The 57,302-nt window shown below is 57.0% G+C and carries 56 protein-coding genes and 1 tRNA gene (1 of these 57 running past the window's edge); 29 read left to right on the top strand and 28 right to left on the bottom strand.

Going from position 1 to position 57,302, the window contains the following annotated elements:
• A protein-coding gene (def, locus tag D467_RS0113970; protein WP_018918148.1) for a peptide deformylase crosses the window boundary here: on the bottom strand, positions 1–296 show its 5' portion. Its footprint begins 220 nt before the window's first position; 296 of the gene's 516 nt are visible here — the first part of the coding sequence; its start codon is at positions 294–296; its stop codon lies beyond the left edge, outside the window.
• Between the two features lie 164 nt (positions 297–460).
• Between def and D467_RS0113965 the strand changes: the two genes are divergently transcribed.
• The 6 genes from D467_RS0113965 to aroE all read left to right on the top strand — a co-directional run bounded on the left by D467_RS0113965 (position 461) and on the right by aroE (position 5,937).
• Positions 461–1,339, top strand: a complete 879-nt coding sequence (locus tag D467_RS0113965; protein WP_018918147.1) for a hypothetical protein — start codon at positions 461–463, stop codon at positions 1,337–1,339.
• 38 nt (positions 1,340–1,377) lie between these two features.
• Positions 1,378–2,559 (top strand): DNA-processing protein DprA, encoded by a 1,182-nt coding sequence (dprA, locus tag D467_RS0113960; RefSeq protein ID WP_018918146.1) that lies wholly within the window; start codon positions 1,378–1,380, stop codon positions 2,557–2,559.
• A 55-nt stretch (positions 2,560–2,614) separates the two neighbouring features.
• Positions 2,615–3,172, top strand: a complete 558-nt coding sequence (gene tsaC / locus D467_RS0113955; protein WP_018918145.1) for an L-threonylcarbamoyladenylate synthase type 1 TsaC — start codon at positions 2,615–2,617, stop codon at positions 3,170–3,172.
• A gap of 2 nt (positions 3,173–3,174) precedes the next feature.
• Positions 3,175–4,017, top strand: coding sequence for an oxygenase MpaB family protein (locus tag D467_RS0113950; protein ID WP_018918144.1), 843 nt, complete (start codon positions 3,175–3,177; stop codon positions 4,015–4,017).
• Between the two features lie 87 nt (positions 4,018–4,104).
• The gene (gene hemF, locus D467_RS0113945) at positions 4,105–5,022 is read left to right on the top strand and encodes an oxygen-dependent coproporphyrinogen oxidase (protein WP_018918143.1); all 918 of its coding nucleotides are present in this window, start codon (positions 4,105–4,107) and stop codon (positions 5,020–5,022) included.
• A gap of 93 nt (positions 5,023–5,115) precedes the next feature.
• Positions 5,116–5,937 carry a shikimate dehydrogenase gene (gene aroE, locus D467_RS0113940; protein WP_018918142.1) on the top strand — a complete coding sequence of 274 codons (822 nt, stop codon included), beginning with the start codon at positions 5,116–5,118 and terminating at the stop codon, positions 5,935–5,937.
• A gap of 67 nt (positions 5,938–6,004) precedes the next feature.
• Here the strand turns inward: aroE and D467_RS0113935 are convergent, their stop codons facing one another.
• The 16 genes from D467_RS0113935 to trmJ form a co-directional block, all read right to left on the bottom strand.
• The gene (locus D467_RS0113935) at positions 6,005–6,808 is read right to left on the bottom strand and encodes a M48 family metallopeptidase (protein WP_018918141.1); all 804 of its coding nucleotides are present in this window, start codon (positions 6,806–6,808) and stop codon (positions 6,005–6,007) included.
• 329 nt (positions 6,809–7,137) lie between these two features.
• Positions 7,138–7,752 carry a hypothetical protein gene (locus D467_RS0113930; protein WP_018918140.1) on the bottom strand — a complete coding sequence of 205 codons (615 nt, stop codon included), beginning with the start codon at positions 7,750–7,752 and terminating at the stop codon, positions 7,138–7,140.
• Between the two features lie 263 nt (positions 7,753–8,015).
• Positions 8,016–9,419, bottom strand: a complete 1,404-nt coding sequence (der, locus tag D467_RS0113920) for a ribosome biogenesis GTPase Der (protein ID WP_018918138.1) — start codon at positions 9,417–9,419, stop codon at positions 8,016–8,018.
• Positions 9,416–10,585, bottom strand: coding sequence for an outer membrane protein assembly factor BamB (gene bamB / locus D467_RS0113915; protein WP_018918137.1), 1,170 nt, complete (start codon positions 10,583–10,585; stop codon positions 9,416–9,418). Before bamB ends, der begins: the two co-directional genes overlap by 4 nt.
• Positions 10,582–11,238, bottom strand: coding sequence for a YfgM family protein (locus D467_RS0113910; RefSeq protein ID WP_018918136.1), 657 nt, complete (start codon positions 11,236–11,238; stop codon positions 10,582–10,584). Before D467_RS0113910 ends, bamB begins: the two co-directional genes overlap by 4 nt.
• A gap of 81 nt (positions 11,239–11,319) precedes the next feature.
• Positions 11,320–12,615 (bottom strand): histidine--tRNA ligase, encoded by a 1,296-nt coding sequence (hisS, locus tag D467_RS0113905; protein WP_018918135.1) that lies wholly within the window; start codon positions 12,613–12,615, stop codon positions 11,320–11,322.
• Positions 12,616–12,660: 45 nt separating this feature from the next.
• Positions 12,661–13,776, bottom strand: a complete 1,116-nt coding sequence (gene ispG, locus D467_RS0113900; protein ID WP_018918134.1) for a flavodoxin-dependent (E)-4-hydroxy-3-methylbut-2-enyl-diphosphate synthase — start codon at positions 13,774–13,776, stop codon at positions 12,661–12,663.
• 8 nt (positions 13,777–13,784) lie between these two features.
• Entirely contained in the window at positions 13,785–14,750 is a 966-nt protein-coding gene (locus tag D467_RS0113895) for a RodZ domain-containing protein (protein ID WP_018918133.1), read from the bottom strand.
• A 40-nt stretch (positions 14,751–14,790) separates the two neighbouring features.
• Positions 14,791–15,525 (bottom strand): type IV pilus biogenesis/stability protein PilW, encoded by a 735-nt coding sequence (pilW, locus tag D467_RS0113890; protein ID WP_018918132.1) that lies wholly within the window; start codon positions 15,523–15,525, stop codon positions 14,791–14,793.
• 121 nt (positions 15,526–15,646) lie between these two features.
• Complete coding sequence (gene rlmN, locus D467_RS0113885; RefSeq protein ID WP_018918131.1) at positions 15,647–16,831, bottom strand: dual-specificity RNA methyltransferase RlmN; 1,185 nt, start codon at positions 16,829–16,831, stop codon at positions 15,647–15,649.
• A gap of 85 nt (positions 16,832–16,916) precedes the next feature.
• Positions 16,917–17,342 carry a nucleoside-diphosphate kinase gene (gene ndk / locus D467_RS0113880; protein ID WP_018918130.1) on the bottom strand — a complete coding sequence of 142 codons (426 nt, stop codon included), beginning with the start codon at positions 17,340–17,342 and terminating at the stop codon, positions 16,917–16,919.
• Between the two features lie 184 nt (positions 17,343–17,526).
• Entirely contained in the window at positions 17,527–17,853 is a 327-nt protein-coding gene (locus tag D467_RS0113875) for a HesB/IscA family protein (RefSeq protein WP_018918129.1), read from the bottom strand.
• A gap of 31 nt (positions 17,854–17,884) precedes the next feature.
• Complete coding sequence (locus tag D467_RS0113870; protein WP_018918128.1) at positions 17,885–19,060, bottom strand: aminotransferase class V-fold PLP-dependent enzyme; 1,176 nt, start codon at positions 19,058–19,060, stop codon at positions 17,885–17,887.
• A gap of 53 nt (positions 19,061–19,113) precedes the next feature.
• Positions 19,114–19,581 (bottom strand): Fe-S cluster assembly transcriptional regulator IscR, encoded by a 468-nt coding sequence (gene iscR / locus D467_RS0113865; RefSeq protein WP_018918127.1) that lies wholly within the window; start codon positions 19,579–19,581, stop codon positions 19,114–19,116.
• A gap of 78 nt (positions 19,582–19,659) precedes the next feature.
• Positions 19,660–20,535: a serine O-acetyltransferase gene (gene cysE / locus D467_RS0113860; protein WP_018918126.1), complete on the bottom strand. Its 876-nt coding sequence runs from the start codon at positions 20,533–20,535 to the stop codon at positions 19,660–19,662.
• Between the two features lie 143 nt (positions 20,536–20,678).
• Entirely contained in the window at positions 20,679–21,422 is a 744-nt protein-coding gene (trmJ, locus tag D467_RS0113855; RefSeq protein WP_018918125.1) for a tRNA (cytosine(32)/uridine(32)-2'-O)-methyltransferase TrmJ, read from the bottom strand.
• A gap of 171 nt (positions 21,423–21,593) precedes the next feature.
• Between trmJ and D467_RS0113850 the strand changes: the two genes are divergently transcribed.
• The gene (locus tag D467_RS0113850; RefSeq protein WP_018918124.1) at positions 21,594–22,388 is read left to right on the top strand and encodes an inositol monophosphatase family protein; all 795 of its coding nucleotides are present in this window, start codon (positions 21,594–21,596) and stop codon (positions 22,386–22,388) included.
• A 160-nt stretch (positions 22,389–22,548) separates the two neighbouring features.
• On the opposite strand, the gene secF is transcribed toward D467_RS0113850, so the two are convergent.
• From secF to queA, 5 genes are all read right to left on the bottom strand, one after another.
• A complete protein-coding gene (gene secF / locus D467_RS0113845) occupies positions 22,549–23,475 on the bottom strand; it encodes a protein translocase subunit SecF (RefSeq protein ID WP_018918123.1) in 927 nt (308 codons plus the stop codon).
• A gap of 49 nt (positions 23,476–23,524) precedes the next feature.
• Positions 23,525–25,378, bottom strand: coding sequence for a protein translocase subunit SecD (secD, locus tag D467_RS0113840; protein ID WP_018918122.1), 1,854 nt, complete (start codon positions 25,376–25,378; stop codon positions 23,525–23,527).
• A gap of 134 nt (positions 25,379–25,512) precedes the next feature.
• Positions 25,513–25,839 (bottom strand): preprotein translocase subunit YajC, encoded by a 327-nt coding sequence (yajC, locus tag D467_RS0113835; protein WP_018918121.1) that lies wholly within the window; start codon positions 25,837–25,839, stop codon positions 25,513–25,515.
• Between the two features lie 112 nt (positions 25,840–25,951).
• Positions 25,952–27,070, bottom strand: a complete 1,119-nt coding sequence (gene tgt / locus D467_RS0113830; RefSeq protein ID WP_026285771.1) for a tRNA guanosine(34) transglycosylase Tgt — start codon at positions 27,068–27,070, stop codon at positions 25,952–25,954.
• 80 nt (positions 27,071–27,150) lie between these two features.
• Positions 27,151–28,182: a tRNA preQ1(34) S-adenosylmethionine ribosyltransferase-isomerase QueA gene (queA, locus tag D467_RS0113825; protein WP_018918119.1), complete on the bottom strand. Its 1,032-nt coding sequence runs from the start codon at positions 28,180–28,182 to the stop codon at positions 27,151–27,153.
• 112 nt (positions 28,183–28,294) lie between these two features.
• On the opposite strand from queA, the gene D467_RS0113820 reads away from it, so the two are divergent.
• From D467_RS0113820 to D467_RS0113770, 11 genes are all read left to right on the top strand, one after another.
• Positions 28,295–28,381: transfer RNA gene (locus D467_RS0113820), tRNA-Leu, on the top strand.
• Positions 28,382–28,641: 260 nt separating this feature from the next.
• Positions 28,642–29,232, top strand: coding sequence for an exopolysaccharide biosynthesis protein (locus tag D467_RS0113815; RefSeq protein WP_018918118.1), 591 nt, complete (start codon positions 28,642–28,644; stop codon positions 29,230–29,232).
• Positions 29,233–29,349: 117 nt separating this feature from the next.
• Complete coding sequence (locus D467_RS0113810) at positions 29,350–30,117, top strand: helix-turn-helix transcriptional regulator (protein ID WP_018918117.1); 768 nt, start codon at positions 29,350–29,352, stop codon at positions 30,115–30,117.
• Positions 30,118–30,285: 168 nt separating this feature from the next.
• Positions 30,286–30,642, top strand: coding sequence for a RidA family protein (locus D467_RS0113805; protein ID WP_018918116.1), 357 nt, complete (start codon positions 30,286–30,288; stop codon positions 30,640–30,642).
• A 1-nt stretch (position 30,643) separates the two neighbouring features.
• The gene (lhpI, locus tag D467_RS0113800) at positions 30,644–31,588 is read left to right on the top strand and encodes a bifunctional Delta(1)-pyrroline-2-carboxylate/Delta(1)-piperideine-2-carboxylate reductase (protein WP_018918115.1); all 945 of its coding nucleotides are present in this window, start codon (positions 30,644–30,646) and stop codon (positions 31,586–31,588) included.
• 125 nt (positions 31,589–31,713) lie between these two features.
• A complete protein-coding gene (dctP, locus tag D467_RS0113795; RefSeq protein WP_018918114.1) occupies positions 31,714–32,787 on the top strand; it encodes a TRAP transporter substrate-binding protein DctP in 1,074 nt (357 codons plus the stop codon).
• Positions 32,788–32,843: 56 nt separating this feature from the next.
• Entirely contained in the window at positions 32,844–33,389 is a 546-nt protein-coding gene (locus D467_RS0113790) for a TRAP transporter small permease (protein ID WP_018918113.1), read from the top strand.
• On the top strand, positions 33,386–34,660 hold the full coding sequence (locus D467_RS0113785; protein ID WP_018918112.1) for a TRAP transporter large permease: 1,275 nt from the start codon (positions 33,386–33,388) through the stop codon (positions 34,658–34,660). Before D467_RS0113790 ends, D467_RS0113785 begins: the two co-directional genes overlap by 4 nt.
• Before the next feature lie 77 nt (positions 34,661–34,737).
• Positions 34,738–35,769, top strand: coding sequence for a histone deacetylase family protein (locus D467_RS0113780; protein WP_018918111.1), 1,032 nt, complete (start codon positions 34,738–34,740; stop codon positions 35,767–35,769).
• Entirely contained in the window at positions 35,766–36,881 is a 1,116-nt protein-coding gene (locus D467_RS0113775) for a histone deacetylase-like amidohydrolase (protein ID WP_018918110.1), read from the top strand. The genes D467_RS0113780 and D467_RS0113775 overlap by 4 nt, the downstream gene beginning before the upstream one ends.
• The gene (locus D467_RS0113770; protein WP_018918109.1) at positions 36,865–37,821 is read left to right on the top strand and encodes a branched-chain amino acid transaminase; all 957 of its coding nucleotides are present in this window, start codon (positions 36,865–36,867) and stop codon (positions 37,819–37,821) included. Before D467_RS0113775 ends, D467_RS0113770 begins: the two co-directional genes overlap by 17 nt.
• Before the next feature lie 26 nt (positions 37,822–37,847).
• Here D467_RS0113770 and D467_RS0113765 read toward each other — a convergent pair whose 3' ends face one another.
• From D467_RS0113765 to D467_RS0113740, 6 genes are all read right to left on the bottom strand, one after another.
• The gene (locus D467_RS0113765) at positions 37,848–38,957 is read right to left on the bottom strand and encodes a pyridoxal phosphate-dependent aminotransferase (RefSeq protein ID WP_018918108.1); all 1,110 of its coding nucleotides are present in this window, start codon (positions 38,955–38,957) and stop codon (positions 37,848–37,850) included.
• Between the two features lie 94 nt (positions 38,958–39,051).
• The gene (locus D467_RS0113760; protein WP_018918107.1) at positions 39,052–40,434 is read right to left on the bottom strand and encodes an FAD-binding oxidoreductase; all 1,383 of its coding nucleotides are present in this window, start codon (positions 40,432–40,434) and stop codon (positions 39,052–39,054) included.
• Positions 40,435–40,466: 32 nt separating this feature from the next.
• A complete protein-coding gene (locus D467_RS0113755) occupies positions 40,467–42,098 on the bottom strand; it encodes an ABC transporter ATP-binding protein (protein ID WP_018918106.1) in 1,632 nt (543 codons plus the stop codon).
• 8 nt (positions 42,099–42,106) lie between these two features.
• Positions 42,107–42,940, bottom strand: a complete 834-nt coding sequence (locus D467_RS0113750) for an ABC transporter permease (RefSeq protein ID WP_018918105.1) — start codon at positions 42,938–42,940, stop codon at positions 42,107–42,109.
• Positions 42,937–43,914, bottom strand: a complete 978-nt coding sequence (locus D467_RS0113745) for an ABC transporter permease (RefSeq protein ID WP_018918104.1) — start codon at positions 43,912–43,914, stop codon at positions 42,937–42,939. The genes D467_RS0113750 and D467_RS0113745 overlap by 4 nt, the downstream gene beginning before the upstream one ends.
• Positions 43,915–43,975: 61 nt before the next feature.
• Positions 43,976–45,532, bottom strand: coding sequence for an ABC transporter substrate-binding protein (locus D467_RS0113740; protein WP_018918103.1), 1,557 nt, complete (start codon positions 45,530–45,532; stop codon positions 43,976–43,978).
• 215 nt (positions 45,533–45,747) lie between these two features.
• Here D467_RS0113740 and D467_RS0113735 point away from each other — a divergent pair, with 215 nt between their 5' ends.
• From D467_RS0113735 to D467_RS0113685, 11 genes are all read left to right on the top strand, one after another.
• Positions 45,748–46,440 carry a GntR family transcriptional regulator gene (locus D467_RS0113735; protein ID WP_018918102.1) on the top strand — a complete coding sequence of 231 codons (693 nt, stop codon included), beginning with the start codon at positions 45,748–45,750 and terminating at the stop codon, positions 46,438–46,440.
• Between the two features lie 11 nt (positions 46,441–46,451).
• The gene (locus D467_RS0113730; protein WP_018918101.1) at positions 46,452–47,495 is read left to right on the top strand and encodes a histone deacetylase family protein; all 1,044 of its coding nucleotides are present in this window, start codon (positions 46,452–46,454) and stop codon (positions 47,493–47,495) included.
• A gap of 73 nt (positions 47,496–47,568) precedes the next feature.
• On the top strand, positions 47,569–51,234 hold the full coding sequence (locus D467_RS0113725) for an ATP-binding protein (protein ID WP_018918100.1): 3,666 nt from the start codon (positions 47,569–47,571) through the stop codon (positions 51,232–51,234).
• Complete coding sequence (locus tag D467_RS0113720; protein ID WP_018918099.1) at positions 51,231–51,860, top strand: condensin complex protein MksE; 630 nt, start codon at positions 51,231–51,233, stop codon at positions 51,858–51,860. The genes D467_RS0113725 and D467_RS0113720 overlap by 4 nt, the downstream gene beginning before the upstream one ends.
• Positions 51,857–53,086 carry a hypothetical protein gene (locus D467_RS0113715; protein ID WP_018918098.1) on the top strand — a complete coding sequence of 410 codons (1,230 nt, stop codon included), beginning with the start codon at positions 51,857–51,859 and terminating at the stop codon, positions 53,084–53,086. The genes D467_RS0113720 and D467_RS0113715 overlap by 4 nt, the downstream gene beginning before the upstream one ends.
• A complete protein-coding gene (locus tag D467_RS0113710) occupies positions 53,083–53,952 on the top strand; it encodes a DUF7281 domain-containing protein (protein ID WP_018918097.1) in 870 nt (289 codons plus the stop codon). Before D467_RS0113715 ends, D467_RS0113710 begins: the two co-directional genes overlap by 4 nt.
• A gap of 293 nt (positions 53,953–54,245) precedes the next feature.
• Positions 54,246–54,884, top strand: a complete 639-nt coding sequence (locus D467_RS19725) for a DUF4145 domain-containing protein (RefSeq protein WP_026285770.1) — start codon at positions 54,246–54,248, stop codon at positions 54,882–54,884.
• A 112-nt stretch (positions 54,885–54,996) separates the two neighbouring features.
• On the top strand, positions 54,997–55,536 hold the full coding sequence (locus D467_RS0113700) for a GrpB family protein (RefSeq protein WP_018918095.1): 540 nt from the start codon (positions 54,997–54,999) through the stop codon (positions 55,534–55,536).
• Positions 55,537–55,637: 101 nt separating this feature from the next.
• On the top strand, positions 55,638–56,243 hold the full coding sequence (locus D467_RS0113695; protein ID WP_018918094.1) for a hypothetical protein: 606 nt from the start codon (positions 55,638–55,640) through the stop codon (positions 56,241–56,243).
• Between the two features lie 107 nt (positions 56,244–56,350).
• Entirely contained in the window at positions 56,351–56,824 is a 474-nt protein-coding gene (locus tag D467_RS0113690; RefSeq protein ID WP_018918093.1) for a DUF6998 domain-containing protein, read from the top strand.
• A 146-nt stretch (positions 56,825–56,970) separates the two neighbouring features.
• Positions 56,971–57,302, top strand: a 332-nt coding sequence (locus D467_RS0113685; protein ID WP_018918092.1) for a transposase, incomplete at its 3' end; no start/stop codon positions are given.

Here is a 57,302-nt window from a genome sequence, read left to right as displayed (position 1 = left end):
TAGTGCTCAGGAATCGATAGGCAGCCTTCTGAAAGCGGTTCCTGCTCTTCGCCGATAGGCGTGTAGCGGGGGTTTATCAAAACCAGAGGCTGCGAATTGTCTTCGCTGACATCCATCACGACGACGCGCCGATGAACATCGATCTGGGTGGCCGCAAGGCCAATGCCGCGAGCGTCGTACATGGTCTCTAACATATCGTCGACAAGTTGGCGGATCTCATCGTCAACGGTCTCCACCGGTACCGCCTTGGTGCGCAGGCGCTCATCGGGGAATTCGAGAATAGGAAGTTTGGCCATGAGTTTACAATCACCGTTATGCTGAATCTTTGATAATCAGGCCGGGTCGTTGCGGCCTCACACTGTTCTAATAACTATTATATCACGCTGACAGCACTCCTGGGCATGGGCGCAGGGCCAGCAGCGCGGTGAAAGTCGATCGCAACATCCTCAAGGAGCGTGGGATGACGATACTAACCTTTAGCGATGTCACGGCCATGCAGCGCGCCCCACGCGTACTGCGTAAACGGTCACTCAACTTAGCATTGGGCCTGAAAAGCGCCGCGTTGATCAGCCTATTGCTGTGGGTAAGCATGCCCGCGGCAGGTAGTGATCAGCATGATGCGCGGCTTAACGAACTAAGCGCGTTATCGCCTGAAAGCCTGGATGCCTTCTGGCGTGAATATCGCGTAGTGGAGCCAGGCGAAGCCGTGCAAGCGTCAGCTTACGTCATTGGCGGCGAGAATCAGCGCCTGCTCCATGCGCCGGGCGATACGATTTTTGCGCGAGGCAGCGCACAGGAGAGTGTTCTGGAAAATGCCACGCTAGGTATTTATCGCCAGACGCAAACCTATACCGCTGACGACGGCACGCCGCTGGGCCAAGCGCTCACTAACATTGGCGAGGCGCGCCACCTGCGCACCGCTGGCGATATGCTGGCACTGGAAATACTCCGCGCCCATCAGGAGGTGCGGCGTAATGATCTTATCCTTGCTCTGGAACAGCACCCACCGCCCTCTGCGCTACAGCCGCAACTGCCTCCCCGCAACGTGAGTGGACGTATTCTTGATGTGCCAGGCGGACTGCGTTTTATAGGCCGCCTGCAGGTCGTGAGCGTCGATCTGGGAACTCGGGATGGCTTGCAAGCTGGGCATGTTCTTCAGGTTAACCAGCCCGGCGAAACCCTTGATGACCCGCGCAGCCAGGCAGTGACACAGCTGCCGCCGACGCCCTCGGGCAAAGTAATGGTCATCAAGCCCTATCAGCAGGTGAGCTATGCGCTGGTGATGCAGACATCCAACGTACTGGAAATCGGGGACCGGGTAGTGTTCCCGAATCAATAAAATACTTTTAAATCGGATATGCGCTTTAAGGAGAGCCAATGGATGTCAGCAAGTGGTTAGTCGTTAACGCCTTGCCGGGAATGGGCGCCTTGCGGATTAGCCAGCTGGCGGCCCGCAAGCCACGCTGGCCGGAAGGCTGGCTTGCCGCGCTGCCAAGTAATGCCGCCAGCGCGTTAAGGCTATGGCTTGAGCATCCAGAGCGTAGCCCGCTTCAGCAGTGCGTAGACGACGCCTTGGCATGGCAGCAGGGCGGCCATCATCGGCATATTTTGCATCGTCATCATCCTGCCTGGCCTGAGCTGTTAAACGAATTGCCGGACCCACCCGCCATATTATGGGCGCAGGGGGATCTTGCGGCGCTTAACGGGCCGACGCTTGCCATGGTGGGAACGCGCAAACCTACTTCTGAAGGCAGCGCCAATGCGCAGGGGTTTGCACGGGAGCTGGCTTGTCGGGGGTGGTGCATCGTTAGTGGTATGGCATTGGGGATCGACGGCATTGCCCAGCGCGCGGCGCTCAATGCCGGAGGCAGCAGTATCGCAGTGCTGGGCTGTGGCGTGGACGTTATTTATCCTGCCCGACACCGCGACCTTCACGAGCAGCTAAGCCAAGCCCCCGGTGGGCTGGTGTTATCGGAGCACCCGCCGGGCACAGCGGCTCGCCCAGCGTTTTTTCCGCGTCGCAACCGGATTGTGACCGGGCTTTCCCTGGGCACGTTAGTGGTGGAGGCCACGGAGAAAAGCGGCTCGCTGGTCAGCGCGCGTTTAGCGCTGGAGCAGGGCAAAGAGCTATTTGCTGTGCCGGGTTCGTTGCATAACGTACAGGCACAAGGCTGCCTGCATCTCTTACGTAACGGGGCAACGTTGGTGCGCCACGTTGACGATATTGTTGAGGAGTTGCAGCAGTGGGCAGGCCACTTTCTTCCCCAAGCAGGCCATGGCCAGGCAGACTATGATCAGACAGGTCATCAACAAGCAGGGCGTGATCAGCTAGCGGCTGCACCTTCATCTTCACTACCATCTTCACTACCCCCGCGCGAAAGCGAGCCGCTGCCGGATACGCTGCTTAACGCGTTATCCGCAACACCCGTGCCCATCGATGTGCTGGTACACAATACCGGCGAAACCGTCAGCGGTTGTCAGCAGCGGCTACTGATGCTGGAACTTGATGGATGGGTGGCCCAGCAGGCGGGTGGCTGGGTGCGTTTGCCCAGGCCATGATAAAATATGCGTATTCTCATTATCGCCCGTCGTCTCTAGTAGAGCAGGAGTTGCCATGAAACCGGCCACCAACCTCGAAACTGCCGTTAATGCGTTACATGCAGGTGGCGTGATTGCCTGCCCCACCGAAGCGGTGTGGGGGCTTAGCTGCGACCCGGATAACGGCGAAGCGCTAACGCACCTGATGCGCATGAAGGCACGTGACCCCGCCAAGGGCGTTATTTTGGTTGCTGCCAATATAAAGCAGTTTCAACCCTGGTTAAGCCAGCTGCCGCTCGCGCTGCACGCGCCGCTAGCCGCCAGCTGGCCCGGCCCCAATACCTGGCTGGTGCCGGATAACGGCCGCAGTCATCCTCTGGTTCGTGGTGCCCACCAGCGCGTAGCCTTGAGGGTGACCGATCACCCGTTGATGAAAGCACTATGCGAAGCGTTTGGCGGGCCGCTGGTGTCTACCTCGGCCAATCGCGCCGGAGAGCCACCGGCCATGAGCAGTGACGAAATTGTCAACATTTTTGGTCAGGAGGTCGCCGCGATGGTTGCTGGTGAGCTTGGCGGTAACTCGCGGCCCAGCACTATCCGCGACCTTGCCACGGGTCAGGTGATGCGGGCCTAGCCGTGGCCACTTTTCTGTATGACGCCATGGCGGCGCGCCTGGGTGAGGTACGCGCCGCACAAAATCCCGGCCCCTTTCCTCTGGATGGCCTGGTGCGCAATATTCATGGCGACTTCACGCCCATGATGTGCGGCGGCATCAGCGCGCTGCTCTTGCAGATGCTGCATCCGCTGGCGCTGGCTGGCGTATGGGATCACTCAAGCTTTCGTCACGATATGGTCGGGCGGCTCAGACGCACCAGCGACTTTATCGCCACCACCAGCTTCGGTACTTTCGAGCAGGCCGAAGAGGCGATTGCCCGGGTGCGCCGGGTGCATGCCAAGGTACGCGGCCACGCCGCCGATGGCCGCCCTTATTCTGCCGACGACCCGGATCTACTCACCTGGGTACATGTTGCCGAGATGAGCCGCTTCATGGCTGCGCACCTGCGCTATCGTAATCCCCGGCTTGAGCGCGAAAGCCAGGATCGTTACTTTTTCGAGACCGCCTGTATTGCCGAGGCGTTGGGCGCGAGCAATGTGCCCGATAGTCGCGCTGCGGTCGATGCGTACCTGGACGCTAAACGGCGCGAGCTCATTTGCGACGAGCGCACCCGCGAAATCGTGCAGGTATTGCTGGATGCCCCGCCACGCCATGTGATCTTTCGCCCGGCCGGAGCGCTTTTCATGCGTGCAGGTATCGATCTGCTACCCGAATGGGCCGCAAACCAGCTTGAGCTTGAAATGCCTCGCGTTCAGCGCCGCCTGGTGCGAGCCGGGATCAAAAGCGCCATGCCGATGATCAGTCGCGCGGTGCGAAGCGGGGCCTACCGTCGGGCGCTAGCGCGCTTCCAGGCACGACCGTGACGCTCTGGGGTCTGCCTGCCTTTTGCCGATTCGCCCGTCACCCCTTACCATTATCATTAACCCTTTTGACACAATCTTGGAGACACTGTGGCCCAAGAGCACCTGAATAACGTTAAAACGTACCTGCTGGATCTGCAGGAGCGGCTCTGCGAGGGGCTGGCCGCCGCCGATGGCCGTGGCACATTCCGCGAGGATAGCTGGCAGCGTGAAGAGGGCGGCGGCGGTCGTTCACGGGTGATTGAGCAGGGCGGTGTGTTTGAAAAAGGTGGCGTCAATTTTTCCCATGTGTACGGTGCTAAGCTACCGCCTTCTGCCACCGCTGCCCGCCCGGAGCTTGCCGGGCGCAGTTTTCATGCGGTCGGGGTTTCCTGGGTGTTGCATCCTGAAAACCCGTATATTCCCACTAGCCATGGCAACGTGCGCTTCTTTATTGCAGAAAAAGAGGGTGAGCCGCCGGTGTGGTGGTTTGGCGGCGGGTTTGATTTAACACCCTACTACCCGGTGCTCGACGATGTAGTGCACTGGCACCGCGTGGCCAAGGCCGCCTGCGACCCCTTTGGCGATGATGTATACGCCCGCTATAAGGCTTGGTGTGACGACTACTTCTACCTGAAGCACCGCGACGAGACCCGCGGCGTGGGAGGGCTGTTTTTCGATGACCTCAATGCGGGCAGCTTTGATGAGTGCTTTGCCTTTCAGCGCGCCGTAGGCGATAGCTTTTTGGATGCCTACCTGCCTATTGTGGAGCGGCGTAAAGCCGATACCTGGGGCGAGCGCGAGCGTGAATTCCAGCTTTATCGGCGCGGCCGCTATGTAGAGTTTAATCTGGTGTGGGACAGGGGGACGCTATTTGGCCTGCAAAGCGGCGGGCGAACAGAGTCGATTTTAATGTCCATGCCGCCACTTGCGCGCTGGGAATATGCTTACACACCCGAAGCCGACAGCGCCGAAGCCAAGCTTAATAGTTATCTAATACCTCGTGATTGGTTGGGTATTAGCGGGTAATAAATAAGCAATCCAACGAACGCTTACTGACAATGCTCACATAACTACGTAAGGGGATCTTTGGAATATGAAAAAGTGCATAGGAGCGAGCCAATGAGTGACCGTTACTGCGTGTTTGGTAATCCCATAGAGCACTCAAAATCGCCACTGATTCACACCGAGTTTGCCCAGCAAACCAAGCAGGACATTGAGTACACGAAGGAAAGGGCGCCTCTGGATGGCTTTGCGGACGCCTGGCGATCGTTTGTCGAGAAAGGCGGGCGCGGTGCCAACGTAACCGTGCCGTTTAAAGGCGACGCCTTTGCGCTATGCGATACCTTAAGTAAGCGCGCCCAGCGTGCCGAAGCAGTTAATACGCTAACGGTGGGTGGCAACGGGCAGGTTTACGGCGATAACACGGATGGCGTGGGCTTGATACGTGATCTGAAGTATCACCGGGTGCCCCTCACCGATAAACGTGTGCTGGTGATTGGCGCGGGTGGCGCCGTGCGGGGCGCTCTGGAACCGCTGCTTGCCGAGCAGCCTGGCGAGGTCGTTCTGGTAAACCGTACCGCTGAAAAAGCCCAGCAGTTGGCAGATGATTTTGCTGATCTTGGAGAGCTGCACAGTGGGGGGTTCAAGGCGATCAAAGGCCCGTTTGATGTCGTGATCAATGGCAGCAGCGCCAGCTTAAACGGTGAGTTGCCACCGCTGCCGGGTAACCTATTTACAGAAGGTGCCTGGGCCTACGACATGATGTATGGCGCAGTACAAACGGTGTTCTTGAAATGGGCGGGCACTCATGGTGCTAAGCGATTGGATGGCTTGGGAATGCTGGTTGAACAGGCGGCAGAAGCATTCTTTTTATGGCGCAACGTGCGCCCTGATACGACCCAGGTACGCCAGATAATACGCCGTATGTTAAATGCCGCCTAACATCTAAATCATCACGCCAAGACGAGGGCGATGCCTCATCTTGGCGAATACACCAGATCCTAGCGGATTAAGGACGCTTACAGTTAGGCGTGTGACCGCTGCTGCGGGCCTGCTCATAAGTGGCCAGTGCTCGGTCCATATTGGCCTGCAGGCCTTCAATACGCTGGCCTTGGCTTGGGTGGGTCGACATCCAGGCGGGCGGCGCGCCACCGCCAGAGGCGGCCTGCATGTTTTCCCAAAGCGTTACGCTTTGGCGTGGATCAAAACCTGCCTGAGCCATCAGGTCCAGGCCGATAACATCCGCTTCACTTTCGTGGCGGCGTGAGAACGGCAGGGCAATGCCATATTGCGCGCCCATGCCCAGTACGCCCATCAACTGTTGTCCACCCGGACTCTGCATACCCGAGGCGCTGGAAATCACTGAAAGCCCCATCGAGGTAGCACTTTGGGTAGACGCGCGCTCATTAGCGTGGCGGGCGAGCACGTGACCAATCTCATGGCCAACCACGGCTGCCAGCTGGTCCTGGGTAGTGGCAACATTCAACATGCCGGTGTTTACGCCCATGTAGCCGCCGGGCAGGGCGAAGGCATTAGGCTGCTCGGCCTTGAACACACGCACCTGCCAATCCAGGCTGCGCTGATCGCCAGGCAGCACGTCAACAATCGCATCGGTGATACATTGCACATAGCGCAGGCTGGCCTGGTCAGCGGTGGGGATATCCTTCTGGTACTGGGCAAATGCCTGCTGACCCATCTCGTTAAGCTGATCGTCGGAAAGCAGCAATAATTGTGAGCGCCCGGTGGGTGAGGTAGAACAAGCCGCGAGCGAAGCGCATAACGCGGTAACAGCTAATGGACGAAGCCAACGCATAAGATGTTTCCTTCTAGACGAATGGGTTCCCTGCTCACAAGATAACCATTGAGAGCGTTCAAGCAATACTGCCATCATAACTGACTTTGCTTGAGGAGAGGTATGGGAGGCTAGGTATGGGAGGCCAGGTATGTAAAGACAGGTATGTGAAGACAGTAATGTGAGGATCGGTATGGACGCTGAACTGAGCCAACCTTTAACCAAGCTACTTGACCATGTGGATCAATAATTGCCACCGGGTCAACAACCGGTTGATTGAAATATCCACTGGTGGCTATGCGGCAGTTTGCGGCCCGCTGGGCAGGCCGCAAACGTCTGGCGGAAAAACATTAACGCTGAGGCGTTAGCTGACCATCTTCACCCACATTCAGGCGGATAGTAGGCGTTAACAGCCCGGCAGGCAGCGTCATGCCCAGCCCGCGCAGGTCTCCCGGCGTGATGGCCAGTTGACTGCCCGCCGGCAGTTCACCCTGAGCGGCGAGCTGCCGGGCTAAGTTCAGCATCGGCGCCATCTTCTGGGTGTCTGTGCCTAAAACATCAAAAGCCACCGGCAGACGCAGGTTAGCGCCGTCGCCCGGGGTCAATGACACATCCTGGTTGTACTCGCCCTGCACAGGCTCTACGCCCGGCATGTTCAGCGTCCAGTCAAAGCCTGACATGGCCACTGCCGGCATGCCTGCAGGCAGCCCCAGCCCCAACGCAAGCGTTGCCTGTACCGGCAGGCTACCAGCGCCCAGGCTTGAGGCCAGTAGGCTGGTCAGGTCGCTGGTGTCCAGGCCCGCATTGATGCTGTAAGGGCCAATGCGCACGTCTTCCACGCCAAGCGATGTGACTGCCAAACGAAACGCAAACAGGCTCGTTTGGGGAAGCGCCAGACAGCCGGTGAGCAAGCTGGCCAAACTAAGTGTCACAAGCCAACGCCAGTGACGAACCGCATAGTGCATAAGTTACCTCCCAAGAAGGGCAGTAGTGGCAAAGCCAAGGATCATGAGCTTGAAAGCGCGGCTATTGGAGAGCCCGCAGGGTTTTCTGTCAAGCGAATTTATGATAGTGAAGCATGATACAGCTAATTGGCCAGAACAGCTGATTGGCTAGAGCAACTGATCGGCTAGAGCAATTGATTTGCCAGAACAATGGATTGGATTGGTTAAAACAAAAACGCCTGCTGGTTAAAGCAGGCGTCTTGAGTGCGTAGAGCGCTTGGCAATTAACGGCGCTTCTGGCGCGCCTCTTTGGTGCGGTTAAGCTCGCGCTTCTTGGCCTTCTCTTTATCGCTGGCCCCCGCCATATGATCAAACGGGTTATCGCCCGAGCGGAACTCAAAGCGCATCGGCGTGCCGCGTACTTTAAGAACCTTACGGAACGTATTGATCAGGTAGCGGCGATACGCCTCGGGCACCGACGCGGTCTGGTTACCGTGCACCACGATGATCGGCGGATTGCTGCCGCCCTGGTGGGCCATACGCAGCTTGATACGCCGCCCATTGACCATCGGCGGTGGATGCTGGCTGACTGCGTCTTGAAGCAGGGTGGTCAGACGGTTGGTGGACCAGTGCGCGTTAGCGGCGTTAAACGCCCGCTCAATCGACGGGTACAAATCACCTACTGCCGTGCCGTGCAGGGCCGAAATAAAGTGCATTTCGGCGTAGTCGGCAAAGCCCAGACGGCGCTTGATATCCGAGCGCATTTTTTCTTTCGCTTCGCTTTCCACACCGTCCCACTTATTGATGGCAAGCACGAGCGCGCGGCCAGTCGTCAATACGTAGTCCAACAGGTGTAGATCCTGCTCTACCAAGCCGCTGCGGGCATCCAGTACCATCACCGCAACGTGAGACTCTTTGATCGCGTCCAGGGTTTTGATGATGGAGAACTTTTCAGCAATTTCGCTGACGTTTTTACGTCGCCGAATACCTGCAGTGTCGATCAGAACGTAAGGCTTGCCGCGCCGCTCGAAGGGAATTTCGATGGCATCGCGCGTGGTGCCCGCTTCATCAAATACCACGACCCGTTCTTCGCCGAGCATGCGATTGACCAGCGTGGATTTACCCACGTTCGGGCGGCCAATGACGCCAATGCGAATGCCTTTGCTGCCGGTATCGGCAGGAATGCTGGCATCGCGCTCGGGAAACGGCTCAAGCACAACATCGATCAGCGTGGAAACGTTGCGCCCATGTGCCGCTGCAATCGGCCACGGGTCGCCCAAGCCCAGCTTCCAGAAGTCGGCCATGGCCGAATGCTCTTCCAGGCCGTCGATCTTGTTGACGACCAGCCAGGTTTTCTTCTGGTTGACCCGCAGGTGATTGGCAATGGCTTCATCGGCCACGTTTAACCCGGCGCGGGCATCGACCAGAAACAGAACAATATCGGCTTCATCGATAGCTGCCAATGACTGTTCGGCCATGGCTGCATCGATGCCTTCTTCATCACCGCTGATACCGCCGGTATCAATCACGGTGTAGGTCTTGCCCCCCAGCATGCCGTTACCGTACTTACGGTCGCGGGTCAGGCCGGGAAAATCAGCGACTAACGCATCACGCGAGCGCGTTAGTCGGTTAAACAGAGTCGATTTGCCCACATTGGGGCGACCGACCAAAGCAATGACGGGTGTCATGGAGTGACTTCCAGGGTTTCCAGGCGACCATTGTTGGCCTGGACATGAATGGTGCTGCCTTCGGTAACCGGGACGACGCTAATACCGGATTTATGAACCCGGGTGCGTCCCACGATGCTACCTTCACGCACGTCGATCAGGTGGAGATAACCTTCAAAGTCGCCCACCACGATGTTGCCGCTGGCAAAGGCCGGGGCGGTTAACCAGCGATCTTCAAGCTTATCGTTACGCCAGATTTCCTGACCATTACTGGCGTCAAGTGCAACCACTTGGCTGTCGTCAGTAACCACGATCAGGTAATCGCCCACCAGCATCGGCGTGTGGCGGCTAGAGATGTTGCTTTCCCAGAGTACGTTACCGCGAGTGGCTTCCAGCCCCACGACCCGGCCGTTATAACTGGTGACAAACAGGCGGCCGTCAGGGGTGATCAGCGGCTGACCGGAAAGATCGACCAGGCGCTCGACTTCGCTACGCCCGCTGGGGGTTGCGATCTGCATATCCCAAAGCGGTTGACCGTTACGGTTATCAAGCGTTGCTAAGCGACCGTTGGCCATGCCGACAAACGTAACCGGCTCGATCACCATGGGCGTACCCGTACCGCGCAGGGTAAGGGCTGGCTGGGAGCTGGTGTAAACCCAACGCTCTTCACCGCTGAGGCGGTCAAGCGCCGTTACCTGGCCATCCACACTCTGCACGATCAGCAGCTGCTGGTTGGCCTGAGGAGCCGCCAGCACTTCGCTGGAAACTCTGGAGCGCCAGCTTACGCTGCCGTCACGCTGGTCAAGCGCAATGACTTCACCGTTGCTCGTACCCAGATACACGTGACCGGCAATCGCATTCAGTGCGCTGGAAACCGGTGCGTTAAGCTCTACCCGCCACTCACGCTCACCGCTTGCGGCGTTAAACGCCATCACCAGGCCTTGAGCGTCAGCGGCAAACACCGTATCGCCTTCACGTGCTGGCGCAATGGGGTTGCGTGCCCGGCCCAGGCCGTCGCCCACATTGTGGCGCCACTGGGTTTCAAGCGTTGCGGATTCATTAAAGCTTTGCAGCTCTTTTGGCGTGTAGGCGGGCTCACCCTTGCTGGCGCAACCGGCCAACAAGGCAACGGCTACTGCTCCGAGCGTTACGCGCATGAGCTGTTTGGATAGACGCAGATTCATCATTGAGTCGCCTCCTCGGCGCCAAGATCGTCAAGCTTGAATTGCACGCCGTAAAGCGTCTGGTTCTGATTTTCAGCAAGCTCTAACGCATTTTGCCAGGCGCTACGGGCTTGTTCGGCTTGGCCAAGGGCTGCGTAGGCATCGCCGCGTACATCGGCTTGCTGAGCAGCCAGCGCTTCGCTGATAGGCTCATCAAGCAGGCTCAGTGCTGCTTCAGGGTCGCCATTGGCGACTTCGATACGCGCCAAGCGCAGCCAGGCCAGACTTTGCACATAGCGACGCGAGGAGTCGTTGGCTACCTGCTCAAGCGACGCTTTGGCCTCGTCCAGGTTGTCCTGCTGAACGGCTAAACGAGCATCCATCAGGAGGGCAAGTTCGGCATAAAGCGTTTTGCCGTAATCGTCGGTGAGTTCGCTGATCAGCTCACGCGCGCTGGCGGTTTGCTGTTCGTCGAGTTCGTTTGCCATGGCAATATTGACCAGCTGCTGGTAGCGAACCGAGGCGGCTTCCGACTGGCCTTCCTGATAGTCTTGCCAGGTATGCCAGCCAAACACGCCCGCAGCGGCAAGAGCGGCACCTGCAATCAGCGAAGTACCATTCTCTTTCCACCAACGCTTAACGACTTCCAGCTGTTCTTCTTCGCTTCGATCCGCCACGGGCGGTCTCCTATTACCTAAAACCGCCGCAGCATAGCGACGATTAGTTATTTATCAGCACGCAGCGCGTGCCTGTTTAGCTTAGCGGACCAGCAGCTCGTCTAGCGCAGAAGAAAGCGTTGCCTGACTCACGCGCTGCTGCTCGCGATCATCACGCAAGAACTTGAGCGTGACCGCCTGTTCGGCAAGTTCTGTCTCGCCGAGCAAAATGGCAACGGGCGCCGCGCTTTTATCGGCTTTTTTCATGCGACTTTTGAAGCTGCCGCCGCCGCAATGAAGCTGCAGACGTAAATCGGGGAGGTCGCTGCGAAGCTGCTCGGCAAGCGTTAGCGCGGCAATCGTTGCGCTATCGTCCATGGGCACAAGATAGACATCACAGCCACCCAGCGCTTCATCGGGAACCAGATTTAGCGTCTCAAGCAGCAGAATCAGCCGCTCGATACCCATTGCGAAACCCACCGCCGGGGTCGGCTTGCCGCCCAGCTGTTCGACCATGCCATCGTAACGTCCGCCAGCACATACCGTGCCCTGGCTACCTAGCGCGCTCGTGGTCCATTCGAACACCGTGCGGCAGTAGTAGTCGAGACCACGCACCAGGCGAGGGTTGATGACAAAGGGAATGCCGGCCGCATCAAGCATGGTTTTGAGCTGCTCGAAGTGCTCACGCGATGCATCATCAAGGTGATCCATCAGCTGCGGCGCGCCGTTGAGCATGTCGGCCATGGCCGGATTTTTGGAATCCAGAATGCGCAGCGGGTTGCTGATCAGGCGACGCTGAGAGTCCTCGTCGAGAATCTCGCGGTGCTGCTCAAAGTAGGTCACCAACTTATCGCGGTAGGCGGCGCGCGCCTCTGTCGAACCCAGTGAGTTAAGCTCAAGCGTGACATGCTCAAACAGGCCCAGCTCTTTCCACAGGCGCGCCGAGAGCAGAATCACTTCGGCATCGATATCCGGCCCTTCAAAACCGTACGTTTCAACCCCCACCTGATGAAACTGACGGTAGCGGCCTTTTTGGGGACGCTCATGGCGGAACATCGGGCCTTGGTACCAGAGCCGTTGGGTCTGGTTGTGTAATAAGCCGTGCTCCATCGCCGCGCGTACGCAGCTGGCCGTACCTTCAGGACGCAGCGTCAGGCTATCGCCATTGCGATCGTCAAAGGTGTACATCTCTTTTTCGACAATATCGGTTACTTCACCGATAGAGCGAGCGAACAGGGCGGTTTGCTCAACGATGGGCGTGCGAATTTCATCGAAGCCATAGCGGTGCATCAAATGACGCACTTTAGCCTCAAAAAATTGCCAGCGAGGGCTATCGCTGGGCAACAGGTCGTTCATACCACGGATGGCTTGAATCTTTTTAGCGGCGGACTTGCTCAATGAAAACTCCTTGTTCTGCATCCTGGCTGATGCATGGGCCCGGCGTTAAACGCTGCGGGCAATCATGTCATCTTCTTGCTGCTGTTTTTGGCGCACTTTTTCGCGGATCAGCCGCTCCAAGTCATCCACTAAGTGGTCGTTACGCAGCTTGCTGGCCGGTTTACCGTCGATATACACCAGATTCGCGGGGCTGCCACCGGTCAGGCCGATATCGGTCTCTTTTGCTTCACCCGGGCCGTTAACCACGCAGCCAATCACTGAAACATCAAGCGGCGTCATAACGTCTTCCAGGCGCTCTTCAAGCTGGTTCATGGTGCTGATAACGTCAAAGTTCTGCCGCGAGCAGCTGGGGCAGGCGATAAAGTTGATCCCCTTGGCGCGCAGGCGCAGGCTTTTGAGCATATCAAAGCCGACCTTGATCTCTTCCACCGGGTCGGCGGCAAGTGACACACGAATCGTGTCGCCGATGCCGTCCATCAGCAGCATGCCCAGGCCAATAGACGACTTAACGGTGCCCGAGCGCAGACCGCCTGCTTCAGTGATACCCAAGTGAAGCGGCTGCTCAATGCGCGTGGCAAGATCACGGTAAGCCGCCACGGCCATAAACACGTCAGAGGCTTTAACGCTGACCTTGTACTCTTGAAAATCGAGCCGATCCAGGTGGTCGATATGGCGCATGGCGGATTCCACCAGCGCGGCAGGCGTAGGCTCGCCGTACTTCTTCTGAAGATCTTTTTCCAGCGAACCGGCGTTGACGCCAATGCGGATCGGGATACCGTTATCGCGCGCCGCACTCACCACCGCGCGTACGCGGTCTTCACGGCCAATATTGCCGGGGTTGATGCGCAGGCAGTCAACGCCGAGCTCGGCGACGCGCAGGGCGATCTTGTAATCAAAGTGAATGTCCGCCACCAGTGGTACGTCCACCAGCTTCTTGATTTTGCCAAAGGCTTCGGCGGCGTCCATGTCTGGTACGGAAACGCGCACAATGTCAGCACCAGCCTTTTCCAGCTGCTGAATTTGCCCAACAGTAGCCGCCACGTCCAGCGTGTTGGTGTTGGTCATGCTCTGTACAGAAATAGGCGCATTTCCGCCTACCGCCACATTACCTACGTAAATCTGGCGGGACTGGCGGCGTTTTATCGGAGAAGGGGCGTGCATAGGACGGGTCACTCTCCCAGGGTAAATCGGGCTACATTGTTGGCGCCTGCGCGCTGTGCAAGATCGACCTGCTCACCTTGATAGCGCAGCACGACGCCAGTGGCGTTTCCTACGGTTAAACGAAACGGCGGCTCACCTTCGACGGTCGCGGTGGTGCCGGGGGTTTGTAAGCCAACAAACACGCGCTGGTTGTTGGCATCAAAAATTTCGGTCCAGGACTGCTCGTTAAACGTAAGCTCCATCCGGTTGGCATTGCCCGCCGGAGGTGCCGTTTCCTCTTCGTCAGCGGCATCCGCTTCGGTGGAGGCGGCAATATCCAAGGCCGCGACATCGCTCACTGTGGGGGCTTGTTCGTCGTTTGAAGCTTCCTGCGCTGCAGCATTGCTTTCCGCCGCATCCGTCGTGTCGCTGGCGCTGTCAGGCTGGCTTGTTTGCTCTGAAGAGAGAGCCGGCGTCGTGGGCGGTGTGGGTTCGGCACCTTCGTCGGCTGCGGACATGGGGTCGCCGCCTTCTTCTACGGGCGGATTATCGCCAAAGCTGGGCGGCTCGCTGCCACCGCGGCTTTGCCACCACATGACGGTCACGCCGATCAGACCTGCAATCACCAGTACCGTTACCAGCCTGAAAAGCCAGGCACCCAGCTTTGAGGGCGGACGACTAACCGACACGGGGGCTACTTTACGTTCGGTATCAGCAAGGCCATAACGCTCCTGATAGGCATCTAGCACCAGATGCTCGTTCAGGCCCAGGTATTTAGCGTAAGAGCGCAGGTAGCCGCGGCGATAAGCGGTTACCGGAATTTCGTCATAGCGGTCCTGCTCAAGGCCTTCGACAACGGCCGGACGCAAATTGAGCGCTCGGGCAGCTTCGCCCAGCGGTACGCCTAGCTGCTCACGCTGGCGTAACAGAATCTCGCCAGGTGAGGCGGCAGTGCGGGAAGTAGTGACGCTATCTTGTAACTGTGTCTCGCTCATGGCTGAGCATCCTTAAATAATTAGGTGATCAGGGCGTCAATTAATAAGTGCCAAGCCTGCGCTGGTAGTCAGCTGCCGTCGCATGGTCGCCTTGGGCGCGGGCGATGTCTATCGCCATTTCCAGCGCTGCTTGGTCTGGTCCGGCCAACTGCAGGTAGGTTTGCAGTGGCGACCAGGCATTACGGTAATTGCCCTGGGAAACTTCCAATTCGGCTAATAAAAAATATCCCCGCGGACTCTGCGGGTCGATACGCTGCGCGCGGGCTAAACGCCCGCGCGCTTCATCAAATTCTTCCAGCGCCAGATAACATTGACCCAGGTTAGTGAAAAGCTGAGCGCGGTTGGCATACTGGGCATCTGTCGATGCGTTTTCCAACTGTTCGCAGGCGGCGGCAATATCCCCCTGCTGATACAAAAATGCCGCGTAGTTATTACGGGCACGGGTAAACATAGGTTCGACATCAATGGCCTGTTGAAAATACGTGTTAGCAAGTTCAACGTCGCCCTGCTGTTGATAAACCAGCGCCAGAGCCTGCAACGCTTCGCCGTGGTTGGGGGCGATTTCCAAAGCACGCCCCAAAGCGGCACGTGCCCTAGGCAGGTTATCACGTTCCAGGTACGCGACGCCCAGTTGGGTGTAGGCATCCTTGGCGTCGGTGCTGGCCTTGGCAGGCAAATTGTTTGATGTGGCACAGCCGGCTAGCCACACACTGCTGAACAGAGCAGCAAGTATGGGCACCCTGAACGGGTTAAAACGCCTGCAGTGACCAATCATAATTGCCCTTGAAAACTCATAGCTGCCCTCATGGTGTAAATCGCCAACTGACCGCCGACACGACGCATAAAAACGTGTCCATCAAAGCGCCGTGCTCGTCGGAAGTCAAGATAAGCACCGTTTAGTCAGCATCAAGCTGCACGGATTGGATGTAGCGCGCGCTGCGTTTAGTGCGGTCTTTTACGCGGCCCACCAACTGACCACAGGCGGCATCGATATCATCACCGCGGGTGACACGTACCGTGGCGTTGTACTCCAAATCGTAAAGCCACTGCTGAAAACGCATCACCTGATTACGTGAGGGCTTCTCATACCCTGAGTTGGGGAACGGATTAAACGGTATCAGGTTAATCTTGCAGGGCAGCTCTTTAAGCAGAGCGGCGAGCTGTTCGGCGTGCTCCTGCTGGTCATTCACATCCTTGATCAAGGTGTACTCGATCGTCACCTGACGGTTGTCCGGACACTTGGAAAGATAGCGATGACAGGCATCCAGCAGCATACGGATGTTGTACTTGCGGTTGATCGGCACCAGTTCGTTACGCAGCTCGTCGGTCGAGGCGTGTAGCGAAATGGCCAGGCTGACGTCAATTTCGTCGCCCAGTTTGTCGATCATGGGTACAACGCCAGAGGTCGACAGCGTGACGCGACGCTTGGACAGGCCATAACCGTTATCGTCCAGCATCAGCTTCATGGCGGGCAGCACGTTGTCGAAGTTGAGCAGGGGTTCGCCCATGCCCATCATGACCACGTTGGTGACCGGCCGGTTGGCGGTGTCACGGCGCGGACCTACGCTGCGCTGGGCAACCCATACCTGGCCAATGATTTCGGCGGCGGTTAAATTTCGCTGAAATCCCTGTTTGCCGGTGGAGCAAAAGCTACAGTCCAGTGAACAGCCAACCTGGGAAGACACGCACAGCGTGCGGCGCTTGCCGTTCTCGGCCGGAATCAGGACCGTTTCGACGTAGCTTCCGTCTTCGACTTCGAGCACCCACTTGCGCGTACCGTCGCTAGAGGTGCCTTCATAAATAACGCTGGGGCCACGAATCTCTGCCACTTTCGCCAGCTTTTCCCGCAGCGGCTTAGACAGGTTGGTCATGGCGGCAAAGTCGTCGCTACCTTCCTGGTGGATCCATTTCATCAGCTGGGCGGCGCGAAACTTCTTCTCGCCAATCGACAAAAAGAACGCTTCCATCTGTTCGCACGACAGGCCAAGCAGGTTCTGGCGCTCAGGCGCTTTTTCCGCTGGCATTTCACTGTCAGGCGTGGATTGGGGAGCGGGCGTATGTTGGGCTACGGTGGTGGTCATGGCGGTCAGCGTTCTGGAAAGGGGCGGGGGCAAAGCCCCCGCGAAAATGGCCGGCAACGAACGTTGAAACGGCGACGCTAATTAATTAGCGCGGGCAGATTTCATCGTTACCGAAGAAGTAACTAATTTCACGCTCAGCACTTTCAGGAGAATCAGAACCATGGACAGCGTTGGCGTCGATTGTTTCCGCGAAGTCAGCACGGATAGTGCCCGGTGCCGCTTCTTTCGGGTTGGTTGCGCCCATCAGATCACGGTTTTTGGCAATCGCGCCTTCGCCTTCCAGTACTTGAACAACCACCGGGCCGGATGTCATGAAGCCAACCAGGTCTTTAAAGAACGGACGCTCTTTATGCTCGGCGTAGAAGCCACCCGCTTTCTCTTCAGAAAGGTGAGTCATTTTAGCGGCAACAACCTGCAGGCCGGCTTTTTCGAAGCGAGCGATGATGTCACCGATCGCATTTTTAGCAACGGCATCGGGCTTGATGATAGACAGAGTGCGTTCAGTAGCCATGTAAATATCTCCTTGAGGCCTTTAGAAAAAGGGATAAAGCAGAAATTGCCGCCTCGGCAAGCCGGGGCGGCGAAGGAAAATCGTTTCGGCAAGAGTACGGTAGTGTTCACCGATTACCGAGTAGGCGCGATTATAGCGCCTCAAGCCAACATTGAATACCGATGATGACATTGGCGCCTGCGTATTACACCGTAAAGCTTTCGCCGCAGCCGCATTCGTCTTTTACATTCGGGTTATTGAACTTGAAGAAGCGGTTCAACCCTTCGCTGACATAGTCCACTTCGCTGCCATCGAGCATCTCAAGCGCATCGGGGGCCACATAAACGCTGGCGCCATGATCTTCAAAGTGAATTTCGTCATCGCCAACTTCATCGGCAAAATCCAGTACATAGCTATAGCCCGAACAGCCGCTAGGTTTGACCGACACGCGCAGGCCTAAACCCTGACCGCGCTCATCAAGCACATGACGGATCTGTTGTGCGGCAGCCGGGGTAATGTTGAGTGTTGCCATTGGGCGTCCTCCTTGTAAATGCGCCAGCCGCTTAGCGTGGCAGTGTTCGCAAACCGCTCACCGCATGGCGAATGAGGGTTAACGCATGATCAATATCGTCCTGGGTAGTAAAGCGCCCAAAGCTAAAGCGTAGCGAAGAAAGCGCCAGAACGCGTGGCACGCCCACCCCCAGCAATACATAAGACGGGTCAACGCTTGCCGAGTTGCAGGCCGAGCCGGTAGACACGGCCACATCGCGCAGGGCCATCAGCAGCGACTCACCGTCGATACCCTCAAACGCGAGGTTCAGTATATTGGGCACTGCCCGATCAAGCGGGGTGTTGGCTACCACGCCGTCAAGGTCGGCAAGCCCGGCTAAAAAACGCTGCTGCAGGCTGGCAATATGTGCCTGATCCTCGGCGTGCTCTTTGTGCATTAGCGCAAAGGCTTCGCCCATCCCGGCAATCTGATGAGTGGGCAGGGTGCCTGAACGCATGCCGCGTTCGTGCCCGCCGCCATGAATCAGCGCTTCAAGGCGGATATCCGGATGGCGTTTGACATATAGCGCGCCAACCCCTTTGGGGCCGTAGGATTTATGCCCGGATAGCGACATCAAATCGATTTCCTGAGCCACCACATCCAGCGGAATTCGACCCACCGCCTGGGCGGCGTCGGTATGGAAAACGGCACCAAATTCGTGGGCGATGGCGGCGAGCGCGGCAATGTCGTTAATGCTGCCAAGCTCGTTGTTCACCGCCATTAACGAAACCAGCGCGGTATCATCGCGCATGGCAGCGCGCAGTTGTTCGGGGGCGACGGTGCCGTCGTGCCCCGGGGTTAGCCAGGTGATTTCAAAGCCTTCGCTTTCAAGTGCCAGCGCTGTGTCCACGACCGCTTTATGCTCGATGGTCGAGGTCACCAGATGCATGCCGCGTTCACGGTTGGCCCGCATATAGCCAATCAGCGCTAGATTATTGGCCTCTGTCGCGCCGCTGGTCCAGACGATTTCGCGCGGATCAGCCCCAATCGTGTCAGCTACCTGACGACGTGCCTGCTCCACCACCTGTTCGGCCTGCCAGCCCAGCATATGGCTGCGCGAGGCGGGATTGGCAAACAGCTGGTCAACCGTCAGGTAGCGCTGCATAACCTCGGCCACGCGGGCGTCCACCGGCGCGGTAGCGGCGTAATCCAGATAAATCGGTAGCGAAGGTGTGGTTGTCGTCGTCATGGGGACCCGCTTAATTCAAAAGCGCCAGATAGCGATAGTGTGCCGCTTGGCCATTACGGTGATGAGGCGAGAATGCCCGCTTCAACACGATTTCTTTGCCGCGAGGCAATACGTAGTACATCGGGGCGCTGCATCAATTGGGCAAGCGTGATGTCATCTAAAAAGTGCCGAATCTGGCCGGATAGTTCGCACCACAGATGATGTGTCAGGCACGTGTTGCCCTGCTGGCAGTCGGATAGACCCTGACAACGCGTGGCATCTACCGTTTCATCCACGGCGTCAATCACCGCTGAAACACTGATGTCGCTTGCCGGTTTGCTCAGCAGATAACCACCGCCCGGGCCGCGAACGCTGCGTACAAGCTCTGAGCGGCGTAGCCGGGCAAACAGCTGCTCAAGATAGGAGAGCGAAATCTCCTGGCGCTGCGAAATATCCGCCAGGCTGGTCGGGCCGTACTGATCATTCAGGGCCAGATCAAGCATGGCGGTAACCGCGTAACGGCCTTTGGTAGTTAAACGCATGACAGGCACCTCGACGCTGAACCTTCAGCGTGCTCCCGACAAATGTGCTGCCATTATGGGAAAGCCCGAGTAGTTTGGTCAACCATTACGCGGCGGCAGGCTATCATCGTTAAGGCCTGTCTCGGGCTTGCCTGGCTGTGTGGCGGGCTTATCCAGGAGCGCGCAGCCTGTGTCGTGTTCATCCAGCACGCCGGCAAAATCTTCATTGCGTAGTTTTGGCAGATGCCCGTCGTGGTAGTTGGCGTCCAGCTTGCTGAGGGTTGAGCACATACGTTCAATGCGCTCGTCCACGGCGTGCATATGATCGAGCATCGCCTGCATGGAGCGGGCCACCGGATCCGGCATGTCCTGGCTAACGCCGTAGGCATCAAAGCCGAATTTCTGGCAAATCGCCTCGCGGCGAACCGGGTCCACATCCAGCGCCTCTTCAACATCCGGGTCGGCGCGCTTAACGATTTTGCCGGGGATGCCGACGACGGTCGCACCCGGGGGCACTTCTTTGGTGACCACCGCGTTAGAGCCGATTTTAGCGCCTGCGCCTACGGTAAAGGGGCCGAGTATTTTAGCGCCCGCCCCGACGATCACGCCGTCTTCAAGGGTAGGGTGGCGTTTGCCTTTATTCCAGCTGGTGCCGCCAAGTGTTACACCCTGATAAAGCGTGACGTTATCGCCCACCAGCGCCGTTTCACCGATCACCACGCCCATTCCATGATCGATAAAAAAGCGTCGGCCAATGGTGGCGCCGGGGTGGATCTCGATGCCGGTCAGCCAGCGGGAAAACGTTGAAAGCGTTCGGGCCAGCCATTTCAGGTTTTTGTTCCACAGCCAGTGACCGCAACGGTGAATCAGCAGCGCGTGAAGGCCCGGGTAGTTGGTCAGGACCTCTAGAAAATTGCGGGCCGCCGGGTCGCGGTCAAATACGCTGTTAATATCTTCACGTAGGCGTTGGAACATGGAGGGTCCTTGGGTCAGCTCAGGCACGACGGTCAATTAAACGGTCAATTAAACAACTAAAGTATCGTTAGCAGGGTAGCGAGGTTGGGGCACCTGACAATAACTTCAAGTTTACGCCTTCCCTGCTTGTTTGCCGGGTTTGGTTATCGCTTGCCCGCGGCTTTTTCAGTAGCGGATAAAATACCGCGTAAAATATTCATTTCCATTTTCTCTGGCCGCGCGCGCAAGTAGAGCCTGCGCAGACGCGCCATCAGCTGGCGAGGCTGGGCCGGGTCGTGAAACTCAATGGCGATCAGCGTGCGCTCAAGGTGTTCGAAGTAACGCTCCAGCTCTTCATGGGGTACTAGCTCATCATCCGCATCAGGTGCAGATGCAGGTACTGCGTCTTGCTGGCTTAGCCAAGCCATGCGGCACTCATAGGCAAGTACCTGTACCGCGGCGGCCAGGTTCAGCGAACTAAAATCTACGTTGGTGGGAATATGCACATGGGCGTGGCAGCGCTGAAGCTCGGCATTGGTCAGGCCGCTATCCTCACGGCCAAAGACCAGCGCTACGCGTGAATCAGGCGTCTGGCACTCGCCAGGCAGGCGGTCTGCGAGCTCTCGTGGGCTCAGCATGGGCCAGGGCAGGGTGCGCGAACGGGCGCTGGCGCCTACCGCTAGCGTGCAGTCGGCTACGGCCTCTTCAAGCGTTGCGTGTACGCTTGCCTGATGTAGCAGGTGGTCAGCACCAGAGGCACGGGAAATACTGTCTTGGGTAATAATTTCACAACGAGGTGCAACCAGAGCGAGATCGGCCAAGCCCATATTGTGCATGGCGCGGGCGACGCCGCCTATATTGCCGGGATGACTGGTGCCAATTAAAACAATACGAATACGTTCAAGCATAGTGATGGGGCTCTGTGGATAGGGCTCGGTAAGCAGGCTTGATGATCAAAAGCGGAAAACGGCCAGTTTAGCACGAGTCGATAGCATGCCTGCGAGTGGTCTGCTAGAATTGCGCGCCAAAGGCAACCCCCTGCCTACTGTTCTTTAACATCACTGCGACAAGGCCCGATCATGAATCCGATGGTCCAATTTACGTTGCGCGCAGCGCGCAGCGCGGTTGAACAATTTTTACGTGTCCGTGAACGTATCGAAAACGCCCATGAAGAGTCCAATCTTGACCGCCTGCTAGAAGATACGGCGCGCAAGGCTGAAGCGACTATTGTGCATCAATTGGAGCGCGGCTACCCCCTGCACGGCTACGTTGGCCGTTATACTTCACACAAATCAGGTGAAGGCGAGGGTGCTGATACCGTCTGGAAGATTGAACCCATGCACGGCTACTCTAATTTAGCGGTGGCGGGTAAAGGCTTTGCTCTCTCAGTGGTGTGTCTTGTTAAAGGCCGTCCGGAACACGCGGTGGTCATTTCCCCGTTTGGTGATGATGAATATATCGCCAGCCGCGGCCGCGGCGCTCAGCACAATGGTAAACGTATGCGGGTTAGCAAACCTACTGCGATTACCGGTACGCGCCTGGCCATGAGCCTTCCCGAAGCCTGGCTGCGCCCTCGCAACCTCCCTGCCTATCTTTCCGTGACCCAACAGCTTGCCCCTCAGGTAGAGACACTGCTGGCAACCGGCAGCGGCCTGCTGGATATGTGTGAACTGGCCTGCGGTCGTGTCGATAGCGCGTTTGTGCTGGGTATGGAAGAGCAGGATATGCAGGTAGGCAGCCTAATCCTTAAAGAAGCCGGTGCGCTAATGGGCACGCCCGATGGCCAGCCTAGCGTCAAGGTAGAAGGACAGCTGATGGCCGCAGGCCCGCGTCTTTATAAAGCGCTGATCAAGCAGCTGGCGCCGCATTTTTAATGAGTGAATGGTAAGCGGTAAATAGTAATTGGTGAGCCGTGAATGGTAAGTGGTGGTAATGAATAGCTGTTTGTTATTTACGTACTAAAAAGGCCCTGCCGGGTTGTACCGGCAGGGCCTTTTTGCTGGCTGCTTATCAGTGTTTGAACACCACTTTATTTCAGGGCAGCTCTTCTTCCTCTTCATCAATGGCTTTCTTGGTGGGGATCAGGTCCTCACGCGAAAGTTTGAGCGGAAGCAGCAGGGCACCCGAGATGTAGATGGAGGAGAACGTACCCACGCCGATGCCGATCAGCAGAGCGATCGCAAAGTTCTCGATCATATCGCCGCCGAGGATCAGCAGGGCAATCAACACCAGCATTGTGGTGCCGGAGGTGGCCAGCGTACGCGACAGAGTGGCATTGATCGCTTCGTTAAAGATCTGCGGCATATCGTCGATACGCGAGGTGCGGATCGTTTCACGAATGCGGTCATACACCACGATTGTGTCGTTCAGTGAGTAGCCGATAACCGCCAGAATAGCCGCCAGTACCGTCAGGTCGAACTCAAGCTGGAACAGCGCAAAAATGCCCACCACGATGATGACATCGTGAAGCAGGGCTAAAAGCGCCCCGATGGCAAACTTGTACTGGAAGCGGAAGGCGACATACAACATTACCACGCCGAGTGCGACCAGCAGGCCCAAGCCGCTTTGGTCGCGCAGCTGATCACCCACCTGGGCGCCGACGAATTCGGCACGCACCAGGTTGACATTCTCGCCGCTGGTGCGCAGCAGGTTGACGACATCGCTGCCCACATCAGGGTCAAACGCTTGCTGCAAACGAATCAGAACCTCGGTTGAGGCGCCGAAGGTTTGTACCGAGACATCCCTGAAGCCGCTATCCACCATCAGCTGGCGGATAGCATCCAAAGAGGGTGCTGCGCCATAGCGAACCTCAATTAGCGTGCCCCCGGTGAAGTCGAGTCCCAGATTGAGCTGTTGGAACACCAGGGCGCCAATCGACACAATCAGCATTACAGCAGAGACGATGAACGCAAGCTTGCGCCGTCCCATAAAGTCGATTTGCAGGTTTGATAGGGGTTTCATTACCACCTCTTAAATTCTGGGCTGAGCGCGTGGTTCAGATTCATGCTCTTTATATCCACAGCTTTTTGACGGGTTTGCTGCCATAGCTCAGGTTGACCATGGCGCGTGTCACCATTAGCGCGGTGAACATGGACGTCAAAATGCCGATAGACAGCGTGACCGCAAATCCTTTGACCGGGCCGGTACCAATCGAGAACAGGATCACCGCGACTAACAGCGTGGTGATGTTGGCATCGACAATCGAGGTAAAGGCGCGCTCGTAGCCTGCGTGAATGGCCTGCTGAATCGATAGCCCGTTACGCAGCTCTTCACGTATGCGCTCAAAGATCAGCACGTTGGCATCCACCGCCATACCCAGCGTCAGTACGATACCGGCGATACCCGGCAGGGTGAGTGTGGCGCCCAGCATCGACATTACCGCGACCAGAATCGTCAGGTTGAGGGCGAGAGCAACGTTGGCAAAAATACCGAACACTTTGTAGCGCGCCAGCATAAACAGCACGAGCAGCAGCAGGCCGATTTGCACCGACAGCAGGCCGCGTTCGATGTTTTCCGCACCCAGGCTTGGGCCAATGGTGCGCTCCTGCACGAAGTAAATCGGCGCGGCCAGCGAACCGGAACGTAGCAGCAGCGCAAGCTCAGCGGCTTCTGTCGGCGAGTCCAGGCCGGTAATCCGGAAGCTGTTACCCAGTGCGCTTTGAATGGTCGCTAAGCTGATTAGGCCGCGCTCAACATAAGGCTCGCGCTCAATGGTTTCTTCGCCGGTATCCGGGTCGGTGACCACCGTGTCTTCGCTCTTATGCTCGATAAACAGCACTGCCATGTTGCGACCGATATTGGTGCGCGTGGCGCGGTTCATCAGCGTACCGCCGGTGCCATCCAAATTGATATTTACCTGCGGGCGACCGTTTTCATCGAAGCTATTGCTGGCGCTGGAAACGCTGTCACCGGTAATGATCACATCGCGCATCAGCGCGGCAGAGCGTGCTGAATCATTACGGAATGAAAGGGTTTCGGTTTCTGCATCAGGCGTGTCGTTGCGTGCTTCCAGACGGAACTCAAGGTTCGCCGTCGCGCCCACGATCCGCTTGGCCGCTACGGTGTCCTGTACGCCGGGTAGCTCGACCACAATCTGGTTCGGCCCTTGGCGTTGAACCATCGGCTCGGCAACACCCAGCTCATTCACCCGGTTACGCAGGGTGGTCAAGTTTTGGTTGATCGCGTAGTCCTGAATTTCGTTGACGGTCTGATCGCTCAGCGTCATTACCAGCGAAGAAGACCGACCACTGCCTTGCGTGCTGTATTCAAAATTGGGGAAGTCACGGCTAATCAGACGACGTGCGCTATCGCGGTCTTCAGAGCTTGCAAAGTCGATCGACAGCGTACGGTCTTCAACCTCGGTGTTGCGATAACGAATACGTTCGCTGCGCAACAGTTCACGCATGGCGCTGGCATTGACTTCCAGGCGTTGGGTGAGTGCTGCGTCCATATCCACTTCCAGCAGGAAGTGAACGCCACCGCGCAGATCAAGACCCAGCGTCATGGGGGAGGCGGAAAACGCCTGTAGCCATGAGGGCGTGGCTTCTGCAAGGTTGAGTGCCACGGTCGCATCGCTGCCTAAGAGGTCGGCGGCAATATCACGGGCGTTTAGCTGGTCATCATCGTTGCGCAGGCGAATCAGCCACTGGCCGTTCTCTTGCTCGGAGGCTTTTACGACGATGTCGTTTTCTTCAAGTGCGCTTTCAACGCGTTGGATTTGACGCAATTCCAGCGTGTCACCCTGGGCGCTGCTGAGCTGAATAGCGGGATCTGCGGGGAATAAGTTGGGAAGCGAATAGATAAGGCCAACCACCAGGACGACCAGTATCAGTAGATACTTCCACAGGGGGTAACGGTTGAGCATGCAAGCCCTGCCTTCAATTACAAACGGAATTGCTGTGCATGGGGATTCCATGCACAGCAAAATTTACCATCGTACCTACCATGGCACCCCTGCCGGGGTGGCTGGCACTGGATCGGCAGGGGGAGTTGCGGGCGTTAGATGGACTTAATGGTGCCCTTCGGCAGTACGGCGGCAACGGCATTCTTCTGCACGTTAACTTCGGTGCCTTCAGACACTTCAAGGGTCAGGAACTCATCGCTGACCTTTGTGACGCGGCCTACCAGACCACCGCCAATGACGACTTCATCGCCTTTGTCCAAGCTAGTGACCAGCTGCTTGTGCTGCTTGGCACGCTTGGCTTGGGGGCGCCACAACAGGAAGTAGAAAATCAGCACAAAACCGACCAGCATGACGATTTGCGCGATACCACCGCCAGCGGCCGCTTCTTGGGCGTGGGCTGGTGAGATGAAGAAATCCAGCATTGCAGAGAACTCCTGGGTTAATACCCTAAATGGGTGAAAGGGTTAGAAGAGGCGCTGATTAACTATTATGTTGATAAGCGCCCCTTTGCTCACCCGCCAAAGCGGGTGAACTCTATTCGGCTAGGGGAGGCACCGGTAGGCCGCGCCGGGCATAAAAGCCTTCCACAAAGGTCGTCAATGTACCCGCTTCGATTGCCGCGCGCAAATCAGCCATTACACGCTGGTAGTAGCGCAGGTTGTGGATGGTATTGAGCATCGATCCGAGCATTTCGTTGCAGCGGTCCAGGTGGTGCAAATAGCCGCGCGAGAAATTCTTGCAGGTATAGCAGTCACAACCCTCTTCAAGGGGGCTGGTGTCATGGCGATGCTTGGCGTTACGAATCTTGACCGTACCGTCAGCGGTGAACAGGTGGCCATTACGCGCGTTGCGGGTCGGCATCACGCAGTCAAACATATCCACGCCGCGGCGCACGCCTTCCACCAGATCCTCAGGTTTACCTACGCCCATCAGGTAGCGTGGCTTTTCATCAGGCATCCAGGTGGGCAGGTAATCCAGTACCTTGATCATCTCTTCTTTGGGCTCGCCTACGGAAAGCCCGCCAATCGCCAGGCCATCAAAGCCGATCTCCAAAAGCCCTTTGAGCGAGCGCTCGCGAAGCTCGGGGTGCATGCCGCCCTGGATGATGCCGAAAAGCGCTGAAGGCGAATCACCGTGAGCATCGCGTGAGCGTTTGGCCCAACGTAGCGACAGCTCCATGGATTTTTCAGCTTCTTCGAACGTCGCCGGATAGGGCGTACATTCGTCAAAGATCATCACCACGTCAGAGCCCAGCGAGCGCTGCACGGCCATGGACTCTTCGGGACCCATAAACACCTTGCTGCCATCCACCGGCGAGCGGAAATGCACGCCTTGCTCGGTGATCTTGCGCATCTCGCCGAGCGAAAACACCTGAAAACCGCCGGAATCGGTAAGGATCGGCTTGTCCCACTGGGCGAAGTCGTGCAGGTCGCCGTGGGCTTCAATCACCTCGGTACCCGGGCGCAGCCATAGGTGAAAGGTATTGCCCAGGATGATTTCAGCGCCGATCTCCTTGATGGAATCCGGCGTCATGCCTTTTACGGTGCCGTAAGTACCCACCGGCATAAACGCGGGGGTTTCAACCGTGCCACGGGGGAAGTGAAGGCGACCGCGCCGAGCGCGGCCATCGTCGGCCAGGCGCTCAAAGCGCATAAAGCATTCGTTTCGCATTGTCGTAACTCGTTAAGTAATCATCGATAAAGCAGTAGTGGCGGCTTTTTAAAGGGTAGCCGCTAACGGGTAAGCAGCATCGCATCGCCATAGCTAAAGAAAGCGTAGCGTTCGGCAACCGCCTCACGGTAGGCGTTAATCATCGTGTCATAGCCGGCAAACGCCGACACCAGCATCAAAAGCGTCGATTCCGGCAGGTGGAAGTTGGTAATCAACGCATCCACACAGCGCCACTCGTAGCCTGGGTAGATGAAGATATCCGTATCCCCGCTGTAGGGCGCTATCTGCCCGTCATCGCTTTTCTGGCAGGCGCTTTCCAGACAGCGCACGCTGGTGGTGCCCACCGCAATCACCCGGTTGCCCGCCGCTTGCGCCTCGCGTACCTGCTGGCAGGCGGCTTCCGACACCTCAATCCATTCGCTATGCATATGGTGTTCAAGAATGTTGTCCACTCGCACTGGCTGAAAGGTGCCGGCACCCACGTGCAGAGTGACAAACGCGCTGTTGATGCCTTTTTCAGCCAGGGCATCCAGCAGCGGCTGGTCAAAATGCAGGCCCGCCGTGGGGGCGGCCACGGCGCCATCCCGACGTGCGTAAACGGTCTGATAGCGTTCGCGGTCGCTGAGTTCGTCTTCCCGGGTGATATAGGGTGGCAGCGGCATATGGCCGTGCTGCTCTAATAGCGCGATCATCGGCGTATCACCCAAAAAGCGCAGCTCAAACAGCGCATCGCGACGGCCTTCCACCACGGCGTGAATATTACCTTCAAAGATCAGCTCGGTGCCGGGCTTGGGCGATTTACTCGAACGGATATGCGCCAAGCCCCGATGACTATCCAGCGGGCGCTCAAGCAGCATCTCCACCTTGCCGCCGCTGGCTTTATGGCCGTGCAGGCGGGCGGGGATCACCCGGGTATCGTTAAACACCAGCAAATCGCCGGGGTTTAGGCGCTCAAGAAGATCCGTAAACTGGCGATGCTCAAGCGCGCCGCTCTGACCATCCACGCACAGCAAACGGCAGTCGCTGCGCTGTTCAGAAGGGTAGCGAGCAATCAGCTCATCGGGTAGCTCGAAATAAAAGTCCGCGCGCTGCATGGGTTGGCTCTTAACAGTGGTCAAACAGGCGGCATAGGATACCCCCTTCGCTAGATAAAGTCAGTCAATGTGATTGACCTCAAGGGTTATCTCCGTATAATGCGCATCCATTGCCGGTGTGGCGGAATTGGTAGACGCAGCGGATTCAAAATCCGCCGCCTTTACGGGTGTGCCAGTTCGAGTCTGGCCACCGGCACCAAATTTTAGGGCTTAGCGTTCATCGCTAGGCCCTTTTTTGGTTTTGGCATTCCAGAAAATGCCATCGAGCATGAACAAAGATTTGTCATATCCTCATTGGTTCACACCATCACTGGCTCGACATCTAACATTTGATTAAACCAATCTGAACTACACTCGAAAGTGATCGCACAGGTGTTTTAGACGGCTATTTCTATTCCATGGATACAGGTGCCCCCATTTAATGCCTGAAAGGCTTTATGGCGAGCAGGGAGCTCAATAATGGCCGAACACACCACGCGGGCACTCAGCGAGGTTCTGAATCATCTTGAACACTCGGTTCAAGGGCAAAACGTAACGATTGGGTCGCTTGTGGACGAACTCGGCCCACACTCCTTTGCATCACTGATGCTAATGTTTGCTCTTATTTCGACGTCTCCGGCAAGTTCGATACCGGGCATCACCGCGATTGTTGCGGCCATCGAGTTTATCCTCGTCGCACAGATAATTCTGGGCCGAGACTGCCTCTGGCTACCAGGCTTCATATCACGTAGAAATCTGTCGACCAGCAAGCTTTGCAAAGGGATTAACTGGCTGCGCAAGCCGGTGCATTTCGTTGAGCGGTTTCTCAAGCCGCGCTGGGTGTTTTTCGTCAAGCCGCCTTGGTTGTATCTGCCGCTCGCCGTTATTTTGGCGGTTACTCCTTTTATGCCGTTTATGGAAGTCATCCCTACTTCTGGTTCGATAGCTTCGGCCGCCATCGCCTGCTTCGCGGCGGGGCTTTTGACCAGGGATGGGTTGCTTGCCATGATCTCTATCGTATTTCTGGCAGCGGTGCCTTTCGTGATCTGGTATGTAGGGTTTAGCGGTTAGGTAAAGGCGATCTCAATGACCCCAAGCAAACATTTAGCGCCATCTTCGCTGGCTCGCTTTTTCGCTCTGGGTCGTTTTATAGTGCAAAGATAGATTCCAATAAGAAAGGCGATTGCCATGACCCGTTTTGAGCTGCAAAGCCGAAACCTGGCATCTGAGCATGTGGCTCACTCGCATGACTTTCATCAGCTGATTCTAGCAACCAGCGGGGTGACAGAGCTTGCCATGGAAGGGCAGGAGGAGCGTGTTACCGCCCGCCGTGGCTGTTTGATTCCCTCTTCGCGACATCATGAATATGAAGGCGATGGCAGTAACCGTACCCTGGTACTGGATATTCCGGTTGTCCAGTTAGCCAGCCTTGAAAAGGGCGATGACATCGAGCGTCTATTTGATAAACCACGCTTTTTCACCATTCCCCCGGCGTTAAATCAGCTGACTCACGCGCTGGCAAATCAGCTTGAGCAGTGCCCCGGGCTGCAAAATGAAATCGCCATTTTGCTACTGCGCGCGCTGACCATGTATCTGCAGGATGAGCCTGCCTCAACGGTTGCCCAATTAGGCACGCGCTGTGTGAGTGAACGACTTGATCTGGAGCGCCTTGATGCCTGGCTGGATCGGCATCTAGCCGATGATATTCGCGTCGAACAGCTGGCCGCACTGTGTGCACTGAGTCCTGGGCATTTTCATGCCTGCTTTCGCGAACTGACCGGCATCACGCCCTTGGCCTACGTGCAGCGACGGCGTTTGGAACATGCCCGCACCCTGGCGCGGCACAGTGTCTTGAGCCTGGGCCATATCGCGATGCTGGTAGGCTTTCGTGATCAAGGCAGTTTTTCACGCGCTTATCGCCGCCACTTTGATATTGCCCCTTCTTCAGACCGCTAGGCTTTTCTTCTCTTTATTTAGTCCTTTTTTAGTTCTTTTTTTATCTCTTGTTTATCACTTCTTGTGACTTACCTGATTTACGGGCAAAACTGTCGGAGTTTGGGGCAAGCGAGTTGCCTGGCAACATCGTAGTCTCAAATGGATCCTATTATTTTCTGGAGAAACTCTATGAGCGTTACCTATCAAGACAGCAATGCGCGTATGAGCCAAGTGGCTATTCATAACGGTACCGTGTATCTCGCGGGCCAGGTGCCGGGCGATGCCAGCGCCGATATGCGTGGCCAGACCGAACAGGTGCTAACGCGTATCGATCAGCTGCTGGAGCAGGCGGGTACTTCCAAGCAGCACCTTATTTCAGCGCAAGTCTGGGTCACCAGCATGGCGGAATTTGACCAGATGAACGCTGCCTGGGATGCCTGGGTCGTGCCAGGACGCCCACCCGTGCGTGCCGCGCTTGAGGCAAAGCTTGCCAAGCCTGAATGGAAAGTCGAAATCATGGTGGTCGCCGCACTGCCGGAGGCTTGATATGCGGGTTGTTTCTGCTGAAGAGGTGGCTTGCCACCTCTCTTGGGAAGGGCTGATCAGCCGGCTGCATGCAACGTTTGTGAAGGGCGTTGAGTCACCGCCGCGCCATCACCACGCCATGCACCGGCCCGATGGCGAAGCCACCATGCTGCTGATGCCTGCCTGGGAAGCCGCTGGCTATATTGGCGTCAAAATGGTCAATGTGTTTCCGCAAAACGCAGACCATGGCGTACCGGCGATTTCAGGGCTTTATCTTCTCAGCGAAGGCAAACACGGCCAGCCGCTTGCCTGTATTGATGGCAGTGAGCTCACGCGGCGACGTACGGCGGCCGCTTCCGCATTAGCGGCTCAGGCGTTAGCCAAAGAGTCTGCCGAAACGCTGCTGGTGGTGGGCACGGGCAAGCTGGCGCCCATGGTGATCGAAGCCCACGCCAGCGTCAGGCCTATTAAGCGGGTAATGATCTGGGGACGTAACGCCAGCAAGGCCAAAGCGATCGCCCAGGCGTACGCCACGCGCTTTACCACCGAAGTGGTCGACGACTTGGCCGTGGCCGTCGCGCAAGCCGATATCGTCAGCTGCGTGACACTTTCAACCCAGCCGCTGATTAAAGGCGAATGGCTAACCCCCGGCACGCATCTGGATTTGATTGGCGCCTTCCGGCCGCAAATGCGCGAAACCGATGCCGAATGCCTGCGCCGTGCGGCGGTGTTTGTGGATACCTACGCCGGTGCCCAGGGCGAAGCGGGCGATATTCTTCAGGCCATTGATGAAGGGGCCTTCCGCTTTGAAGATATTCAGGCTGAGTTAGCCGAGGTGCTCTCTGGCGCTAAGCCTGGCCGAACCGCTGATGACTCCATCACGCTGTTTAAATCGGTCGGCGCATCGCTTGAAGACCTGGCCGCCGCTATTGAGGTATGGGAGTCGCTGTCTGGCCAGACAGGCTAAAAAGACAACGTAAGCAGGCAGGCAAGCAGAGATGGCGAGAATAAATACAATCATGCCATCACCACAAAATAACCTAAGACGTCACTCATAACGAAGACCAACCAATAATCAAAACGAGGTGTGTTATGAACGCTAAGCAATCTTTTCTCTTTGCTGCTCTGGCAGCACTTCCGTTGGCGATTGCCAGTGCCAACGCTCAAGCCCAATCTTATGAAATGGTGATTGCCACCCAGATCCCGGAGGATATGAGTAACAACGAAATCTACCCGGCGCTGGTGCACTTCAAAAACCTCGTGGAAGCGCGTACCGACGGCGATCTGGAAGTCACCATTTTCGGCGGTGGGCAGCTGGGTTCTGAGGTGGAAAACGGCTCTGAAGTGCAGGCTGGCCGCACGCTTCAATCGACCATCATGTCAGCCGGGGCCATGTCCTCTTTTTATGGTGACTATCAAGCGGTCACCGCCCCATTCCTGTTTACCAGCTGGCGCCAGGCGTGGACCTTCTTTGACAGCGAATGGTTTGCCGACTTCATGTCCGGCACCGTCGATGCGGCCAACATGCGCTATCTGGGAACCTTTGATGACGGCGGCGGTTTCGTTGCGTTTACCAACAACGTCCATTTGATCGAAACGCTTGAGGATCTGGAAGGGCTGAATATTCGCACCGAAGAGAACCCCGCTCACGTAGCCATCATGCGTTCACTAGGCGCGTCCGCAACGCCTTTGCCCTGGGGCGAGCTAATTACTGCGCTCGAAACCGGCCTTGCCGATGGCCAGTTCAACGCGCCTGTGCTCAATACCACCTTCAATTTCGATGCCGTAACGGACTACACCACGCTCACCGGGCATGTGTATAACAGCGCGCCCTGGATGGTGAGTGAGTCCTGGTACCAGACGCTTCCGGAAAGCCATCAGCAGGCGCTGATCAGCTCAGCCCGCGAAGCGATTCAGCTAAGCCATGGAATGTCGGGTGCCTTGGCAACGGCCAGCTGGGTTGAATCCTGTGAGCGCTTTGAAGCCTGCTACCTGATGCCCGATGCCGAACGCGAACGCATGGCCGAGATTGCCCGCCCGGCTTGGCAGGCATGGATCGTTGATGATTTCGGCATGGATAGCGCCCGCGTGCAGGGGCTGCTCGATGAAGTCGAGCAGGTCGGCCAGCAGTTGGCGAATGACGACATGCGCATTTATGGCCAATAACGGTTAGCGACGGATAAACGCTGGGGAGCGGGCATGCCCCAGCGTGAGGAATCATCATGGGCGTTTTACCCCCGTTGCGCCGCCTAAGCGATAGCGTCAATCAGGTGGCGATCGTGCTGTGCATTGGCTGTATTCTCGCCATGCTGGGCATCTCTTTTACCGCGTTTGTTTACAAGCTATTCACCGGCAGCACGCTGAGCTGGACATATTCGCTGGCGCGGCTGTTTTTGCCGTGGATAGGTTTTCTCTCCATGACCATCTCACTGCGCTATGGCGAACATGTGGCAATGACGCTGCTGGTACGTAGTTTGCCCAAAATCATGGTGCAGGTGGCGGCGGGGCTTTGTCTGGCCGTTATCGGCCTGTTTGCGCTGATGTTGGTCTGGTATGGCTGGGGCTACTTCACCAACGCGACTCAGGTGTACATGGTCTCCGACCAGATTCGCATTCCGAGTAAGTTCACCGCCGTCGTAGTGCCTATCAGCGGCGTCATTATGCTCTTGCACCTGGTGCACGGCTTTGCCTTGTTGGAGCATTTTATAGATGAGCGCGCCATGATTGATGAGCTCATTGAAACCAATGACGGGGAGAGCCGCTCATGACCCCTGCAATTTTAGTCTTCGTGCTGCTGTTGTTTATTGGGGCGCCGGTGGCAGTGGTCATGGCGATGTCGGGCTTGGCGGGCGGCTTTGCGCTGGGGGGCGAGCGCATGCTGGGGATTATCGCGGACCGTATGTTCTCCGGCGTTTCCGGCTTTCTGCTGATTGCCGTGCCTTACTTTATCTTTACCGCTGAGCTGATGAACCAGGGCGGGCTAACCCATAAGCTGATCGCCTTTAACAATGCGTTGTTTGGCCGGGTGCGTGGATCGCTTTCCCACGTCAATATTTCGGTCTCGGTGTTTTTTGCAGGCCTCACGGGCGCTGCCGTAACTGATACCGTCGCGATCGGCAAAATCATGATCCCCGAGATGAAGAAACAGGGCTACGACGCTGAGTATGCCGCCGCGGTTACCGCCTGCTCATCGATTATTGGGCCGATCATTCCACCTAGTGTGGTCATGGTGGTTTACGCCACGCTGCTGCGCGATATATCGGTGATCGACCTGTTTGCGGGCGGTATTATCCCCGGCCTATTGATGGCGTTGGCGCTACTTGGGGTGAGCTTTTTCCTGGCCTGGAAACGCGGCTACCCTAAACAGGCGCCCACCCCCTTTAAGGCCGCGATAATGGCGCTGCTGGTCGCGCTACCGGCGATGGTGGTGCCGCTGATTATTCTAGGCGGCATTCTTTCGGGACTCACCACAATTACCGAAGCATCCGGCTTTGCGGCGGTGTATGCCATCGTGATTGGCGTGGTGTTCTACCGCAATCTTACCTGGCGCAAGATATGGGATGCCCTGGTGACCACGGTGCGCTTCTCTGGCGTGGTATTTTTTCTACTCGCGACCTCCGCCGTGCTGGGCTGGTTCGTCACCCGCTCGGGGATTGCCCGAGACGCTGCCAGCATGATTACTACCTTTAGTGATGTCGCCTTTGTGCAGCTGATGCTGGTCTGCCTGCTACTCTTAATAATTGGTACGGTGATGGATGTGCTGCCCGCGCTGGTAGTGATTGCTCCGGTGTTGGTACCTGCCATGCTGCAGTTAGGTTTTGACCCACTGCACTTCGCAATTCTAATGATCGTGGTACTCAATATCTCCAACGTGACGCCGCCGGTCGGCATGACCCTGATGACTGCTGCGCGCATAGCCGAAGTGCCCTATGAGAGGGCTATCGTGGCGTCACTGCCGTTTTACGTATCGTTTATTGTGGTGATCGTGCTGCTTGCCGCTTTTCCAGCGCTATCCACCTGGATTCCTTCTTTACTCTAACGGGCTGCTAGGGTTTATACGAAAAGTCGGCGAGCGCAGGCAGTTTTCGTAAACAGCCTAAGGATTGCGAACTCATTATGAAATGCTTTTACCACCCCGATCAGGCCTACCACGCGCCGCCGACCTTTCTGCTACGCGGTCAGCCTGCGCCTTCACCCGAAGGCCCGGTGCGTGCCGAGCTGCTTACTCAGGGCCTGGCAAGCGTGGGGCTTACGCTGAGCGAACCTTTAGAGGCCGATTCGCCCACGCTGCGCAAGCGTTTGGAGCAGATCCATACGCCGCGCTATCTGCAGTTTCTTGACACTATCTACACACGTTGGCAGGAACTCCCCAATGCCGCAGCGTTCGTCGCCCCTAATATTCATCCTTGTGGGGGTGGCCATCACTACCCACGCCATCCGATCGGCCAGGCCGGGTGGCACCTGCACGATATGGCCTGTCCGCTCAGCGCGACCAGCTTTCGTGGGGCGCTGGCCTCGGCAGCTACCGCTGAAGCCGCGGCAGAAGAAGTCCTGAATGGCGCGCCCAGCGCCTATGCGCTGTGTCGCCCGCCGGGCCATCATGCAGGGCCTGAACGTGCCGGCGGTTTTTGCCTGCTGAATAATGCAGGGCTTGCCGCCACCGTACTGCGCGAGCGCTATGCCAAAGTGGCCATCATTGATGTGGATCTCCACCACGGTAACGGCACCCAGGATATTTTTTACTCAAGAAGCGATGTGTGGACCGGCTCGCTACACGCCGACCCCAGCGACTTCTATCCATTTTTCTGGGGCGGTGCCGATGAAGAGGGCAGCGATGAGGGGGTCGATGCCAACGTTAACCTGCCCCTGCCGGTGGGCAGCGATGGCGAGGTGTATCTAGACGCCCTCGCCGTCTTGATTGATCACCTGCAGCGCTATGAGCCCGAAGCCGTGGTCGTCGCGCTAGGTCTGGATGCCCATAAGGATGACCCGCTAGCCGGGCTGAAGGTGGAGACCGACGCGTTTATTGAGGTCGGCAAGCGTTTGGCGGCGCTGGCGCTGCCCACGGTGATTATTCAGGAAGGTGGCTATCCGACCGAGCACCTCAGCGCTAACTTGGCCGCTTTTATGCAGGGCTTTGCGTCATGAGCACAACTGGCTTTTACTGGCATGAGCGCTGCTTTTGGCATGACCAGGGCGCGATTGGGGTGTTTTCTGCCCCCGGCGAGTTCTTGCAGCCCCAGGCCGCCTCGGAAAGCCCCGAAAGCAAGCGGCGGCTTAAAAACATTCTGGAAGTCAGCGGTTTGATCGACGAACTCCACGTGGTCAAACCGCCAGCAGCCAGCCTGGATGACCTATTGCGTTTTCACACCCCGCGCTATTTAGAGGCGCTACAGGCAGGCGACCAGGCGCAGGGCGGTAACGGCGGCGACTGTGCCCCGTTTATGCCGGGCAGTTGGGCCGCCGCTCGCCAATCGGTGGGGCTGGCTATCGCGGCGGTAGAAGCCGTGGCGCTAGGGCAGGTCAACAATGCCTATGCCCTGTGCCGCCCGCCGGGGCATCACGCGGAAGCAGATCAGGGGCGGGGGTTCTGTCTGTTAGGCAATATTCCTGTCGCGGTCATGCGCGCACGTGCCCTGGGACAGGCGAAGCGGGTGGCAATTCTTGACTGGGATGTTCATCACGGCAATGGGCAGCAGGCGGCGTTTTACACCGAGCCTGATGTGTTGACAGTTTCGGTGCATCAGGCGGCCAATTATCCGCTGGAAACCGGGCACTTTGCGGAGCAGGGCGAAGGGGCCGGTGTGGGTGCCAACCTCAACCTGCCACTGCCTCCCGGCTGTGGCCTGGGGGCTTATGAATACGCGATGGAAAGGCTTATTTTGCCAGCGCTTGAAGCCTTCGCGCCGGATTTAATCGTAGTGGCCTGTGGCTATGACGCCTGTGCCAAGGACCCGCTGGGCAAAATGCTGCTCAACAGCGCCGCTTTCGCACGCATGACGGCTCAGCTTAAGGTGCTTGCCGAGCGCTGCTGCGCAGGCAAGCTCGTCTTTGTGCACGAGGGCGGCTATTCAGAAGGCTACGTTCCGTTATGTGGCCATGCCGTTATCCAAACCCTGGCGGGCAGCGCGCTTGGCGTACCCGATCCGCAGAATGATGAAATCGCTGCCTGGGGCTATCAGGCCTTGCAGCCGCACCAGCAGGTGCTGATCGATGGCTGGCGCCAACAATGGGAGAGCATGCATGACACCGCTTTATGATCGCGACGGCTGGATTTGGCAGGACGGTGAATGGCGCGAATGGCGCGAGGCCAAGGTGCATTTGTTTACCCATACCCTACATTACGGCATGGGCTGTTTTGAAGGTGTGCGCGCCTACGCTGGCGCTACCGGTACGCATCTTTTTCGGGTGGCAGAACACACGCGCCGCCTGGCGGAAAGCGCTCATGCGCTGGATGTCCCACTGCCGTTTAGCGAAGCGGAAATAATCACCGCCCAGCGCGAGTGCCTGAGTAAAAACGGCTTGAGCAATGCCTACTTGAAACCCACCGTGTTTTTAGGCGCAGAAGGCCTGGGCCTACGTGCCCAGGGGCTGACGACCCATGTGATGGTGGCCGCCTGGGATTTAGGCCCGTATATCTCACCCCATGCCGCTACCCACGGGCTGCGTGCGCTAACGTCTTCCTGGGCACGCCATCATGTGAATATCAGCCTGTGTCGCGCCAAGACCAGCGGCCACTACGTCAACTCGATGCTGGCGCTCAATACCGCCGTGAAAGCCGGTTTTGATGAAACCATCATGCTCGACCCCGAAGGCTATGTGGCCGAAGCCTCGGCGGCTAATGTCTTTCTGCTGCGCGACGGTGTACTGCACACGCCCGAGGTGACCTCGTGCCTACAGGGGATTACCCGGGATAGCGTGATTCAGCTAGCGCAACAGATGCTGGGTATTGAAGTACGCGAGCGCAGAATTACCCGCGATGAGCTGTATACCGCTGATGAAGCTTTTTTAACCGGCACCGCCGCGGAAATACTCCCGCTGCGCGAGTTGGATGGGCGCCGAATCGGCACACGTGCGGGTGCATCACCTGTCAAAGAGTCGATTAGCCCTGATAGCGTGACAGCTCAACTGCAACACTTATATCGCCAAGCAGTACGCGGTGAGCTGGAGGAGTTCAGACATTGGTTGACCCCGGCGTAAGCCGGGATCTTAAGAGGATTGGCGTATCAAGCGTGCGCTTTAATGGCCTGTTCAAGAATCGCCAGCCGTCCAGACGTTAGAGCATCCGCCACGGCGGTAATGCGTATTACGTTGGCAAGTTCTGGATGCGCCAGCCGTGCAACCAGCACGCCTTCTGCCAGCAATTGCTGATGCACCATCGCGGCGATGTCAGCGCTGGGTAGGCGGATGCCGATAAAGTTGGTGGCACTCGGCAGCACATCGGCGCCTAAAGCGCGAAAGTGCTCGGCCAGCTGCTCGCGGCGCGCTTTTACATCAGCGACGTGCTGATTCACTTCTTCAGGGTGGTCGAGCACTACTTCGGCGGCGGCCAGGGTTAGTGTCGACACTGCATAGTGAATACGTACCTTCATCATCATGGTAAGTACGGCAGGTTCGGCGATCGCATAGCCAATGCGCAGCCCTGCTAAGCCGTGGGCTTTTGAGAGCGTGCGCAGGCGAATTACGCCGGGCAGTGCTTGGGCCGCAAACTCGCTCCCCGCATCATCACGAAAATCCCCATACGCTTCATCCAACAGTAGCCAGCAGGTGTCCGGCAGTGCCTCGCGCAGTTTGAGAATTGCGCTATCGCTATGCAGATGGCCGCTGGGGTTATCCGGATTAGCAAGATACACCAGGCGCGCGTTTTCCTGATGCGCCGCTGTGGCCAATGCTTCCAGGTCAGGCGCCAACACGCCCGGCGCTTCATGGTAACTAGGTTCAACCAGCCGACAGCCTTGCCCCTTGGCAAAATAGCCAAAGGTGGGGTAGGTGCCTGCTGTACACACGACCGTGGCGCCGGGCTCACAGGTAGTGCGCACCGCCAGTGCAATCAGGCTGTCAGCCCCGGCATCCACCAGCATATGATCAAGGAGAATGCCCTGCTGCGCGCTTAGCCGCTGGCGGACGCCCAAGGCTTCGGCATCGCCGTAGCCGTAAACGTGTTTAGCCAGGGCATCACCAAAATGCTCGCGCAGCGCCCGGTGGGGCATATCCAGGCCTTCGTTGGACCCCAACTGATGCGGGATCTCTCGGCCAAGGCGACGTTCGAGTACTTTAATACCCGGAAAGGGGTTGACCGGGCCTTCACCGGTAAGGTGCTCGGGGTAGCGAGGCATGTTGATATCCTAAAAACAGTTTCTAAAAACAGTACTAATGATTACGCCAAGACTTTTCTTGAGGTGACTTATCTGAGTACTTTATTTAAGTGCTTTATGTAAGTACTTTACCGCGATTCAGCAGGCAGTGGGGGTCAAGCGCCTGTTTGAGCGTCTGCATCAGGTCAATTTCAGCGCTGGTCCGGCAGGTGCTAAGCCAGGCGCGTTTTTCAATCCCAATACCGTGTTCCGCTGAAACGGACCCGCCCAAAGCCTGAAGCGGTTCATACACCAGCGCTTCGACGGCGCGGCGCACGTCAGGGTCATGGCTACCGACGCTGATAGAGATATGCAGATTACCATCGCCCAAATGGCCAAACACGACCAGACGGCCGTCAGGCCAGCGCTGCAACAACTGTGCTTCCAGCGTATTGGTGTAGCGCTGCATATCGATAATCGGCAGGCTGACATCAAAGGTCAGTACCGGCGCTAATCCTTTGACCAACCCTTCAATATCCTCACGGATAGCCCAAAGGCCAGCGCGCTGTGTAGCTGACTGGGCAATCACGGCATCGACGATCAATTCACGTTCCAGCGCCTGCTCCAGCGCTTCACTAAACTGTGCTTCAAGGCGCGCTTCATCACTGCCTAACCCTTCGATGATTACGTAAAAAGGGTGGTCAGCAGGAATCGGCGGGGTGTGGCGTCCTGTTGTCTCGGTGAGCAGGCGATAGTGGTTCTGCCACATGACTTCAAAGGCACCGAGGCTGCCGCCCAGCGTTTTACCCATATGGCCGAGCAGCTCGGTAAGTGCATCGAACGACGGGCAGGCGACCAGTGCTGTCTGCTCGATCGGCATGGGCGGCTGCAAACGCAGCACGGCGCGGGTCACAATGCCCAGAGTGCCTTCGCTGCCGATAAACAGCTGCTTAAGATCAAATCCAGCGTTGTTTTTCAGCATGCGATTCATGGAGCTGACCACGCGGCCATCAGCCATTACGGCTTCAAGACCCAACACCTGTTGGCGCATCATGCCGTAGCGAATAACCCGAACACCGCCAGCGTTGGTGGCAATATTGCCGCCGATGGTGCAGCTGCCCCGTGCGCCAAGGTCCAGCGGAAACTGCAGTCCTGCCTCGCTTGCCGCTTCCTGTACCCGTTGCAGCGGGGCGCCTGCCTGTACCGTCAGTGTGCCGCCGACTCGGTCTATCTCCTCAATGGCGGTCATGCGTTCAAGCGAGATCACCAGCTCATCAGGGGCGGTTTCAGCGCCGTGTACCAAACCGGTGAGCCCGCCGTGAGTGACGACGGGCTGCTTGAGTTCAAAGCAGGCGCGCATAACGGCCGCCAGCTGGTCGGTATCGGCGGGGCGTACAATAGCGCCGGCGTGGCAAAGCGCACCGGTCATCCAGTCTTCCTGGCGACTGGTCACATCATCGCCGGTGATCACATGGGCAGCGCCCACTATGTTGCGCAGTGTTTCTAGGCTTATTAGCACTGATCATCCTTAAAAATTAATGGGTCTTTCTGCTACGCGGTCGCGGCAACCGGCGCGTCGCGGCCGGGAATCGCCTCCAGCAGCGAGCGAGTATAGGCCTCGCGAGGGTGTAAAAATATCTGCTCGGCGCTTCCCTGCTCAACAATACGGCCATGCTGCATCACCACGATACGATCGCAAATCTGCGCGGCGACACGTAAATCGTGGGTGATAAACAAAAGCGATAGCGACAGGCGCTGTTTGAGTTCTTCAAGCAGTTCCAGCACCTGTGCCTGGATCGATACGTCCAGCGCCGAGACGGCTTCATCGGCAACGATCAGTTCGGGGTTAAGGGCCAAGGCGCGTGCAATGCCTATCCGCTGGCGCTGACCACCGGAAAATTCGTGAGGGTAGCGCTCAACGGCGCTGGCGCCCAGGCCGACCATATCTAATAGCTCACCTGCCTGCTTAAGGGCCTGTGCTTTAGGCGTACCGTTGGCGATCGGCCCCTGGGCAATCGCCATGCCCACCCGGGTGCGCGGGTTAAGCGAGGCATAAGGGTCCTGAAAAATCATCTGCACCCGATGACGTTCACGGCGCAGGGCATCGCCTTTAAGCTGCGATAGGTTAACACCATCCAGCAGCAGCTCGCCGTCATCCGGGTGCTCCAATCGCACCACGCAGCGCCCGAGCGTTGATTTACCCGAGCCGGATTCGCCTACAATGCCCACCGTTTCACCCCGGGCCAGGGTGAGTGAAACGTCATCCAGCGCGCGCACTTCACGAGACGCTTTAAACCACCCCCCGCGGGAGCGGAAGACCTTATTAAGCCGTTTGATGTCGAGCAGCGGGGCAGTGGTGTTCGCCTCTCGATGGGGCGGCACGGCATTGCTGGGAATAGCGGCAATCAGCGCTTGGGTATACTCGTTCTGAGGATTCCCCAGCACCTCGCTGGCTTCGCCGATTTCGACAATCTGGCCGTGGCGCATCACGCAAACACGGTTGGCTATCTCGGCCACCACGCCAAAATCATGGGTGATAAACATTACCGCCATGCCGCGGCGGCGTTGCAGATCGCGAATCAGCTCAAGAATCTGCGCCTGGGTGGTGACATCCAGCGCTGTGGTTGGCTCATCGGCAATCAATAGTACCGGTTCCAACGCCAGCGCCATGGCAATCACCACCCGCTGGCGCTGCCCGCCGGAAAGCTCAAAAGGGTAGGCGCGGATGGCCTTCTCGGGCTGGGGAATTCCCACCTCAATTAAAAGCTCCAGAGCACGGGCTTGGCGCTGCTTAGGCGTGAGCTTGCCGTGGGCCTCGAAGACCTCGGCAATTTGCGCCCCGACGCGCATCAACGGGTTGAGCGCGGTCATGGGTTCCTGAAAAATCATGCCGATCTTTAGCCCGCGCAGCGCCCTATGCTGCTTTTCGGTCAAGGTGATGAGGTTTTGTCCCTCGAAAATAACCTCTCCCTGAACGGGCCGAACGCCCTTGGGCAGCAGCCCCATGACCGTATTGGCAGCCATGGATTTGCCCGAACCCGACTCACCCACCACGCACATGATTTCGCCGCGCTTAACGTCATAACTGACGTCTTCAACCGCGAGAGCCCGGTCGGCGCCCTTGGGGAGTGCCACGCTAAGCTGACGGATACTCAGTACGGTCTCTGTCGCTGTATCAGACATAAAAGCTCCTAGCGCTCGCGGGAAAGTTTGGGGTTTAAGGCATCGTCCAAGCCTTCGCCCACTAGATTAAGCGCCAGTACGGTCAACAGAATGGCCACGCCGGGGAAGAAACTTAGCCACCACGCCTGACGAATCACGGTGCGGGCCGCCCCAATCATATAACCCCACGACATCACGTTAGGATCGCCCAACCCAAGAAACGATAGGGAGGATTCCAGCAAAATGGCGGTGGCCACCATCAGCGATGCCAGCACAATAATCGGGGAAAGCGTATTGGGCAGGATTTGGCGCAATATGATGGTGCTGTTGGTTTGCCCTACCAGGCGGGCCGCTTCTACATACTCGCGATGGCGCAGCGACATAAATTCAGCGCGTACTAGGCGAGCCACGGGAGGCCAGCTCACCAGAGCGATGGCAAGCACTATAGAGGTAACGCTGGGCTGCATAATGGCGACCAGCACAATGGCCAGAGCAAAGTTGGGGATGGTCTGAAAGAACTCGGTGAAACGCATCAGAATGTCATCAATCAACCCGCCGTAATAGCCTGCAATGGCGCCTAACGGAACGCCAATCAACAGCGCCACGCTGGTGGATACCAAGCCTATCAGTAGCGATACCCAGGCGCCATGCATCAGGCCTGCGGCCACGTTGCGGCCCATGGTATCGGTGCCTAGCGGGAAACCATCCTGAGACATGGGCGGCAGGAAGGGGCGTTGCACCATGCGCCAGGGCGATTCAGGAAACAGTAGCGGGGCAAGAATCGCCATAGCGATAATCATCAGCAGGATAATCAGCCCCACCAGGGCGCCACGGTTCTGCGCAAAGCGTGCGAAAAAGCTCATGAGGCCCCCTTGATACGCGGATCAGCCAAGCGGTACACCAGGTCGGTAATAATATTGAAGACGATGACCAGGGCGGCCGAGAAGAAGAAAATGCCTAATAGCAGGTTGTAGTCACGCTGTTGAAGCGCCTCGAACATCAGCCGGCCGATGCCTGGCCAGGCAAATACGGTTTCTGTCAGAATCGCACCGCCCACCATTTGCCCTGCCTGCAAGCCTGCCAGAGTGATAATGGGAAGCAGCGCATTACGCAACACGTGGCGGCGCTGGATAATCCCCGGTTTCAAGCCCTTCGCCCGGGCGGTTTTAACGTAGTCCTGCTGAGCGGCGTCCAGCATGGATGTGCGGGTCATGCGGGTATAGATCGCCATAAAGAACAGCGCAAGGGTGGTGGCGGGGAGTATCAGATGTTTAGCGACATCCAGTATCAGGGCAAAACCGGTGTAGCCAGCGCCCACCGTATAAAAGCCGTAGGCCGGTAGCCAGTCTAGATAGACGGAAAACACCAGCACCGACATCAACGCGACCCAGAATAGCGGTGTGGCGTAGAACACCAGCGCCAGCGCCATAATGATCGAGCCGGAGGGTTTTTTAACCCGCGCTGCGGCCATCGAGCCTGCGATAATGCCCAGTACCAGCGAGATCAGAAAAGCCGTGCCGGTGAGCAGTAAAGTGGCAGGTAGCCGCGCCATGATCAGATCAAAAACCGGGACGCCAAGCCGATACGAGTAGCCGAAATCGAGCATCGCGATACCCGAGACATAGCGCCACAGCTGAACATACATGGGCTGGTCGAGCCCGAAGCGCTCGCGCAGCTGGTTGAGAAACTCCTGATCGGCGGCGCCCGCTTCACCGGCCAGAATGGCAGCGGGGTCGCCAGGGGCCAGCTGAATGAGCAGAAAATTAAGAATAACGATCAAGAACAGCACTATCACGGCTTTGAAAAGCCGCATGATAATTAAGCGGGCATAGAGCATGAGCATTTCCCTGACAGCAATAGAGCGCCCAGGCAGCTTGCGCTACCTGGGCAGGCTTGGCTTAGCGGTCTAGCCAGGCATCCCTGAAGCCTTCGTTCAGCCCTACGCTAGAGTTGACGAGATCTTTCACATCACAGCGGTAGAGGGTCGGAAAGCCCAGTTCCATCAGCCAGCCAACGGGCACATCCTCATGCAGGATCTCTTGCACCTCTTTATAGAGCGCTTCGCGCTCTTCATCCGGGTAGGCGGTAGCGGCTTCGTTGAATAGCTCATCAACACGCTCATTTTCATACCCTTCCACGTTATTCCAGGGTGACCCCTTGGCAATATTGTCAGAAAGGTAGGTACGTGAAATCCCCAGCGCCGGATCGCCGTACTGGTACAGGTAGGTAAAGGCGAGATCGTAATCCCAGTCGCCCAGGCGCTGGTTCCAGCCGCCAACGTCGGTGGCTTGCGTGCGAACGTTGATACCTACTTCACGCAGGTTCTGTTGCACGGCCTCGGCCCAGCGAGTCCAGGTTTCGCCGTAAGGCAGCGGCAGGATAGTGACTTCTTCGCCGTCGTAACCCATTTCCTCCAGCAGCTCACGGGCGCGCTCAGGGTTATAGTCGTAAGGTTCCAGCGTGTCATCCTGGAAACGAGCATTGGAGCCGAAAGCCGAGAGAGGCACTTTGCCTAAACCATTCCACAGGACATTACGGGCAAACTCCCGGTCCATGGCGTACATCACCGCCTGGCGAAAGCGTTTATCGGCCGTGGGGCCTTCGCGATTGTTCATCCAGAGCATGGAGTAGGGGCTAAAGTACTCATGGCCTTCTTCGGTGACACAGACGTTATCCATTTCGGATAAGCGCGGAATATCGAAGTTTTCGACGGTGCCGCTGGGCAGCACATCAATCGTGCCGTTTTCAAAGGCCACCGCACGCGAACCGCCGTCGGGAATAATGTGCCAGTTGACGCCATCAAGGTAGGGCAAGCCCTCTTCGTAATAGTCGTCGTTTCTGACCAGCTCAATCACCGTACCACGCTCCCAGTTGGCAAACTTAAACGGGCCAGTACCGATAGGGTGGTCGTTATGTTCGTTGTTGCGGAAGTCGGTGCCTGCGTAAAGGTGTTCCGGCACCATGGTGAAAGTGCCCGCTTCAAAGGAAATGAGGAACGGCCCGAAAGGCTCGACCAGGGTGAACACTACCGTATGCTCATCGGTGGCTTCGATGCTTTCCACATGCTGCAAAACAGCCCGCGCACTAGGGTTTAGCTCGCGGTGAAAAACATCGGCAGAGAAGACGACGTCGTCAGCAGTGAATGGCTCACCGTCATGCCAGGTAATGTTGTCACGAAGGTGGAACGTATAAGTACGGCCGTCATCGCTGACATCCCAGGACTCGGCCAGTTGGGGAATAGGTTCCAAATCGGTGGTGTAACGCAGCAGGCCTTCATAAATATTACCGGCCACGACCCGGGTGGGGGCGTTTTGGATCATGCCCAATACCAAACCAGGCGGCTCCGGCTGAACGATGGTATTAACGATGCCGCCCTGTTTAGGGTCGTCGGCTAGTGCGGTAGTCGTAAACGCGAGTGCTGCAGCGGAAATTGCCAAAGCTAAAGGGTGTTTCATTGTTCCTGCTCCTCGGTTATTAGTACGTAATTAAATTTACGTTATCGTTAGGCGAGCGAGGCGTCGTATTGCTAAAGCCCGATTGTGTTGGTTATTAGGGGCTGTTTTGACCATAGCATCGGTTTATAAAACTGTCGACAGTCGGCAGTCGTCCATCGACAGAATGCTTTTTTACGTCATACTGAAATACGCAATAATTTTTATGAGTAATGTCGATGGCCTTATCAACCGTGGCTCCCAAGGCCTTTATTCAACATCAGAACCTGGTTGAGCAAGTTGCTGACTATTTGACCCAAGCGATTATTCAGCAACACTTTTTGCCTGGTGAACGCCTTTCGGAAGTACAGCTTTCCAAAGATTTAGGGGTGAGCCGCGCCCCGGTGCGTGAAGCAGCCAGGCTGCTTGAAAGCCGGGGGCTTTTGATCTCCAAACCACGCCGCGGCTTTTTTGTCAGGGCGTTGAACGCCGTTGAATTTGAAGATGTCTTCGATCTACGCCTGTGCCTTGAACGTCACGCTATTGAACGCCTCGCCGAGCGCTATAGCGTTGAAGCCCAGCGCGCCCTGGAGCAGCAGGTAGAGGTGCTGTGTGAAGCCGCTCTTGGCAATGATGAGACGCGCCGAATCGAGGAAGACCTGCAGTTTCATCGCTTGATGCTGCACTACGCGGGCAACGAACGCCTGCTAAAGGCATTTGATGGGCTAACTCACGAGCTGCGCCTATGTATCGCCTTGATTACCAAAACTCATGACGCGCCGGACACTATTGCCACCAGCCATTTCAAACTGCTCGAAGCGCTGGCAAGCGGCAGCCCCGCGGCCTGCCGGGAAGCGATTGACTACCATATCGGTGTAGCACGAAAGTTTGTTGTGCGCGGCGTCGGGGAGCCAGGAGAGCCAGGGAGCTAGGAGAGTCAACGATGAAGACGTTTTACCACGTCGAACAAGCACTTCATCATCCGCAGACCTACTTCTCGCGGGGGAAAATGCGTACGCCCCAGGAGGTGCCTGAACGCACCATGCACCTGCTAGCGGCGGCCAAGCGGTTTGGGTTTGATGTGCAGCCACCGGTGGATTATGGCGTGGCGCCGCTGAGAGCCGTGCACTCACTGGCTTATCTGCGCTTCCTGGAGAGCGCCTATTCCCGTTGGCGCGCTCTGGGAGAAGACTGGGGCGAAGAGGTGATCTCTAACATCTTCGTCCGCTCGCCTAACGCCCTACGCGGTATTTTGGCGGAGGCCGCGCGTTACTTGGCAGACGGTAGCGCGCCAATAGGCCGCGATACCTGGCAATCCGCCTACTGGTCCGCCCAGAGCGCGGTCGCCGGTGCCGAGGCGTTATTAACGGGCGAGCGGTTTGCCTATGCGCTATCGCGCCCGCCTGGCCATCATGCAGGCATCGACTCGGCGGGTGGCTTCTGTTTCCTCAACAATGCAGCCATTGCGGCTCAGCATCTTACCTCGCGCTTTGCGCGTATCGTCGTGCTCGACCCGGACATGCACCACGGCCAGGGCATTCAGGAGATTTTCTATGCGCGTGACGATGTAATGTATATCTCGATCCACGGCGATACCACCAACTTCTACCCAGCCGTCACCGGCTTTGAGAGCGAACGCGGCGAAGGTGCCGGGTTGGGCTATAACCTCAACTTGCCAATGCCCCATGGATCAAAGGAGTCGGTATTTTTTGAGCGCTTGGACGAAGCCTGCCAAGCCATTCGGCTGTTTGAGCCTGACGCGATCGTATTGGCGCTGGGGTTTGATATTTACGAGCGCGATCCACAAGCCAAGGTTGCCGTCTCCACCCCAGGGTTTGCAGAGCTTGGCCGCCGGATGGCGGGTTTGAATCTACCCACGCTGGTAGTACAGGAGGGCGGCTACTACCTAGAAGGATTAGAGGCTAATGCGGTAAGTTTCTTTGAGGGATTGCTGGGCACACAGCAACGCTCGCCGCTAAACGTGTGAGAAGAGTAGGACAAGCCATTCAGGTGTCTGGCAAGATAGTCGCTTTCGAATTTCTATCGATCAAGGACACGGCATGGCCCACCTGCTACGCATCGTGATGATTCACGGCCACCTGGAAGGCGTGGTTGAACTCAGTGTGGACGGCCACACCAATATTTGCGGCACCAATGCTTCGGGTAAAACCACGCTTCAGCGCCTGGTGCCGGTGTTTTACGGCGAACTACCCAATAAGGTGGTGCCCAAAACGCGCATGAAGTTTGATGCGTTTTACCTGCCGCATCGCAATAGCTACTTGGTGTATGAATACCGCCGCGAGGCTGGCAACATCTGCCAAGCGGTGCTGACCCGCAAAGCCGAAGGCGGGGTGGAGTATCGCTTTGTGGGCGGGCCGTACCAGCCGGAAGATTATCTGGTGGAGAGCGAGGCGGGCGTGGCCGCACTCGACTACACCCAGTGGGCCAGTGGCCTGCGCCGAAGCGGCACGCCGGTATCGCCCAAGCTCGGTGCTACGTCTGAATTCCGCTCGGTTATCCAGAACGACTTTACCCAGCTGCACGGCAATAGCCGCGATGGCCTCAAGCTTCGCCAGATCGCCGCGCAGTTTAGCCTGGTCAAACCCGAGCGGCGCATTCGCCATATCGAAAAGCTGGTGTCAGCGGTACACGCCAAAGAGGGCAAGATGGATACCCTCAAAACCATGCTGGCGGCGATTTTCGAAGAGGATGGCGTTGAGCTGCCGGTCACACGGATTCGCAACACCAAGGCGCGCGAATGGATTGCCCAGATGCGCCAATCCATGCGCCTGGAGCCTTTACAGGCGTCGCTTGCCCGGCTTGCCGGGATTGATCGCGAGCTTGCCCATTTGGATGCCACCCTCTGGCAATTAAAGCCTCAGCTTGAAGATGATCGCCAGCAGGCCGAGCGGCGCATGGCCGATGTGGATGCCGAGCTTGCCCGCCATCAGCGCGATTTTCAGCAGCGGGAAAGCGACTACGCCCAGGCGCGGGACGAGCTCAACGATCGCCACAGCGAAGTGGTCAGCGATTTACAGCAGACCCAGCGCCGCCTCAATGATCTGCAAACCCAGTACGAGCGCTATTTCGAGGCGGATATGCCCGCCCTGGAGCGCGATATCAATGCGCTGCCCCAATGGCGCGAGCAGCGCGATCAGCTGCGTGCCCACCTGAACGTCATGCAGGATGCGGTAAAAGAGAGCCAGGCGCGGCTTGATGGGCGCCTGCGCGAACTTTCCGAGGCCCTGGCCCGCCAGACCGGTGAAGCACAGGAATTGATCGACGCCCTGGTAGAAGAGAAAGCCCTGCGCCGTGAACAGCACTGGGAGGCCGAGCAGAAGCTTAATGAGCGCTACCAACAGGAGCGTCAGCGCCTAGAAGGCGAGTATCAGGCCCAGCTTGAATTGGGCGTTGAGCAGTTGGCCGAGCTAAAAGCCCAGCTCTCACTTTCAACACAAACCGCCGAAGAAGCTGCTGATGCTGAGCTTGCCCAGGCACGGCTGGACCAGGCCCAGCAGGAGCGTAACGCATCGGCCGCGACGCTAGATGGCCTGCGCCGCGAGTTTGAAAGCAACCGCCGCGCCCGGGACGACGCCGAGCAGCAACTGGTTCAGCTTCGCCAACAGCTTGAGCGCGCCGAACAGCGCAGCTACGCGCTCTACCAGCAGCGTGACCCCGAGCAAGGCAGCCTGCGCCATTTTCTGCGCTATCACCGCCCCGGTTGGGAGCAGCAGTTAGGCAAAGTCATTGCCCCGGAGCTTTTGGAGCGGCGCGATTTAGCGCCTCGATTAGCCGACGGCGGCGGCGACGACCTGTTTGGGCTGGCGCTGGATCTCTCGGCCATTGCCTTGCCTGATTACGCTCAGGACGAAGCCACGCTGCTCGCCGCCATCGAAGAAGCAGATAGCGCCAAACGGCGCGTTCAGGCAGAGTGCCAAGCGGCCGAGAAAGCGCTTAAACAGCATAACGAGCGCGTCCAAAAAGCCGATGAAACTCAAGATCAAAGCCGTATGGCCCACAAGCGTGCCGAGCAGGAAGTTGAGTTTGCCCTTGAAGCGCGCCGTCAGCAGCAAGAGCGCCACACCAAACATCAACAGGAGCGCCGCGCCGCGCATCAAACCGCGTTAGCTCGCCAGGAGCAGGCACAAGCTGAGCTGCGTGAAGAGAAACAGCAAGCTCTAACAGCGCTGGGTGAAACCCATCAAGGCCAGCTGCTGGAACTCAAAGCCGACGGCCAAAGCCAGCTGGACAGCCTGGATGCTCAGCTGCGCCAGTATAAGCAGCAGCTAAGCGATGCCAACACCGAACACCAGCGTCAGCGGGCAGAGCTGGAAGAAGCCTTTAGCCAGGAACTGGCCGAACAGGGCGTCGACCCGGCAAAGCTAAAAGATACCAAGGCGCGCCTGGCAAGCCTGGAGGAACGCATCCGCGTTACCGCCGCCCGGCAGGATGAACTCACCGAATACACCCGCTTTATGCGCGTGGAGTGGGGGCAGCACAAGCCGCAGCTGGTTGCCCAGGAAGCCGAGCTGGAGCAAGCCGAACAGCAGCTTCAACGCGATAAAGAGCGCTTGAAAAACGACTTTCAGGCCGCGCGCAAAACCCACCAAAGCACGGTAAGTACGCTTAAAGCGAAGCGCGAGAGTGAACACGCCAGCCTGGAAGCCTTAAAGCCTCTGCTGACCCAGTTGGAAGGCCTGGCCATTGAACCCGATGGCCAGGCCCCGGCGGCACCGCTTGGCGATGTGGACGAGCGCATTGAGCGCGCCCGCCAGGCGTTGGGCAATCGCCACCAGCTCATCGAACAGCTGCGCCGTGGCTGCCTGGACGTTGAAAGCCAACTGATCAAAGACGCCAGCAGCGGCTTTGCCGAAGCGCTGGAGAGCGAGCGCAGCAAGCTGCAAAGCGACAACCCGCGCCTACAGCTGCCGCTCCTGCGCGACATGCTCAAACTGCTTGAAGACCAACAGCAGCAGTTGATTCAGGAAGGCCGCAACCTGAGCGACGACCTGGATAAGTTCTTTACCGTATTCCGTGATTTGAACCGACGCATCAGCGCCCAGAGCCGCCGGCTTTCGGAAGAAGTCGCCGACGACCTGCGCCTGGAAGGCATCACCAAGGCCGAAGTGCGTATTCAGTCCACCATTGATGAGCTAGGTTTCTGGGAGCCGCTGAAGCTGTTTGCCCAGCGCTATAAAGAGTGGCGCGAATCCGGCCAGACGCTGCCCAGCGACGACTACCTGAACACCTTGGCGGACGTGGTCGATTTACTGCGCAGCGACCAGCAGTACAGTTTTGAGAGCCTGCTGCGTCTGGAGCTGCACCTGAACGAAGGCGGCACGGATCTTGTGATTAAAAACGACCGCCAGCTGCTGGAGTCGTCCAGCCACGGTATGGCGTACCTGATTCTGTGTAAATTTCTTCTCGCGTTTACCCGCCTGCTGCGCGGCGACGCGGACATCGCCATTCACTGGCCCATCGATGAGATCGGCACGCTGGCCTACCACAACGTCGAAAAACTCTTTGATGCCTGCGACAGCAACCGCATTCATATTGTCGGCGCGTTCCCTAACCCTGAGTCCGACGTGTTGCTGCTGTTCGCCAACCGCTACCTGATCGACCGTGATCAAACCAACTCCAATAAGCGAGTGTTAAAACGCATTGAACCGCGCCTGAGCCGCCTAGCCGAGCGGCTCCAGGAACGTCAGCAGGAGGTGACGGCATGATCGAACATGGCCCACTGCTTGAGCGGTTACTCGCCGGGGAGTTTATCTGCCCGGTCAGCGATGAAAGCGGCTATCGCCACTTGAGCAACGAAGAGACTCGCGAGGAGATCGATACCTACCTGCGGCCGCTTAACCGCCGCCTGGCCAGCAATGAAGAGGGCAGCGTGTATTTTCTGGCCTGGCGACAGCTCAATGACAGCGCTCGGGATCAGCTCTCCCGCCAGCTAGGCGAAACGCTCAACAGCCTGCTGCCGCTGCTGGAGTGGCTGCAGCTAGTTCAAGAGGCGCTGGGCCGCGATACCCTGGCCGCCCCCGGCGATGTGCTCAAGCCAGCCGAATTCAGCGCCAAGTGTGAAGACAATCAAAGCTTGCGCGAGCGTCTGGAACGCCTGGCCACCGACAGCTTTTTTGGCTCGCAAAGCGACCAGCTGGATGCCCAGGTAAAGCAGGTCTTCAAGCGCCTGAAAGAGCACGGCTACCTGCTTCAGCCGCATTCCGAGCGCCAGGTATTTGTGATCACCGGCAAGATCGATTACCTGGTGGATCTGGTGCGCTTTATTCGCGATGAAGAGAACCTGCCGATTGATGCCGAAGGAGAAGAAGGCACACAGGAGGCCCTGTTGTGAGCGAGTTGGAGAGTCGCCTGCTCAAAACAGGCGCTGAGCGCCTGGCGCTACTGGGCAAGCATTCTGAAACGCTGATGCAGGCCTACACCCGCGATGAAGTGCCGCTGGAATCACTCAGCGATAGCGCGCTGCGCAAGATGTTGGCAGCGCGCATTTTGTGGCGCCCGGATGAGCAGAGCGGCGTGAAGCTTGCCCCAAAGGTACGCGAGCTGATCGCCGAAATGCTTGCCGATGAAACCCGCCGCCATGTGAATGCCGACGTAGCGGAAACCCTGGAGCTGATTCGCGCGCTGGTACACAGCTACCGCGAGGCGCGCAGCCGTGGCGAGCACTGGCGGCTGGAGCAACAGCTAATGCGCCTGCGCCAGGAAGTCGACGACCTGAACGGGCGCTTTGCCGATGCCATCGACAGCTTATGGCAGCGGCTGAATAGCGATTTTGGTTTCGTCAGCCAGCTCAACGATAAAATCCGCGAAAACGACCGCGCCCAGAAACAGATCGCAAGGCTTCTGGACGGCCTGGCGCTAATTAACTTTGACGAGTTGATAGAGCTGGTAGGCAGCGACGGCAGCCTGCGTAAACTGTTGATCAGCCAGCTTCAGCAGCAGTTAAGCCACCACTACACCGGTTTGCGTGAAGTGCAGCGGCGCTTGATCGAACTGATGGCGCGCTTTCGCAAACAGCAGGCGCGCAGCCGCCTGATCAGCGGCATGGCCGCGTTTATGCGCGAGCACCCAGGCTTTGTGCCCGGTAACTACGCCCGGCGCAGCGATGTACCAGGGCTGGTCAACCAAGCCGCCCCGCTAAACGCAGCCGCCGCCCCGGCGCTGGATCGCAACCTGGAGTGTCAGGTACTCGCCGACCTGCTGCACCAACTACCCCAGCCGCGCCACACCACGCAAACGGTAGAAGCCGCCGCCCCCGCCCAAGCGCAGGAAAGTAGCCTGGCCGCCGCCCGCCAACAGGCGCTCAAGCAGGATGTGGAGCACTTCTATTTAAGCGTGATCGATCAGCCCCAGGCGAAGCCGGTCAGCGCCCTTGAATACCTGCACCAAAGCCCGCTGGAGTGGCCGGATGAGATCTGGCTATTCCAGGTAATTGCCGAGTACCAGGGCTTGCCGCGCAGTGACCAGCGGGCGTTCAGGCTCAAACAGCAGGAGAGCCAGGCCAGCCGCTTCAATCACCTGCGCCTGATTCACGACGTTGAACTGACGCTTGCCGTATGAACCTATCAGGCCGTGCGCGTAATAGGCTGAACGACGTCGCCCGAGAACTTCTCCGCCAGCCCACGGTGGAAAAGCCCCGTGGCCAATGGGTAAACGACGTGGTGGCCTGGTGCCATCAGCACGATATTGACCTGGCCACGCGCATTAACGGCAAAACGCTGCGCTTTGACGCCACGTTGCTGGCGCAGATAAACGATGTATTAGATAGCGCCCGCATAGCCCCGCTAGGCCGCTCACTCAGCGGCCTGACCAGCAGCGCCCAGGCCAAGGAGGGCGTAGAAGAAGACAAAGCCAACCGCGAAAGCCCCCGCGCACGACGAGTGCTCGTAAGCTTTCCGCCTCAGCCAATAGCGGGGCTTGCCATTGAGCCACGCGCTATTCGCGATGTGGATGTACAAACACTAAAGCTGAGCGCATTCAGCGCCATGATTCAGGTCGAAAACCTGGACAGCTTCTATGAGTTTTCGCCAGACCTTCCAGCACTAAGCGGCTACATCAACCCGCTGGTCGTCTACCGTGGCGACAGCCACTACGGTGGCGGCTTTGCCTTACTGGCCGAGGCCTGGCATAAAACCCAACGGCCGCATATCTACGCCGGTGACTTCGATGTTAAAGGCGTGACGCTAGCGCTGGATAGCAACGCCACTCACTTGTTATTGCCCGGCATCGAATGGCTCACTCAACATGCCACGCCGCTGCACGTGCCTGCTGAGCAGTTTCCCTATCAGCGCAGGCTACGCAAGCACTTTGCCGCGTTGCCATTCGCTCATCCATTGCGCGACTACCTGACGTTGTTGTTGGAAAATCAGCGGGGGCTTAAGCAGCAGTGGTTTGGCGGGCAGATGGTGTGTGTGGGGCTGGTGTAATGGCGTGCCTATTTATCGCGAGACCCATGTATTGTGCCCTTAAACTGCATGCGCATTGCTGAGTGGTACGCCAGCGGCAGTATGATTGAAACCGGCAAAACGCGCAGGCACGCGAATTTTGAATATATAGCCAAATTTTGCTTTGCTGCCAGCAGAAACAATGGGGTAGAGTCAAAAGAGGTGGCTACATAACCTCAATGAATGTGCGGTCGCGTTTATTGGGGTTATGCAGCCTTCCATATAATCACTGTTAAGTGCCTGTATGTTCTGCAACAAGGAGTATCAAAAAGATTATGAGCAAATATTATCCTCCAACTTTTGAGGAAGAAAAGTTTCACTGTATTCTATGTGGTGTGTTCGCACAGCAAAGCTGGACAACCCTCCAGTGGAGTAACTACAGTCGCGCATACAATACAGACTTTTCCTTTAGCAAGTGTTCACACTGTAATGAGAAGTCATTTTGGTATAACGATCGCATGATAGTTCCTTCAGAAGCACCAGTACCACCACCTCATCTAGATTTGCCTGAGTCTTGTAATACTGAATATGATGAAGCTCGCGACATTGTTGCTCGCTCTCCAAGAGCTGCTGCTGCCTTGTTAAGGTTATGTGTACAAAAACTAATGTCTGAGCTTGGAGAAATAGGCAAGAATATCAATGAAGATATCGGCTCTTTAGTTAAAAAGGGGCTGCCAGTAGAAGTGCAGCAAGCTTTGGATTACTGCCGTGTTATTGGTAACAATGGAGTTCACCCTGGTGAGATAGAATTAACCGATAATCCTGAAATTGCCCATAGCCTATTTGAAATGATCAATTTTATCGTTGAAGACCGTATTTCACGTCCCAAAAAAGTCGCAGAGTTATACGGTAAGCTACCGCAAGGAGCTTTGAAAGCGGTTGAAAAAAGAGATTTAGTCGCAAAAGGCACTTAACAAGCCAATCAATAAGGACAAAATACGGCTGGCTATCTCGCTGCGCTCGTATTTTAGCCAACCAAATTTTGCCTGTTATTAGGGGCGTTATGTTGTAAAGAAATGGTGAGTCGTGGACGAAGAAGAATCACTCAACAGAGCAATTTATGAGGAGGTGGCTATTTTTCCGTATGACACGGGGTGGCCGCTTATATTTCAAGAAGAGCGCGACCGCCTCCTTCATCTGTTTCCTGGTAGCTTTTTGGCGATTGAACATATTGGAAGCACAGCTGTGCCAGGCCTTTCAGCCAAACCTATCATCGATATCCTGGCGGGGGTAGATGCGATGTCACGCGCTGATGCTCTGATGGAACCGTTGTGTCAGGCAAAATATACGACATCAATGGAGTTCAACGCCTCATTAACTGGGCGACGCTGGCTTATGCGGTGGGCTGGGGGACGTCGAACACACCATTTGCACCTTGTAGTTTACGGTAGCGAAGAATGGCAACAACGGTTGGCTTTCCGCGACAAACTCTGTACCAATGCTGAGATAGCAGCGCATTATGAGCACAATAAGCGGGTATGGGCGGCTGAATTCAGGTCGGATAGAGAGGCCTATACTGCGGCGAAGGGTGATTTCATACGGGGAACTCTGAGCAGGGCAACATAACCATGCCAAGCACAGCGACAGCTTTTACGTTGCGGCTTCGCCTTCCCTACAAAGCCGCGCGTGTTGGCGGCGTTATGTTCTGTGCAACATAGAGGAATCCTGTGAAGCATCTTTATGAGTCCGATAAGATCGAAATTATCTCAAGAATAGAGTCGCTCCTCGCTACAATAGAAGGCAGGCTGTTGCCAACATTTGATGCGATAGAGAATGAGGCAAAGAACGTCGAGGAAGAAGAGCTAGCTCGGTTGAGTAGAAACTTTGATCCGGACCGCATGGACGAGGCGGAGGTCTACGAGAGGGCTTTCCATGCAGGGGTAGAGCATTACTCCGTTCACTCTGACATGAAGCGTGAATTCTTGAAATCTTCGGCAGTATGGCTATTTCATCTCTTTGAGAAGGATTGCACCTATATATTTAATACGGAAGACGGAAACGAGAAGAAAAGAGTTCTATCTCAGTTGTGTTTAGATATATCGGATAGTTCCGATTGGTTTAAATGTAATCGGGAGCTCAGGCTCTTGGCAAACGCCATCAAGCATGGCGCCGGAAACTCCTTAGATAAATTGAAGGAGGTTCGGCCAGACCTGTTTTCGGAAAAGTTTTCAATGTTTTCTGACGATAAAGTTGAGCTGAGTTCTGGGGATATTTCAGGCTACGGCGATTCAATGAAGAAGTTTTGGATGTCATTCTTTGATGCAGCGCTGTAGGGAATGCAAACATAACAAGTGCAGGCACGGCGACGCCTACTACATTGCGCCTTCGGCTCCATTTCGTAGGCGCGCATGCTGCAAGCGTTAACTAGACAGGAGAGCAAGTGCCGCTTAAAGAATTAACAGTGAAGGAGCTTTTGCAGTTACACGCATCTGCAACTAATGAGCTGAATGCCAGAGGGGTGGTTAGAACTCATAATAACCCAGTTGGTGATTATACGGAGTGGCTGGTGGCAAGGGCATTGGACCTTGAGCTTCAATCAAACTCCAAGGCGGGCTATGACGCTGTTGGTAAGGATGATGCGCGCGTACAGATCAAAGGTCGTCGTGTTACGCCTACAAATAATTCACGCCAGCTAAGCGCGATCAGGAAGTACGCGGAGAAAGGTTTTGACGTACTCGCAGCGGTGATTTATGACGAGCGTTTTAACATCATTGAGGCGTTGTTGATCCCACACGAGGTTGTGGGGGAATACGCTTCATACCGTGCGCATGTGAATGCCCACATTTTGATTCTGAAAGGGCCCATTTTAAGTGACCCAAGAGTCCAATCCATTAAAGAGATCGTGTGCAGCTAACCAGGCCATTCACGGCGAAGCCTACTGCATTGCGGCTTCTTCTTCATTATTTAGCCGCGCGTGCTGAGCGGCGTTGAGGCTGTAGAAAAACCCCGCTGATGGCCAGGTTTTGGTAGGATCGAGGAAACAGACGAGGAGTGGTCAGCATGCCGCGCTTCAAGGCTTATAACTACGATCAGAACGCCATGGTGGTGATCAACTACCAGGATCAGCTCCAGCCAGGTACTTTTGAACACGCCGTGCACTACCTGATCGAGCACAAGCTCGACCTATCCGTTTTCCATCCCAAGTACCGCAACGATGCGACTGGTCGGCTGGCCTATGATCCGGCTATCCTGCTCAAGATTATCCTGTTTGCTTACTCAAAAGGCATCACCTCCAGTCGTGAAATGCAATGGTGCTGCGAGACCAACATCATTTTCAAAGCCCTTTCCTGCGATACCGTTCCCCACTTCACCACATTGGCCAGCTTCGTCAG

The sequence above is a fragment of the Vreelandella zhanjiangensis DSM 21076 genome (assembly GCF_000377665.1).
GTDB lineage: Bacteria > Pseudomonadota > Gammaproteobacteria > Pseudomonadales > Halomonadaceae > Vreelandella > Vreelandella zhanjiangensis.
Note: the sequence above shows the minus strand (reverse complement) of the source record. Positions and strands in the feature narration are given on the sequence as shown.

What these genes read in the sequence shown, in the direction of transcription:
- D467_RS0113745 (WP_018918104.1), bottom strand. Translation starts at nt 43,914, where the DNA reads ATGCTCTATGCCCGCTTAATTATCATGCGGCTTTTCAAAGCCGTGATA.
- D467_RS0113740 (WP_018918103.1), bottom strand. Translation starts at nt 45,532, where the DNA reads ATGAAACACCCTTTAGCTTTGGCAATTTCCGCTGCAGCACTCGCGTTT.
- D467_RS0113755 (WP_018918106.1), bottom strand. Translation starts at nt 42,098, where the DNA reads ATGTCTGATACAGCGACAGAGACCGTACTGAGTATCCGTCAGCTTAGC.
- D467_RS0113710 (WP_018918097.1), top strand. Translation starts at nt 53,083, where the DNA reads ATGAACCTATCAGGCCGTGCGCGTAATAGGCTGAACGACGTCGCCCGA.
- D467_RS0113870 (WP_018918128.1), bottom strand. Translation starts at nt 19,060, where the DNA reads ATGACGACGACAACCACACCTTCGCTACCGATTTATCTGGATTACGCC.
- D467_RS0113750 (WP_018918105.1), bottom strand. Translation starts at nt 42,940, where the DNA reads ATGAGCTTTTTCGCACGCTTTGCGCAGAACCGTGGCGCCCTGGTGGGG.
- lhpI (WP_018918115.1), top strand. Translation starts at nt 30,644, where the DNA reads ATGCGGGTTGTTTCTGCTGAAGAGGTGGCTTGCCACCTCTCTTGGGAA.
- ispG (WP_018918134.1), bottom strand. Translation starts at nt 13,776, where the DNA reads ATGCACGCCCCTTCTCCGATAAAACGCCGCCAGTCCCGCCAGATTTAC.
- D467_RS0113780 (WP_018918111.1), top strand. Translation starts at nt 34,738, where the DNA reads ATGAAATGCTTTTACCACCCCGATCAGGCCTACCACGCGCCGCCGACC.
- D467_RS0113730 (WP_018918101.1), top strand. Translation starts at nt 46,452, where the DNA reads ATGAAGACGTTTTACCACGTCGAACAAGCACTTCATCATCCGCAGACC.
- D467_RS0113810 (WP_018918117.1), top strand. Translation starts at nt 29,350, where the DNA reads ATGACCCGTTTTGAGCTGCAAAGCCGAAACCTGGCATCTGAGCATGTG.
- D467_RS19725 (WP_026285770.1), top strand. Translation starts at nt 54,246, where the DNA reads ATGAGCAAATATTATCCTCCAACTTTTGAGGAAGAAAAGTTTCACTGT.
- D467_RS0113725 (WP_018918100.1), top strand. Translation starts at nt 47,569, where the DNA reads ATGGCCCACCTGCTACGCATCGTGATGATTCACGGCCACCTGGAAGGC.
- D467_RS0113965 (WP_018918147.1), top strand. Translation starts at nt 461, where the DNA reads ATGACGATACTAACCTTTAGCGATGTCACGGCCATGCAGCGCGCCCCA.
- dprA (WP_018918146.1), top strand. Translation starts at nt 1,378, where the DNA reads ATGGATGTCAGCAAGTGGTTAGTCGTTAACGCCTTGCCGGGAATGGGC.
- der (WP_018918138.1), bottom strand. Translation starts at nt 9,419, where the DNA reads ATGACACCCGTCATTGCTTTGGTCGGTCGCCCCAATGTGGGCAAATCG.
- tsaC (WP_018918145.1), top strand. Translation starts at nt 2,615, where the DNA reads ATGAAACCGGCCACCAACCTCGAAACTGCCGTTAATGCGTTACATGCA.
- D467_RS0113770 (WP_018918109.1), top strand. Translation starts at nt 36,865, where the DNA reads ATGACACCGCTTTATGATCGCGACGGCTGGATTTGGCAGGACGGTGAA.
- ndk (WP_018918130.1), bottom strand. Translation starts at nt 17,342, where the DNA reads ATGGCTACTGAACGCACTCTGTCTATCATCAAGCCCGATGCCGTTGCT.
- D467_RS0113875 (WP_018918129.1), bottom strand. Translation starts at nt 17,853, where the DNA reads ATGGCAACACTCAACATTACCCCGGCTGCCGCACAACAGATCCGTCAT.
- rlmN (WP_018918131.1), bottom strand. Translation starts at nt 16,831, where the DNA reads ATGACCACCACCGTAGCCCAACATACGCCCGCTCCCCAATCCACGCCT.
- iscR (WP_018918127.1), bottom strand. Translation starts at nt 19,581, where the DNA reads ATGCGTTTAACTACCAAAGGCCGTTACGCGGTTACCGCCATGCTTGAT.
- bamB (WP_018918137.1), bottom strand. Translation starts at nt 10,585, where the DNA reads ATGATGAATCTGCGTCTATCCAAACAGCTCATGCGCGTAACGCTCGGA.
- secD (WP_018918122.1), bottom strand. Translation starts at nt 25,378, where the DNA reads ATGCTCAACCGTTACCCCCTGTGGAAGTATCTACTGATACTGGTCGTC.
- D467_RS0113895 (WP_018918133.1), bottom strand. Translation starts at nt 14,750, where the DNA reads ATGAGCGAGACACAGTTACAAGATAGCGTCACTACTTCCCGCACTGCC.
- D467_RS0113935 (WP_018918141.1), bottom strand. Translation starts at nt 6,808, where the DNA reads ATGCGTTGGCTTCGTCCATTAGCTGTTACCGCGTTATGCGCTTCGCTC.
- cysE (WP_018918126.1), bottom strand. Translation starts at nt 20,535, where the DNA reads ATGTTCCAACGCCTACGTGAAGATATTAACAGCGTATTTGACCGCGAC.
- aroE (WP_018918142.1), top strand. Translation starts at nt 5,116, where the DNA reads ATGAGTGACCGTTACTGCGTGTTTGGTAATCCCATAGAGCACTCAAAA.
- secF (WP_018918123.1), bottom strand. Translation starts at nt 23,475, where the DNA reads ATGAAACCCCTATCAAACCTGCAAATCGACTTTATGGGACGGCGCAAG.
- dctP (WP_018918114.1), top strand. Translation starts at nt 31,714, where the DNA reads ATGAACGCTAAGCAATCTTTTCTCTTTGCTGCTCTGGCAGCACTTCCG.
- D467_RS0113775 (WP_018918110.1), top strand. Translation starts at nt 35,766, where the DNA reads ATGAGCACAACTGGCTTTTACTGGCATGAGCGCTGCTTTTGGCATGAC.
- D467_RS0113785 (WP_018918112.1), top strand. Translation starts at nt 33,386, where the DNA reads ATGACCCCTGCAATTTTAGTCTTCGTGCTGCTGTTGTTTATTGGGGCG.
- D467_RS0113720 (WP_018918099.1), top strand. Translation starts at nt 51,231, where the DNA reads ATGATCGAACATGGCCCACTGCTTGAGCGGTTACTCGCCGGGGAGTTT.
- queA (WP_018918119.1), bottom strand. Translation starts at nt 28,182, where the DNA reads ATGCAGCGCGCGGACTTTTATTTCGAGCTACCCGATGAGCTGATTGCT.
- D467_RS0113805 (WP_018918116.1), top strand. Translation starts at nt 30,286, where the DNA reads ATGAGCGTTACCTATCAAGACAGCAATGCGCGTATGAGCCAAGTGGCT.
- D467_RS0113850 (WP_018918124.1), top strand. Translation starts at nt 21,594, where the DNA reads ATGAATCCGATGGTCCAATTTACGTTGCGCGCAGCGCGCAGCGCGGTT.
- D467_RS0113930 (WP_018918140.1), bottom strand. Translation starts at nt 7,752, where the DNA reads ATGCACTATGCGGTTCGTCACTGGCGTTGGCTTGTGACACTTAGTTTG.
- D467_RS0113815 (WP_018918118.1), top strand. Translation starts at nt 28,642, where the DNA reads ATGGCCGAACACACCACGCGGGCACTCAGCGAGGTTCTGAATCATCTT.
- D467_RS0113735 (WP_018918102.1), top strand. Translation starts at nt 45,748, where the DNA reads ATGGCCTTATCAACCGTGGCTCCCAAGGCCTTTATTCAACATCAGAAC.
- yajC (WP_018918121.1), bottom strand. Translation starts at nt 25,839, where the DNA reads ATGCTGGATTTCTTCATCTCACCAGCCCACGCCCAAGAAGCGGCCGCT.
- trmJ (WP_018918125.1), bottom strand. Translation starts at nt 21,422, where the DNA reads ATGCTTGAACGTATTCGTATTGTTTTAATTGGCACCAGTCATCCCGGC.
- tgt (WP_026285771.1), bottom strand. Translation starts at nt 27,070, where the DNA reads ATGCGCTTTGAGCGCCTGGCCGACGATGGCCGCGCTCGGCGCGGTCGC.
- D467_RS0113765 (WP_018918108.1), bottom strand. Translation starts at nt 38,957, where the DNA reads ATGCCTCGCTACCCCGAGCACCTTACCGGTGAAGGCCCGGTCAACCCC.
- pilW (WP_018918132.1), bottom strand. Translation starts at nt 15,525, where the DNA reads ATGATTGGTCACTGCAGGCGTTTTAACCCGTTCAGGGTGCCCATACTT.
- D467_RS0113790 (WP_018918113.1), top strand. Translation starts at nt 32,844, where the DNA reads ATGGGCGTTTTACCCCCGTTGCGCCGCCTAAGCGATAGCGTCAATCAG.